Source organism: Flavobacterium sp. KKT103 (assembly GCF_055640565.1).
This window is the reverse complement of sequence record NZ_CM145766.1, coordinates 2076174-2133844: the sequence shown is the minus strand read 5'-3', so window position 1 is coordinate 2133844 and position 57671 is coordinate 2076174. Positions and strand designations below refer to the sequence as shown.

Genomic DNA, 57671 nt, shown 5'->3' with positions numbered 1-57671 from the left:
CCTAATATAGGGTACGATAAAGATGCTGAAATTGCAAAAAATGGGACGATCAACCAACCACTTCTAAGTCAGCTAAAATCAGATTCATTTTTTAAAAATTCATTCCCAAAAACGACTGGTCCTGAATTATTTAATGTAGAATATGTCAATAAAGCACTACTAAAGACTAATACCCAAAAAATAGCTATCGAAGATCTATTAGCTACTCTCACACGTTTTAGTGCTGAAACAATTGCAGAGGCGATTCAGTTCAAAGTAAAAATATTAAATTTAAAACTATCACACTTCACTATCTATCTTTCAGGCGGAGGGACACATAACCCTTTACTTATAAAATACTTACAAGCTTTACTCCCTTGTTTATTTAAAACAACAGATGAGCTAGGAATAGCAGGAGACGCAAAAGAAGCTGTATTGTTTGCAGTATTAGCGAATGAAACTTTGTGCGGAGGAGCGCAAGAGTTTGAGGGTATAAATGGAATACCATCTGTTTCAATGGGTAAGATATCCTTTCCAAGATAATTTTTTTTTTTTTTTGCAAATATCAAAACACCATCAATGAAAAATGAAAGAGTAATTGCAGTCGATGTTTTAAGAGGAATGACGGTGCTCTTAATGATTGTTGTTAATAACCCTGGAAACTGGAATGCAGTTTACGCTCCCTTGTTACATGCAAAGTGGCATGGCTGTACTCCTACTGATTTGGTCTTCCCTACTTTTATCTTTGTTTTAGGAATAGCCATTCCCTTAGCTTTACCAGATAAAATATGGAATGCAGCAACTTTTATAAAAATAATGACACGCTCAATACGAATTATATGTCTGGGATTATTCTTGAATTTTTTCAATAAAATTTCAATTCTATCAGATAATGAAATAATCTTGCTATTCATTCGACTACTAATTACAATAATAGTAGGATATGCCTTATTAGGTAACTTTAGACCACAACTCAAGTTAACATTAGCGATGCTGTTACTTACTATATTTTTATTTTTAGCCCATAGTAATTCATTGAACTTTAATGATGTCCGTTTACCTGGAGTACTACAGCGTATAGGAATTGTTTACTTTTTTGCTTCATTAATCTATTTAACTACATCTTTTAAACAGCAAATTACGATCGTCTTAACTATATTGGTTGGTTATTGGGCACTGATGACTTTTGTACCTGTACCTTTTGTTGATACTGCTAATTACAACGAAGGAACAAATATAGCTTCTTGGCTAGATAACATGCTTTTGCAAGGACACATGTACCCCGTAACCAAAACTTGGGACCCAGAAGGCATTTTAACTACCCTACCCGCGATAGCAACTGCATTAATTGGAATAATTACAAGTGCACTTTTATTAGCTAAAGAAAAAAAGATTTACAATATGCTACTTTGGGCAGGACTGCTAATTGGTACTGGATTATTATGGTCCTTTTATTTCCCACTAAATAAAGCGCTCTGGACAAGCTCTTACGTTTTATATACTAGCGGAATAGCTTTGCTTATTTTAACTATTATTCATTATTTAATTGAGGTAAAAGGTTTAAAAAAATCATTTTACTTTTTTTTAATTTGGGGGGTAAATCCAATGATTGTTTTTTTTCTCTCGGGTATTATTCCGCGGGCACTTGGCATGATCACAGTAGTTAATCCTAGTATTCAAAGCCAAAATATAGGTGTTTTACAATACTGCTATCAGCAGGGACTGATTCCGTATTTTACTTATGAAAAAAACGCCTCGTTAACCTACGCTTTAATTTTTGTTATCTTTTGGTCAACTTTACTATGGTTTTTTACTGTAAAAAAAATATTTATAAAAGTATAACATTGAACAGTTAATAATTAAAATAGAGAGTAATACGTTTTTTATTCAAAAAAAATTTTGGCAACAAAATTGCAATGGTAATTTCACAAAAACATTATTTTAGTTATTGCCAATAAACTTGGTCAAAAAAACTATTTTTGATACCTATAAAATTCCAAAACATGAATCGAACAAAATCCCTTCTCTTAGTTCTTTCTAGCTTACTTCTCCTTTTTACCAAAGGAAATGCGCAAGAACAATTTAGTGCACACCCAAAGAATGAATTTAGAGCCGTTTGGATTGCGACTGTTGCTAATATTGATTGGCCAACCACCAATACCGATGCTGTCGAAAAACAACAAAAAGATTTTATAGCTATTTTAGATACCTACAAAAAATTAAATTACAACGCAGTTATTGTTCAAATTCGAAGTGCCGGCGATGCCATGTACCCTACTAATTTAGCACCTTGGTCTAAGTACTTGACTGGAAAACAAGGACTAGCTCCGTTTCCTTTTTACGATCCGTTGGATTGGATGATTACGGAGGCACACGATCGCGGTTTTGAATTTCATGCTTGGTTAAATCCCTACAGAGCAACCATGGATATGAATACAGCACCACTGAGCCCAAGTCATGATGTGAACTTACATCCGGACTGGATGATCAAATACGGAGGTAAATACTATTACAATCCGGCCTTACCCGAAGTGCAAAGTCATTTAATGAACATCGTGGATGAAGTGGTGACTAAATATGATATTGATGCGATTCACTTTGACGATTATTTTTATCCGTACCGCATTACAGGAGAGAATTTTAACGATACCGAATCCTATAAAAAATATGGTAAAGGATTAAAATTAGAGGATTGGCGTAGAGACAATGTGAATACCTATGTTAGAAACACCTACAATTCAATCAAAAAAATAAAGCCTTGGGTTCAATTCGGAATCAGTCCGTTTGGGGTTTGGAGAAACAAATCAGTAGATCCGCGAGGTTCTGACACGCAGGCGGGACAAACGAACTATGATGATTTGTTCGCTGATCCAATGGCTTGGATGGAAGATAATTATATCGATTACATTTTGCCACAATTGTATTGGAGTATTGACCACCGTACTGCTTCTTATGCCAAATTAATCAAGTGGTGGTCTGAAAATTCTAAGAACACAGCCGTATATATCGGAAATGGAACGTACAAAATCAATGCTGATTCTGATAAAAAATGGTTTAATCCCAAAGAGATTCCTAATCAAATTGATTTGACTAGAAGTTATGCAAATATCAATGGAAATGCGTTTTTTAGTGCTAAATGGTTTGTCAACAAAAACAAAGCTGTAACAGATTTACTTTTGCAACAGCAATATAAATATCCTGCATTGCCTTATGTAGTTCCTAATTCTAGAAAATTAATGGCCGAAATCCCAACGGTATGTGACATCAAAACCGCTGTTGATACGGCCTTGGTAACCCTAACTTTCCCAACCAAAGACAAGGTGCGTTATGTCATGGTTTATGGTGTAAAAAACAACAGTAAAGTAGACATTAACAATCCTAGTTTTATACTTAACAAAATCGCTTTCAAAGAAAAAAGAGACACTATAAGTATTGCGCTACCCAAACTATATTTAGAGAAAAACAACAGTTGTGCCCTTACTTTTATCGATTATTATGGTAATGAAAGTCAGCCTACATTTGTAAGTAATCAACCCGAAATCAAAACCAACCAAAGCGCCATAAAAAATGAAAACAGACAATAGACCCTGGTACTGGATACCTATTTTAAGCTTTGCTTCTGGCTTACCTTATGCTATTATAATTTCAGTTTCGGTAATCATGTATAAAAATCTGGGTATCAATAATGAAGATATCGGTATTTACACAAGTTTACTGTACCTTCCTTGGGTGATAAAACCACTTTGGAGTCCATTTATTGACTTGTATTCTACAAAACGAAAATGGTTTTTAGCGATGCAATTTCTAATCGCAATTTCCTTTTTAATTGTAGGACTAACCATCCCACTGAATCATTTTTTCGTTGTTAGTTTGGCTATTTTTTGGGTTGCAGCATTTGCGTCAGCCTCAAATGATGTAGCAAGCGATGGCTTTTATTTAATAGCTTTAGAGAAAGAACAACAATCCTTTTTCTTGGGAATCCGTAGTACGTTTTACCGCCTATCGATGCTTACAGGAAACGGTTTAATTGTCATCATTGGTGGCTACCTTGAACAGCAATATGGCGACAAACAAAAGGCTTGGTCATACACCATGATAATTGTAGGTTTATTTATGGCGGCTATTACTATTTATAATTACTTCACAGCGCCTCGCAGCGAAACAACTAATGTAAAAGAGCTAGATACCGAAGGATCAAAAAAGAGTTTTACTGCAGTTTTTGCTAGTTTTTTCCAAAAAAAGCAAATTGGTCTAGCCTTGGCGTTTATCCTTCTTTTTAGGCTTGGAGAATCGCAATTATTAAAAATGCTAACTCCTTTTTTAATTGATGACATAGCAGTGGGCGGGATGGGTCTAACTACCCAAGACGTGGGGATTATTTATGGAACATTTGGAGTTATCGCTTTAACAGTAGGTGGGATTTTTGGTGGAATCGCTATCTCTCGCGATGGTTTAGGCAAGTGGATGTTACCTATGTTTTTAGCCATGCACTTACCTATTATCGGATTTGTTTTGCTATCTCACTTTCATCCATCTTCTGTTTATTACATCTATGCAACGGTCATTGCAGAGCAGTTTGGTTATGGTTTTGGATTTGCTGCCTTTATGATGTACCTCATTTATATTGCCGAAGGCGAGTCAAAAACATCCCATTACGCTTTAGCCACTGGATTTATGGCATTAGGAATGATGCTACCCGGAATGATAAGCGGTTATATTCAGGAATACCTTGGTTACGGTAACTTTTTTATCTGGGTATTTTTGGCGACCATTCCAGGATTACTACTCTCTCGATTTTTGATTTTCCCAAAGGATTTTGGTAAAAAATCAGCAGCCATCAAAAAATAAATTTATTTCAACTTGTTTGCATAAGTATGACATTAGAACAAAAAATTGGGCAATTCTTTTTTCCTGCAGTTTTCATCAATGATTCAGAAGAAAACATTCAAGCAATGGAATCCCTAATCAAAACGTATAATATTGGTGGTTTAACCTTTTTTCATAGTCGCGCTAGTGCCGCAACCAATTATGAAGGTCAAAAGAAAATCACTTTTAATTCTGATAGCTTCTCCCGTTTAAAGGAACTTGTTGAGCGATATCAAAAGTGTGCTTCCACACCTTTATTAATGAGTATCGATGCCGAATGGGGTTTAGCCATGCGCGTAGAAAATACACCACAGTATCCCTACGCCATTACACTTGGTGCACTACCACAAAACAAGAAAAACCTAGTTTATCAGGTAGGAAAACAAATAGGAACTGATTTAAGAGCAGCAGGGATAAACTACAATTTAGCTCCCCTTGCCGACATTAATAATAATCCGAATAATCCCGTCATTGGGTATCGTTCGTTTGGAGAAAACAAACAAAATGTAACTGATTGCGCTCTCGAATATTTACGGGGATTGACGGATGCAGGCGTAATTGGCTGCTTGAAGCATTTTCCTGGTCATGGAAACACCAATGTTGACTCGCATTTGGGATTACCCATTTTAGAAGAAAACGCAGCACAATTGCTAGAGAACGAACTGTATCCCTTTATCAAAGCAATCGAAAACAACGTAGATTCCATTATGATAGGCCATCTCGCTGTGCCTAAAATGCATGCTGGAGCCAATACCTCTGCTACACTCTCCAAGGTCGTAATTGAAGATCTTTTGCGAAAGCAATTAAAATTTAAAGGTTTGGTTATCTCTGACGCCTTGAACATGCACAGCGTTTCTAAACTATATTCCATCAAGGGACAACTCGAATGGACCGCTTTTGATGCAGGCAACGATATTTTGTGTTTTGCCGAAAACGTACCCGAAGGCATTGCTGCAATCTTAAAAAATGCGCGACCAGAACGCATTGAAGAAAGCTACAACCGAATAATAAAATGTAAAACTAAAGCGGGTTTGTTTGACACCACTCCAGAAAGTGATACCGCTTTAGATTTTAAAGCTGCAGATGATTTAAACTTGGAAATTGCGCAACATTGCATCACGAAAGTTAAAGGAGAAGCACTCGATCAAACGATTTTGGATGCATCCAAAAAAAGAACTTTAGCGACGATCAGCATCTATAAAGACAGCAATAATGCTTTTATAGAGACCTTAGATAAAAGCATTGCTTTGTCTAATTACAGTATTGCAAACGGAAAAGGATTAGACCAAAAGGCTTTGATAAAAGAATTGGCTTCCTATGACACCCTTATCATCGCACTTTTTGTCCCTAAAGCAAAACCCCTAAATAATTTTGATATTGAATCTGAAGTAATTCACTTTTTAGAGGAGCTGCTACCTTTAAAAAAATGTATTTTTCATCTCTTTGGCAATCCCTACGCTTTATCAGTTATAAAAAACTTGGTTAGCAGTCATGGCATCATTCAAGCCTATCAAGATTTCGAATCTTTTCAAATCACAGCAGCAAATAAGCTTTTAGAGGATGAAAACTATACCGGATCCCTGCCGGTTAGCATAAATTTTTACAAATAAAAAGCGATTAAAAAAGAGACTTGCACTTTAAAATAGTGTTTCACATATAGTTACTAAACCTACTAGTAGATTATAGTAAAAACCTATTAACCAATAGGTAGATTAAATGATTTATGCTTTACCAAAGGTGTTGTTTTAGACTACTTTTGCAAAAAATTAAATTAATAAAAATCATTACAATTATGTCATTAGTAGGAAAGAAATTCCCAAGTATTGCAGTAGACGCCATTTCTGAAATGGGAGACAACTTAAAAATCAATATTTTTGAAGAAGCAGTAAACAATAACAAAAAAGTACTTTTATTTTGGTATCCAAAAGATTTCACTTTTGTTTGCCCTACTGAATTACACGCTTTTCAAGCTGCTTTACCTGAATTTAACAAAAGAAATACAATTGTAATTGGTGCTTCTTGCGATACAAATGAAGTACACTTTGCTTGGTTGAACACACCAAAAAACAATGGAGGAATTGAAGGAGTTACCTACCCAATTCTTGCTGATACTAACAGAAACTTATCTAACATTCTAGGGATTTTAGACATTGACTCAACTGAGTACAGTGAAGAAACGGATTCAGTAATAATTGAAGGTTCTAACGTGACTTTTAGAGCAACATACTTAATCGATGAAACTGGAAAAATTTTCCACGAAAGTGTAAACGATATGCCATTAGGTCGTAACGTAAACGAGTACTTGCGTATGGTAGATGCTTACACCCACATCCAAGAAAAAGGAGAAGTTTGTCCTGCAAACTGGGAAGCTGGTAAAGAAGCAATGAGCGCTGACAGAAATAGTACTGCAGAATACTTAAGCTTAAACTAATAAATTTAGAGTTACAAAGTCTCAAAGTTGCAAAGCACCTGAGTAGCAGAGTTCAAAAGATTTCAAAACTTTGAGACTTTGCAACTTTTAGACCTTTAGACTCCATAAATAAACTTTTGCAACTAAATAAAAACATATGTTAATCGATTTAACCGAAGATACACTAGCAAACTTAATCAGTGAAAACAATAAGGTTGTAGTACAATATTCTGCTTCATGGTGTGGAAATTGCCGTATCATGAAACCGAAATTTAAAAAGTTAGCAACTGAAAATGAAGCTATCACTTTTGTACTTGTAGATGCTGAAAATTCTCCAGAATCAAGAAAACTAGCTAATGTAAGTAACTTACCTACTTTTGCAACTTTTGTAGATGGAAAATTAGTAAATGAGACGCAAACCAATAAACAAGAAGTTCTAATTGAATTAGTGAACGAAATTGTCTAAACCTTTTGTCTAAAGGTATTACTGCAATTCATTTGATACCATTCTTACCATTGAACAGTTATTCAAAAATGAAAAAAAAGTAACCTTTTACAAGTGTACAACTTAAATAAAATAAGAAAATGAAATTACCCGTTATTAAGCACCTAACACAATTCATCGAAGAGAATGATCAAGACTACATCATTGAAACGATTGATGTATTAGAATCTATGACTGAAATAGCTACTTTAAAGGATGAAGAACTAGATGTTATAGGCGAACTGATCTCTAACATGTATGGTGCTTTAGAAGTGCACAAATTAGTTAAAAACGGGACAGATAAGAAAGAAGCACTAAATACTTTTATGAAAAGAGTTTTAGGTTCTATCGATCAATAAGAATTTCCAATTCTACATACTACTTTAAAAACGTTCTTAGCAATAAGAGCGTTTTTTTTGTTTCCTATAGAATAAACTATTCTAATTGTTTTTGGTATTCCAGTGCCATGTAGGTACTAGACTTTTTTGGATCAGGAACAAAACCTGGGGAGGGATTTAATAAAAATATAGATATTTGCAGAGTAAAACAATAACAAATGGATTCTGTCGAACTTTTAAAATTTGTTCTTCCCGATTTTCTAGTAGATAACTTTGAAATAGTTTCTGCTCTCAATTCTGAGGAAAACCTACATCTCTATTTTGAAGAAAAATCAAAACCTCCCAAAGAGTTTGATTCTTTAGAATTAGTATCCAAAGGGTTTTTGGATGAAATTACAATTCAAGATTTTCCGCTAAGGGGTAAATTTGTTTTCTTACACATTAAACGACGTCGTTGGACAAATAAAACCAATGGCGAGATTGTTAAAAGAGATTGGCAGTTAGTTGCCAAGGGAACACGTATGACGCAAGAGTTTGCGGCTTTTTTAAAAGAAATTAATAGATAATACCGCTATTAACTGTAACACCATTGGAGGGTTCTTTGGCGTTGACGGTAAAAAACTCCAAAGGCAGTATAAAAATCACTTAAGTTCTTTTAAAACTTGGGAACCTAGAAAACATGCTCATAACTGGATTATTTACCCTGAAAATATTGGTACTCATCTCGCCATTGACGAAGTTGCCTTATCCCACGGAGAACTTTATACTATTGTCACCAATAAAGAAGCCAAAGGCAAAAAAGGATCATTAGTGGCTATTGTTGCTGGCACTAAAACAGAACAGGTTATCGAACAAGTCAGTAAAATCGACTTAAAAAAAAGACAAGAAGTTGTAGAAATCACTCTTGATATGGCAAATTCCATGAAGTTGATAGCTAAGAAATGTTTTCCAAAAGCCATACAAGTAACGGATCGCTTTCATGTACAGAAATTAGCATTAGAGGCTTTACAAGAAATCAGAATCAAGTACCGTTGGGAAGCAATGGATAGAGAGAATCAGGCAATACTAAATGCTAAATCCCAAAACAAAACACACACTCCACAACTCTTAAACAATGGTGATACCGTAAAACAGTTATTAGCCAGAAGTCGCTATTTACTATATAAATCAAAAGAAAAGTGGACGCACAACCAAGTAGAAAGAGCACAGCTTCTTTTTGAAATCTATCCTGATTTAAAAACAGCATATATTTTGTCTCAGCAACTAAGAGCCATATACAACAGTAACAACGATAAAAATGTTGCTATGCTAAAATTAGCGCATTGGTATAGAAAAGTAGAAGAATCGGGATTTAAAAACTTCAATATTGTACTTAATACGATAACAATTAACTATCAATCAATTTTAAATTACTTTGACAATCGTAGTACAAATGCTTCAGCAGAATCCTTCAATGCAAAAATAAAGGCATTTAGATCGCAATTTAGAGGCGTAAGAAAAATTGATTTTTTCCTATTTAGATTGTCTAATCTTTTTGCTTAATCCCCAACTTTTGAACTTGATCCAATTGATTTTTTCCTATTTAGATTGTCTAATCTTTTTGCTTAATCCCCAACTTTTGAACTTGATCCCTTTTGAACTTGATCCACTTTTTGTACATCGTTACTTCAGGACGGGACATATGATAAGCAAAAAACCCGAAACTTTCGTTTCGGGTTTTGTTTTGCGGAGAAAGAGGGATTCGAACCCCCGGACCTGTTACAGTCAACAGTTTTCAAGACTGCCGCATTCGACCGCTCTGCCATTTCTCCAGTGAGCGACAATCATTTGCTGATTGCGAGTGCAAATATAAGCACCTTTTTCGATTTACAAAAACAATTTAGATAAAAATTTTAGTAGTTTTTTAAACTAATTTTTAATCCTTTCATTTCCATAGATTTACTTTAAACTTATTTTTAAAATTAAATCTGGCAAAGGTATTAATAGCTGACGTATTCAGTAATTTCAAGGCCATACCCTATCATTCCAACTCTCTTTCCTTGGGTTGTATTCGAAACTAACCGAATTTTAGAAATATCAATATCATGCAATATTTGAGCTCCAATTCCGTAATCCTTGCTATCTATTATAATTTTAGGCGCCTTCATTTGACCTTCGGCCTGTAATTGCTTTAACTCCGATAGTCTATTCAATAAATTAACCGATTGCATGTCTTGATTAATAAAAATAACAGCTCCTTTACCATTCTCATTTATAATTTTGAACATATCATCTAACTGCTGATCTGCATTATTAGTTAATGTACCTAATAAATCATTATTTACTTGAGATGAATTAATTCTAGTTAAGATAGCTTCACCAGTATTCCAAGTACCCTTTGTTAGGGCAATATGAATTTGATTATTGGTGGTTTGCTCATAAGCTCGTAGGCGAAAAGTCCCAAAACGAGTTTCGATATCAAAATCGTCCTTTTTAATTATTAGACTGTCGTGCTGCATTCTGTAAGCAACAAGCGCCTCGATAGACACTAATTTTAAGTCAAATTTCTTAGCTACTTTCACCAATTCGGGTAATCGTGCCATAGAACCATCTTCGTTCATTATTTCAACAATGACCCCAGCAGACTTAAATCCTGCTAATCTTGCAAAATCAATAGCAGCCTCTGTATGACCTGTTCTACGCAAAACACCACCTTGCTTAGCAATCAACGGAAAAATATGCCCAGGGCGGGCTAAATCATGTGGTTTAGTTGCTGCATCTACTAGCGAAAGAACTGTAGCAGCACGGTCAGCTGCAGAGATACCTGTTGTAACTCCTTTCCCTTTTAAGTCTACGGAAACCGTAAAGGCAGTCTCCATCGGGTCTGTATTATTGCTAACCATAACATGTAAACCTAATTCTTTACAACGCGATTCAGTTAAAGGTGCACATATTAAACCACGACCGTGTGTTGCCATAAAATTGATCATTTCAGGAGTCACTTTCTCAGCAGCGGCTAGAAAATCTCCCTCGTTTTCACGATCTTCATCATCAACTACAATAATTATCTTTCCTTGACGGATATCTTCTATAGCTTCCTCAATAGTATTGAGTATTATTTTATCTTTAGACATTTTGTTATCTTTTTTTAAAGCGTACTAATTTTTTAAATAGTTTTTGAATCGGAGTTAAAATAACATCCATATTAATCAATCCAATATCATTTGTGGCTCTGTAGGTTAAAAGCAATGCAAGAGGCGTTAAAACTATCGACGATAGCCAAGAACCTAAAAAGGGTGATAATCCATTTTCCTGTGAAATTCTTTTTCCAAAAGTGTTAATAAAATGGAAAGAAATGAAAATTAACACAGCGAAAATAATTGGAAGACCAAGTCCACCCTTTCTAATAATTGCACCCAAAGGAGCTCCAATAAAAAACATCATAATACAAGCATAGGCTATTACAAATTTATCATAAAAAGCCAAGATATGATTGTTGATGTTTTTTTGTTTATTTTCTAAATTAACTTTAGTCGCATCCACTGAATAACTTGTACTCAGCATATTGCTGTGTGTTATCGTTAAAATCGCCAATTGTTCTTCTTTGGTATATAAAGATAAAATGTCCTTAGGCTGCTTATCTTTAAATTTCCCTTTTTTCAACGGCACAATGGTAGCAATACCGGTTCGAATATTGTTGTTTTCTGAAAAAGAAAGTACTTCCGTTTTCATATTTTTTTGCAAAGAGTCCAGCGTATAATTCAACTCTGTAATGGTAAGCATCGTATTAGAACTATTGCTGTTATTTTCGTCAACATCTACTTTATTAAGCTGTGACAGATCAATATTTAAGGTGTATTTTTTAAAAGAGCTTCGAGCAAAAGGCATTTTAACTCTATCTTCATATTTTTGCGGAACTACATCCTCATAGTAATTACCATCATTAAGGACAAGCTGCAAATTGTTCGAACTTTCATTACTAATCAGTTCCCCATTTTTTGCTTTTATAACTGTTTTACTTCCGTCTCCAATATTTGATTTTTTGTGAATAGTAACTCCAGTCAAATAACTCCCTTTGTCGCCTGATTTTTTATTTACTTTGATGTTGTAAACACCTACATCACTAAACTGACCTTCTGAAATTGCCAATGCAGGTTGAACTTGCGCTATATTTCGTCTGAAATTAATAAATTTATATTCCGCGTACGGAATCACGTTATTAGCAAAAAAAAACGCAACAATACTAAGCAGTAGAATAAAAACAGTTAGGCTGCGCATGGCTCTTTGAAGAGAAATACCCGACGATTTAATTGCTGCAAATTCATAATTTTCAGCAAGGTTACCAAAAGTCATTATAGACGCTAGTAAAATAGATAATGGAAGTACCAAAGGTATAATCCTAGGCATTGAAAAAAGCAAAAACTTTATAATCATGAAAAGATCAAGATCCTTTCCTGCCAGCTCAGCTATGAATAACCAAATAGTTTGAAGAATGAATATAAAAAACAAGATTACAAATACCGTAGCAAATGTAATCAAGAATGTTTTTAATAAGTATTTGTCTAGAATTTTCACTGATGAAATTAATCTAATTTATTGATGTAGTAATTGGAGTATTTACTTTCCACAAAAGTAAATTGATTTTTTGACAAAGGTTGATTGGTTTTGAAAGAATTAACGGTTAAAGTAGTTTTAGTACCATTTTTACCCATTTCAATCAAATTGTAAATGTGTTTGGTTTGAACATCGATTCCTAATAAGATTAGTTTTCTCTGATCTTTAGCACTATTTGGTACTAATTTAATATATTGGATTTTTCTTCCTCTCACATCTTGCACCTTATCCATATAGTACTTATAACCACTATTAAAAAAAGTCAACATCTTAGAAGGCGTAATCGCATTATCGTCATTCTCATTCACACTTGAAACGGTTACTTCTTCATCCTCTGGCACAATAGTATAAGACTTTCTACCATCAAAGATCTTAGTCACTCCCATGAAGTTCAAGACGTATTGATTGCCTTTTAAAATAACATTTCCCTTACTATCTTGGTTGATATTTTCCTTCGCGTTATTAAGCGTATATTTAAAGTCAATTACAATATTGTTGTAGCTTCTTACCTTGGTAGTCACTTGATCTAATAGCGATTTAGCTTGTTTATCTTGTGCTTGAATGGAGAAACTAAAAATAAAAATTAATGTAATTTGGATAACTTTTTTCATGATTTTAATTATTTTGTTCATTATTGAAAAATTGATCAAGAGCACTTAAATCTAAGATATTCACAGATCGCGCTTTACTTCCTTCAAAAGGACCTACAATTCCTGCCGCTTCTAATTGATCAATTAATCGACCCGCTCTATTGTACCCTAATTTAAGTTTTCTTTGAAGTAAAGATGCTGAACCTTGCTGAGCATTTACAATAATCTCGGCTGCTTCTCTAAACAAAGTATCTCTTTCTGAAATATCTATATCAAGATTGATGCCACTATCCTCGCCAACAAATTCAGGTAACAAATAAGCAGTCGCATACGCTTTTTGCGATCCAATAAAATCAGTGATTCGCTCTACTTCAGGTGTATCAATAAAGGCACATTGTACCCTCACGACATCGTTACCATTAGTATACAATAAATCTCCTCTACCTATCAGCTGATCAGCACCTTGAGTATCTAAAATAGTTCTTGAGTCAATTTTAGAAGTTACCCTAAAGGCAATTCGAGCCGGAAAGTTGGCCTTAATCAAACCTGTAATAACATTTACAGACGGTCTTTGCGTAGCAATAATAAGATGTATTCCTATCGCACGAGCCAATTGCGCTAAACGGGCGATTGGAACTTCAACTTCCTTTCCGGCGGTCATTATCAAATCTGCGAACTCATCAACAACTAAAATTATGTAAGGTAAAAAACGATGTCCGTTTTCAGGATTAAGCTTTCTTGACTTAAACTTATCATTGTACTCCTTAATATTACGAACCATCGCATCCTTCAGTAAAGAATATCGATTGTCCATTTCTACACAAAGCGAATTTAAGGTATTTACAACTTTGGCATTATCAGTGATGATCGCATCCTCTACATCGGGTAATTTAGCTAGGTAATGTCTTTCTATTTTATTAAACAAAGTCAACTCAACCTTCTTTGGATCTACCAAAACAAATTTTACTTCGGCAGGATGTTTTTTATAGAGTAACGAAGTCAAAACAGCATTCAGTCCAACCGATTTACCTTGACCCGTTGCTCCTGCCATCAATAAGTGAGGCATTTTAGCTAGATCAACGACAAAGGTCTCATTAGAAATGGTTTTTCCTAAAGCGATGGGTAACTCCATTTCGGCCTCCTGAAACTTTACAGACCCAATAACACTTTTCATCGAAACCATAGTAGGATTCTTGTTGGGAACTTCAATTCCAATTGTACCTTTTCCAGGAATAGGCGCAATAATCCTAATACCTAAAGCTGAAAGTGACAGTGCAATATCATCCTCCAAACTTTTAATTTTAGAAATACGAATTCCAGCTTCTGGAACAATTTCATACAGCGTTACAGATGGTCCAACAGTTGCTTTAATTTGGGCAATCTCTATTTTGTAGTTACGAAGTGTATCTACAATTCTATTCTTATTCTCTTCTAGTTCTTCTTGATTGATAGTAATTCCTCCTGTAGAATATTCCTTTAAAAGATCAATTGTAGGGTATTTGTAATTAGACAAATCAAGCGTAGGATCAAACAAACCAAAGTCGGAAACTAGTTTTGAAGCTAAATTTTCTTCAATAAAAACTTCTTCGGGTGCTGTTTCAACAACGAAAGAGTCTGTACTAGCAACTTCTACCTTAACTTTAGGAGCTTCTGGAACTGTTTTGAGGACAGGGTCCAAATTTATTTCTGACGAATTACTTATTGTCGGTTTTAACGCTTCTTTATTAAGTTCGAATTTAGAACTGCTATCATGCTTGTGAAGATCATCTTTCTCCTCTGATCCGTCATTTGCTACAGCAAACTCTTCCAAATTATAATTAACATTTTCTGAAGTAGCAATATCGGAGTTTTTCAAATCGGCTTTCAACTCTTTTTTAGTACTTTCAAAAAACTGTTGAATTTTCTCTGGAGAAATCTTGATTTTAAAAACCAAATAAATAATAATCCCAAACAACAACACCAAAAGCGTCCCTGTTTTACCCAAATAGTCTTGTAAAAACAAGTTCAACTCATATCCTACAACCCCACCCAATTCAGGTAAAGAACTAGCGAAAAATCCAAATAAAATCGAAACAACCACTAAAGCAAAAAGATCCCAAAACCAAATTCCCTTTAATTTTTTTGGAGCAATTCCAACCATTAAATAAATACCACTTAAAAAGAATAAGCGAACAAATAAAAAAGATGCTAAACCAAAACCTTGGTAAACTACAAGATGAGAAACGTAAGCCCCCATCTTTCCCAACCAATTCTCAACCGCTTCATTGCGATCACCAAATTCATAAACAGAATTTTGATCTAGTTGACCATGGATATAAAAAGAAACAAAAGAAACCAATAGCGCTACAGAAAATAAAACAAGTAAGGCACCACAAACCAACTTATGCTGTTTTGTAAATTCCCATGATTTTATAGTCTTTGATGTAACACCGTTACCCTTCTTTATAGGTTCCTTCTTTACTGATTTTGCCATTATTTATTTCTGGATCTTCTAAATGCCTCTGATATAGGGCACGTATATAATTAAACCAATTACAATTGCGGTCATTGCTGCAAAAAATACTGCACCAGCTGCTATATCTTTAATAAACCCAATTCGTTCGTGATAATCTGGGTGAATAAAATCTGCGATTTTTTCAATAGCTGTATTTAACCCCTCAACGCTCATTACCAAACCTATTGCTAAAATTTGAAACAGCCACTGAGTAGGAGTAATATTAAAATAAAAACCTGCAATCGAAACCAAAACTCCAAGCGAAAATTGAACCATGACACTATGCTCAGTAGTAATTAATTTCAAAGCTCCCTTATAAGCATAGCTTACACTTTTCAATCTTCCTTTAAAAAAAGAATTATCTTTTTGAAATTCCATTAAAGACAAATTAAAGTACTGCTAATGCAGCTTCATAATTAGGTTCATCAGCAATTTCACCAACCTGCTCAGTATACAATACGGTACCATCAGCATCGGTTACGATAAGAGCTCTTGAATGCAAACCCGCCAACGGACCATCTACAATTTCTAAACCATTTTTCTTTCCAAAACTACCGTTATTGAAATCAGATAAATTAACTACGTTCTCAATCCCTTCAGCACCACAAAATCGTTTTTGAGCGAATGGTAAATCCCTAGATACGCATAAAACTAAAGTATTCCCTAAATTAGCCGCCTTTTCATTAAATTTTCTAACTGATGCCGCACAAGTACCAGTATCAATACTAGGAAAAATATTAAAAACAAGCTTTTTGCCTTCAAAAGAGTGCAACGTCGCTACTGAAAGATCAGCTTGAATTAATTCAAAATCAGCCAAACGTGTACCAACCTCTGGTAAAACTCCTACTGTATGTATTGGATTTCCTCCTAATGTAATTGCTGCCATAATGTGTTTTTTTAATGAGGTTCAAAAGTATGAAATTTATTTAAGAATTAAGTTTGAGTTGGAACAAAATAGTCCGTCAATACATAAAAAGCCTACTAAAAATAACGATCGAAATAGTTAAAAAATGATATAATGCCTACTAATAAAATAATTGCCAATGTCCAGCTAAAAGTAAAAATCAGCAAAAAAGTAAAATCATGACAACACAAAGACTCTCGTATTAACTGCCAGACCTTCCTTGTATATAACGTTAATAGTAAAAAACATACCGAGCTAACTATTATTAGAAACACTTATTAACTAGCATTTTATAACAGGATTTACAGTAATACAATCATAATTAACAAGTTAGAACTATTGCCAAAATAATAACTACATCACTATTTTACATAAATTTGATATATTCCAAATTCATGGGCCTGCCGCTACTTCCACTACGTTCCAGTACCGTCGGGCTATTCGTTACAATCTTTTTTGCGGATAAAAAAGCCTCAAAAAAGGATTTTCACTGGATCAGGAACAAAACCTGGGGAGGGATTTAATAAAAATATAGATATTTGCAGAGTAAAACAATAACAAATGGATTCTGTCGAACTTTTAAAATTTGTTCTTCCCGATTTTCTAGTAGATAACTTTGAAATAGTTTCTGCTCTCAATTCTGAGGAAAACCTACATCTCTATTTTGAAGAAAAATCAAAACCTCCCAAAGAGTTTGATTCTTTAGAATTAGTATCCAAAGGGTTTTTGGATGAAATTACAATTCAAGATTTTCCGCTAAGGGGTAAATTTGTTTTCTTACACATTAAACGACGTCGTTGGACAAATAAAACCAATGGCGAGATTGTTAAAAGAGATTGGCAGTTAGTTGCCAAGGGAACACGTATGACGCAAGAGTTTGCGGCTTTTTTAAAAGAAATTAATAGATAATACCGCTATTAACTGTAACACCATTGGAGGGTTCTTTGGCGTTGACGGTAAAAAACTCCAAAGGCAGTATAAAAATCACTTAAGTTCTTTTAAAACTTGGGAACCTAGAAAACATGCTCATAACTGGATTATTTACCCTGAAAATATTGGTACTCATCTCGCCATTGACGAAGTTGCCTTATCCCACGGAGAACTTTATACTATTGTCACCAATAAAGAAGCCAAAGGCAAAAAAGGATCATTAGTGGCTATTGTTGCTGGCACTAAAACAGAACAGGTTATCGAACAAGTCAGTAAAATCGACTTAAAAAAAAGACAAGAAGTTGTAGAAATCACTCTTGATATGGCAAATTCCATGAAGTTGATAGCTAAGAAATGTTTTCCAAAAGCCATACAAGTAACGGATCGCTTTCATGTACAGAAATTAGCATTAGAGGCTTTACAAGAAATCAGAATCAAGTACCGTTGGGAAGCAATGGATAGAGAGAATCAGGCAATACTAAATGCTAAATCCCAAAACAAAACACACACTCCACAACTCTTAAACAATGGTGATACCGTAAAACAGTTATTAGCCAGAAGTCGCTATTTACTATATAAATCAAAAGAAAAGTGGACGCACAACCAAGTAGAAAGAGCACAGCTTCTTTTTGAAATCTATCCTGATTTAAAAACAGCATATATTTTGTCTCAGCAACTAAGAGCCATATACAACAGTAACAACGATAAAAATGTTGCTATGCTAAAATTAGCGCATTGGTATAGAAAAGTAGAAGAATCGGGATTTAAAAACTTCAATATTGTACTTAATACGATAACAATTAACTATCAATCAATTTTAAATTACTTTGACAATCGTAGTACAAATGCTTCAGCAGAATCCTTCAATGCAAAAATAAAGGCATTTAGATCGCAATTTAGAGGCGTAAGAAAAATTGATTTTTTCCTATTTAGATTGTCTAATCTTTTTGCTTAATCCCCAACTTTTGAACTTGATCCTTTTCACTACTATCCCTCAGCCAAAAAATGAGTTTTCACAAGAAAAATTGTTTGAAAACAAAAAACCCTGATTCTTTAGAATCAGGGTTTTTAAAAAGAAAGGCGACGACATACTCTCCCACATAACTGCAGTACCATCTGCGCAGGCGGGCTTAACTACTCTGTTCGGGATGGGAAGAGGTGAGCCCCGCCGCAATAACCACCTTAAGATTATTGTTTAAGGAGTTTAAGGTTTTTATAGTTTCAAGTTATACAACTTGTAACATTAAACTTCAAACTTTAAACGCAGCTTTGCTGCAATATCTTAACATACTGAGATAAAGAAAAAAGTATTAATCTTGACTTGCCCTGAGCGAAGTCGAAGGGAGAAAGTTTCTTCTCAGCCCTTTGTTCCCTCTTTGGGGGTTAGGGGGCTGAGAGGAGGTGTACATAAGCTTACGGATTATTAGTACTACTCGACTATGACATTACTGCCTTTACATCTATAGCCTATCAACGTGGTCATCTCCCACGATCCTTAAAAGAAATCTCATCTTATGGTGGGTTTCGCGCTTATATGCTTTCAGCGCTTATCCCTTCCCAACGTAGCTACTCTGCGGTGCCACTGGCGTGACAACAGATACACTAGAGGTTAGTCCAATTCGGTCCTCTCGTACTAGAATCAGATCCATTCAAATTTCTTGCGCCCACAGTAGATAGAGACCGAACTGTCTCACGACGTTCTGAACCCAGCTCGCGTGCCACTTTAATGGGCGAACAGCCCAACCCTTGGGACCTTCTCCAGCCCCAGGATGTGACGAGCCGACATCGAGGTGCCAAACCCCCCCGTCGATATGAGCTCTTGGGGGAGATCAGCCTGTTATCCCCGGCGTACCTTTTATCCTTTGAGCGATGGCCCTTCCATGCGGAACCACCGGATCACTATGCTCTACTTTCGTACCTGATCGACCTGTATGTCTCTCAGTCAAGCTCCCTTATGCCATTGCACTCTTCGCACGGTTACCAAGCGTACTGAGGGAACCTTTAGAAGCCTCCGTTACTCTTTTGGAGGCGACCACCCCAGTCAAACTACCCACCAAGCAATGTCCCCCGCAATCGCGGGGTTAGGCCTCAGATAAACAAAGGGTTGTATTTCAACAATGACTCCACAACGCCTAGCGACGCCACTTCACAGTCTCCAACCTATCCTACACATCATTTATCCAAGGTCAATACTAAGCTATAGTAAAGGTGCACAGGGTCTTTTCGTCCCACTGCGGGTAAACGGCATCTTCACCGTTACTACAATTTCACCGAGCTCATGGCTGAGACAGTGTCCAGATCGTTACACCATTCGTGCAGGTCGGAACTTACCCGACAAGGAATTTCGCTACCTTAGGACCGTTATAGTTACGGCCGCCGTTTACTGGGGCTTCAATTCAATGCTTCTCCGAAGATAACATCTCCTCTTAACCTTCCAGCACCGGGCAGGTGTCAGGCCCTATACTTCATCTTACGATTTTGCAGAGCCCTGTGTTTTTGATAAACAGTCGCCTGGACCTCTTCACTGCGGCCAGCATTGCTGCTGGCGACCCTTCTCCCGAAGTTACGGGTCTATTTTGCCTAATTCCTTAGCCATGAATCTCTCGAGCACCTTAGAATTCTCATCTCGACTACCTGTGTCGGTTTGCGGTACGGGTACTATTAACCTGAAGTTTAGAGGTTTTTCTTGGAAGCCCTTAGGTGCACTATCTCTTTGTCCGAAGACGCCGAGTACTATCGTATTTCCCCAAAGCCCGTGGATTTGCCTGCGGGCCTTATAGGTAGGTACTTCAACGAACTATTCCGTCAGTTCGCGGCACTTTCATCACTCCGTCACCCCATCACAGTTAACAGTAGTACGGGAATATTAACCCGTTGTCCATCGACTGTCCCTTTCGGGTTCGCCTTAGGTCCCGACTAACCCACAGCTGATTAGCATAGCTGTGGAAACCTTAGTCTTTCGGTGTGCGGGTTTCTCGCCCGCATTATCGTTACTTATGCCTACATTTTCTTTTCTATCCAGTCCAGCATGCTTTACAACACACCTTCTACCCTGATAGAATGCTCCCCTACCACTTACAATAAATTGTAAATCCATAGCTTCGGTAATATACTTATGCCCGATTATTATCCATGCTCGTCCGCTCGACTAGTGAGCTGTTACGCACTCTTTAAATGAATGGCTGCTTCCAAGCCAACATCCTAGCTGTCTATGCAGACAAACCGCGTTCTTTCAACTTAGTATATATTTGGGGACCTTAGCTGATGGTCTGGGTTCTTTCCCTCTCGGACTTGGACCTTAGCACCCAAGCCCTCACTGTTAGTGAACATTATATAGCATTCGGAGTTTGTCAGGAATTGGTAGGCGGTGAAGCCCCCGCATCCAATCAGTAGCTCTACCTCTATATAACTTTATAACTAACGCTGCACCTAAATGCATTTCGGGGAGTACGAGCTATTTCCGAGTTTGATTGGCCTTTCACCCCTACCCACAGGTCATCCGAAGACTTTTCAACGTCAACCGGTTCGGACCTCCACACTGTGTTACCAGCGCTTCATCCTGCCCATGGGTAGATCACACGGTTTCGCGTCTAACACTACTGACTAAAGCGCCCTATTCAGACTCGCTTTCGCTACGGATCCGTGGCTTAACCACTTATCCTTGCCAGCAACGTTAACTCGTAGGCTCATTATGCAAAAGGCACGCCGTCACCCCACGAAAGGGCTCCGACCGCTTGTAAGCGTATGGTTTCAGGATCTATTTCACTCCGTTATTCACGGTTCTTTTCACCTTTCCCTCACGGTACTGGTTCACTATCGGTCTCTCAGGAGTATTTAGCCTTAGCGGATGGTCCCGCCAAATTCAGACAGGATTTCTCGTGTCCCGCCCTACTCAGGATACCACTATCTATTATATTCATTACTTATACAGGGCTATCACCTTCTATGGCTCTACTTTCCAGTAGATTCTAATTCTTCATACATAAAATGTCGTGGTCCTACAACCCCAACATTGCCGTAACAACATTGGTTTGGGCTAATCCGCGTTCGCTCGCCACTACTTACGGAATCACTTTTGTTTTCTTCTCCTCCGCCTACTTAGATGTTTCAGTTCAGCGGGTTTGCCCACCCGTAGGTGTACTAGATCTTCAATCTAGTGGGTTGCCCCATTCAGGTATTTACGGATCATATTGTGTGTGCCAATCCCCGTAACTTTTCGCAGCTTATCACGCCTTTCATCGCCTCTGAGAGCCAAGGCATCCCCCATACGCCCTTATTTTGCTTATTGTACCAACATTCAGTTAAGAATGCCGTTCTTTCTACTTGCCTAATGATAAACAAGTAAAATGCTTTCTACTTTTTAATATTTTTCTTATCTCAATATGTCAATGAACTTTATTTAGTCTAAAATCGTAAAGTCAAATGTCTTAAAGTCTAGGACTTTGGACTATCGACTTTGGACTTTATGACCAAATTCGTGGAGAATAACGGAGTCGAACCGTTGACCTCCTGCGTGCAAGGCAGGCGCTCTAGCCAGCTGAGCTAATCCCCCATTTCATGAGTGACTAGTGAACAGTAATTAGTGACTAGCACTAATTTTTGTTGCTTTTCAACTCTAGAATTTCCTTATTTAAGGTAAATAGTTGTCTCGGACAGACTCGAACTGTCGACCCCTACATTATCAGTGTAGTACTCTAACCAGCTGAGCTACGAGACACTCTTATTCTTAAATTCTTTTATTCAATTTTTTTATAAATTAACAGCAAGAGTAATAAAATCTTAAAACTAAAAAACCTTTAGGTCTTTTCGTCTTTTTCCCTAACGTGTTGATAAATCAACTAACAATTAAGGCTCTAGAAAGGAGGTGTTCCAGCCGCACCTTCCGGTACGGCTACCTTGTTACGACTTAGCCCTAGTTACCAGTTTTACCCTAGGCAGCTCCTTGCGGTCACCGACTTCAGGCACCCCCAGCTTCCATGGCTTGACGGGCGGTGTGTACAAGGCCCGGGAACGTATTCACCGGATCATGGCTGATATCCGATTACTAGCGATTCCAGCTTCACGGAGTCGAGTTGCAGACTCCGATCCGAACTGAGAACGGTTTTGTAGATTCGCTCCTGGTTGCCCAGTGGCTGCTCTCTGTACCGTCCATTGTAGCACGTGTGTAGCCCAAGGCGTAAGGGCCGTGATGATTTGACGTCATCCCCACCTTCCTCACAGTTTACACTGGCAGTCTTGTTAGAGTTCCCGACTTGACTCGCTGGCAACTAACAACAGGGGTTGCGCTCGTTATAGGACTTAACCTGACACCTCACGGCACGAGCTGACGACAACCATGCAGCACCTTGTAAATTGTCTTGCGAAAAGTCTGTTTCCAAACCGGTCAATCTACATTTAAGCCTTGGTAAGGTTCCTCGCGTATCATCGAATTAAACCACATGCTCCACCGCTTGTGCGGGCCCCCGTCAATTCCTTTGAGTTTCAAACTTGCGTTCGTACTCCCCAGGTGGGATACTTATCACTTTCGCTTAGCCACTGAACTTGCGCCCAACAGCTAGTATCCATCGTTTACGGCGTGGACTACCAGGGTATCTAATCCTGTTCGCTACCCACGCTTTCGTCCATCAGCGTCAATATATTAGTAGTAACCTGCCTTCGCAATTGGTATTCCATGTAATCTCTAAGCATTTCACCGCTACACTACATATTCTAGTTACTTCCTAATAATTCAAGTCTAGCAGTATCAATGGCCGTTCCACCGTTGAGCGATGGGCTTTCACCACTGACTTACTAAACCGCCTACGGACCCTTTAAACCCAATGATTCCGGATAACGCTTGGATCCTCCGTATTACCGCGGCTGCTGGCACGGAGTTAGCCGATCCTTATTCTTACAGTACCGTCAAGACTCTACACGTAGAGTGGTTTCTTCCTGTATAAAAGCAGTTTACAATCCATAGGACCGTCATCCTGCACGCGGCATGGCTGGATCAGGCTTGCGCCCATTGTCCAATATTCCTCACTGCTGCCTCCCGTAGGAGTCTGGTCCGTGTCTCAGTACCAGTGTGGGGGATCTCCCTCTCAGGACCCCTACCCATCGTAGCCTTGGTAAGCCGTTACCTTACCAACTAGCTAATGGGACGCATGCTCATCTTTCACCGATAAATCTTTAATTATAAAGTGATGCCACTCTATAATACTATGAGGTATTAATCCAAATTTCTCTGGGCTATCCCTCTGTGAAAGGTAGATTGCATACGCGTTACGCACCCGTGCGCCGGTCTCTAGTTCCGAAGAACTATACCCCTCGACTTGCATGTGTTAAGCCTGCCGCTAGCGTTCATCCTGAGCCAGGATCAAACTCTTCATCGTATATTATTTGCTTATTACTAAGCTATTTATTTTTGACTGAAGATCTATCGGTTCATTTTTTAATCTCTCGATCTCATTACTCTTATTCTTTTGTTTCAAGATTTCTCTTAAAACGGCTGTCAATTCAATATGTCTACGAACGTGTGTATCTTTTTTTCCTCTCCTTGACTCACTGTGTGTGTCGCTGGAAGCGGGTGCAAAAGTAATAAACTCTTTTACTTCTCACAAGCTTTTTTGAAAATAATTTGAAAATAAATTTTCAACTCCCTTTTCGTTTGCTTGTCATTATGTAAAGAACTTTGTCGCTGTTGCGGGTGCAAAAGTAGTGAGTCTTTACCGTTAAACAATACTTTACAACACACTTTTTTTAATCTTTTTTTATCACTCGTTTTAAAACTCTGAAAAACAACATTGTTACTGTTTATTGAAATTTGGTGATTTTTACATTTGTAAGAAAAAAGTAAGTGAATTAGCGGGTTTGTTCTTGTGTTGCTAGTGTTTGGATGGTGTTCGAAAGCTAATTTTATATGTGAGTGACTTGTGCTTAGAACTATTGGCAGGGTGATTTAGCGGGTTTACTGTTTTTAATATGTAATTTAGGTAACTGAGCTACTATATATGTAGGTTGTGATTGTGTTTAGAATTATTGGAACGCGGATGACGCGGATATAGCGGATTTATTGTTTTTGAAGTGTTTTGAATATGATTGCGTACATATATGTATGTATGCTGTGATTGTGTTTGGATACATTAGCACGCAGATTTCGCAGATTCTAGCAGATTTTATGACCATAGAAGGTTTCGTATATAATTACTTTACATATATGTACAGGTATATGTATAACGCAATTGTGTTTGGAAACATTGGCACTCGACATTGGAGGTTTGACTATTGAGGCGTGTTGTTAGGTTTTAATGGTGCTTTTTTCCTCCTATATATAAGGTAGAAAAGAAAACAAGGTAGGGAGAATAAATCAGCGTTGTTTAAATGGTACATTGATGTTCTTGAAAACTACCGCTCGCCTAGCCCTGATAGCAGTGGAAATCCTTTTATGGGGATTATTATCCCCGTAAAAGATTGAAACAGATAGCTGGACACGAGCGAAGCGGACTGACGAAGTAAATAGCTCCTGAAGAAATATAATGGCTGTACCTTCTATTTACAGGAAGCAATTAATTTTTATTGCGCTTAATAAGGTAATTGTAAACCCATGTCAAAGTAAACGATGGGATAAAATCAGTAAAAGGAAACAACTCTTCTAGAAATGTGATCACTCCTCCTATTTTACCAATTGTCCCTTTATACATCGTTGTCATTAAATATCCTGCAATTGGCGCCCAAACGACATCCGAAAACTCCCCTATTGCCGGAATGGTGAAGGACAGCATACCGATACCGTCAAAAAGAATTCCTAAAATTAAGTTTCGCGTTTTATTGTTGGTCTCCGCAATTTTGGCTTCTTCGATCATACTTTTTAGTTTTTACCAATAATAAACAAATCTAATGCCAAAAACTACTATCGCAACAACTCAGGAAATACTTTATAAACCTTTTCGATCTTTGGTGTTATTACGTAGGAGCAATAGCCTTGCAATTTGTTTTGGTTGTAATAATTTTGATGGTAACCCTCGGCTTCATAAAATGTAGATACCGCTGATAATTTAGTCACTACAGGCTTATCAAATACGTTTTCTTGAGCCAATAGATCCATGTAGGCTTGCGCTATTTCTTTTTGAAGTTGACTGTGATAGAAAATCTCCGACCTATATTGCGTTCCCACATCGTTGCCTTGACGATTTAAGGTTGTAGGATCGTGCGTGGCAAAAAACAATTCTAAAAGTGTGCCGAAAGAAATAACTTTAGGGTCAAACGTTATTCTTATTGCTTCTGCATGACCGGTATCTCCTTTGCAAATTGCCGCATAGGTTGGATTTTCAACTTCACCTCCTATATAACCTGACACCACGCTATGTACTCCTTTTAACTCTAAAAAAACAGCTTCGGTGCACCAAAAACATCCTCCTGCTAAAGTAGCGACTTCTAAACCTTCGTGTAAATCCATTTTATATTGTCTATTGTATTTTTAATGTAGGACTGCCACTGGCACAAAAGTGCGCCTGCCTCCTTGCCCAAATTTACAATTTAATAGCAGTATAGCAGGAATTGATTAACTAAATTTTATGGGTTGTGGGAGGAAAAACTTTTAAATAATCACTAAAATCTTTGTTTCTTTGTAAAAATAGCAAAAATGATACACGCAAAAAATATACATAAATATTACGATCAACTTCAGGTTTTAAAAGGGGTTGACCTACATATTAAAGCTGGCGAAATTGTCTCGATTGTAGGCGCTTCAGGTGCTGGGAAAACCACATTACTTCAAATTTTAGGTACGCTAGACAAACCAAGTTCAGTTGCAGGAATCGAACTAAAAATAAACGGCGAAGATATTTTGTCAATGAACGACAAGACTTTGTCAAAATTTAGAAATCTGAACTTGGGTTTCATTTTTCAGTTTCATCAATTACTGCCTGAGTTCACCGCTTTAGAGAATGTATGTATTCCCGCTTTTATAGCTAATAAACCCAAACAGGAAACTGAAACCGAAGCTAAAAAATTGTTAGAATACCTAGGATTATCGCACCGTATTAACCATAAACCAAACGAACTCTCGGGCGGGGAACAGCAGCGCGTGGCTGTTGCAAGAGCCTTGATTAATAAACCTGCTATTATATTTGCTGATGAACCCTCAGGGAATCTGGACACCGCATCAGCTGAGAACCTTCACCAACTCTTTTTTAAATTAAGGGATGAGTTGGGACAAACTTTTGTGATTGTGACTCACAATGAAGAACTGGCAAATATGGCCGATAGAAAATTAGTAATGGTGGACGGCTTGGTCAATAACTAGGAGCTTATTCCAGCTATCCACTGTATTCCCGATCATAAAAACTACGGCCGAAAAAGCCTTGTTTTTTATAATCGGGAGATGCCGTTCCTATCTGGGCTAAGAAATGTTCCTAGAACAACAATTCTATTTAACAGAAACTCCTTTTTCAAAAGATGAACCAATCCGAACTCAAAGACTTTCTAGATCAAAAAGTAGAACAATACAACACCTTCGATTTTATCGATAGTGATCCAGTGCAAATTCCGCATCTTTTCACCCAAAAAGATGATATTGAAATCGCCGGTTTCCTAAGTGCTACCATAGCATGGGGAAACCGAACCATGATAATAAAAAACTCAAAAAAAATGATCGATCTCATGGGAAATGCTCCCTATGATTTTGTCATGTCTCACACTGACACTCAATTGGAGCGCTTAGACCAGTTTGTACACCGTACTTTTAATGGCGCTGATTTCATGCAGTTTATCAGTTCTTTAAAGCATATTTATACCACACACGGCGGACTAGAAGCTGCTTTTTCAAAAAATCAAGATCCAACTTCAATGCAGCGAAGTATATCCGAATTTAAAAAGATGTTTTTTGAAATTCCGCACCAACAACGCACACAAAAGCACGTATCCGATCCCTTGAATAATTCAGCAGCAAAGCGCATAAACATGTACTTGCGTTGGATGGTACGCAATGACAAAAAAGGAGTCGACTTGGGCATTTGGGACAGCATCTCAACTGCGGCACTCTCCTGCCCTTTGGATGTCCATTCAGGTAATGTAGCCCGTAAACTAGGCCTTTTAACTCGGAAACAAAATGACGGAAAGGCACTAGCGGAGCTCGATTGCCAATTGCGGATTCTAGATCCTGCGGATCCCGTAAAATATGATTTTGCTTTATTTGGTCTTGGCGTTTTTGAAGGGTTTTAAAACACTTTTGACACTGAAAGCAAACAAATTAGTCTAACATTTCCATAACTTGTTTAAAACTAAATCAATAACGTATTGAATCAATTGTTTGTAATTTAAAATTATTTTGTAATAATAAACTTATTTTATACTACTTTTATGCATTTAATCGTGTTTTTTAAACACTTTATCGAGTTTATAAACAAAAATATAATATATTTGATATGCGTTAAATCCCAAAATCTAACACTTTAATAACCTAATAATGACAAATTCAAAAAAAATTGTTTTAGCCGAGGACAACTCCATTCTTTCGTTGTTATTGAAATTCAAATTAGAAAAAGAAGGCTATCAGTTGTTAATTGCAGTAAATGGCAAGGAAGCGATTAATCTCATTGAAGAGCATAATCCCGATATGATTCTTACTGACATAATGATGCCTTTTGTTAGTGGTTTAGAATTAATTAGTCATGTTCGAAATAAATTGAACTCTTCGACGCCCATCGTAGTTTTTTCATCTGCTGGCCAAGAGGAAATGGTGGTTAATGCCTTTAATTTAGGAGCAACTGATTTCATGAGTAAACCATTTAGCCCCAACGAGTTAATTATTAGAGCAAAAAGATTATTACGATAACTCTTAGCACTTTATCACATGACTACTAACTATACCCAATATCTATTTGACTACTTTCATAGTAGCCCTGCAATCATACAGATTTCGTGGTTAATAAGTGCTATCTTATTACTAGCGCTAGTTGTTCTGATTGGATACTTAAAATATGTGAGAGCTCGATTGCGCAATAAAGGCAGAATTATCAACACCTATCAAAAAAAATATGAATCTGATTTAATAGAGTACTTATATGCAGGAGAAGAAGGCGACGAGCTAAGCCTTCAACAACAACAAATAATTACTTATTTAAAAAAGTGTGCCAAAAATCGTCTTAAGAAACGAATCATAATTAAAACGTTATTAAAACTTAGAAATGAAATTTCGGGCGAAACCGCTGATGCTATTCAAAAACTATATTATAATTTAAATTTTATAGGAGAAGCAGAAGCTAAATTAAATAGTAAAAAATGGAATGGAATAGCAAATGGAATAAGTGAACTAGCACAATTTGACATTAAAGAAGTTCATGAGAAAATAATAGTTCATATCAATCATCCAAAAAAAGAGGTACGAAGAGAAATCCAATTTTATTTAGTTAAACTTTTTTCTTTTGATGGACTTAGTTTTCTAGATATTATCCAAACTCAATTATCGGAATGGGATCAAATCCAATTGTTGGAAATTTTACAACGAAAAAACAGTTTAAACCTACCTGATTTAACAAATTGGTTACAATCCTCGAATGAATCCGTAATTTCGTTTACGTTAAAACTAGCAAAAATATTTAACCAATACGAAACTAAAGAACAGGTAATACAATTATTTAATCATCCCAACATAGCTATCCGAATTGAGGCTATTGAATTGGTTTCACCGCTCGGGTTTCATGAAGCAACTACTATTTTGAAAAAAGATAGTACTAACCGAAGCACTGAGGAAATAATCGCTATTTTAAAAATGGGTGAAAAAATGTTTACAAACGAAGACATCGCATTTGTATCCGAATTTATAAATCATCACAATTACGAGATTAAACAGTCTGCAGAATTAATAATGCACTCTATTGATCCAGAAGATACGTACACCATACATATCAATCGCAAAAAGGCCGAACAGTACGAAGGTTTAGACTTAACTAAAGCTGGATAATTATGACATCAACACTACCTGAATTTATCATAAATTTTTTAGAATATATCTTTTTCACATTTGCTTTTTTAGCGATATCATCCTATATCATCCTAGCTATCATATCCGGCTTTGAGACTGTAGATTATATGAAAAAAAACCGATTTGTCAATTATGGCGAAATAATGAAATCTAGTATCTCACCATCTATTTCCATTATTGCACCTGCTTATAATGAAACCTTAAATATAGTTGAGAATGTACGATCGCTATTATCGTGTCATTATGTAAACTATGATGTTATAATTGTAAATGATGGTAGCAAAGATGATAGCCTCCAAAAATTAATTGAAGCCTACGATCTAGTAAAAATAGATTACGAAATTAACAATCAAATACCAACAAAACCATTGCGCGACGGAATTTTTAAATCTACAAATCCTGCTTTTGAAAAATTAATCATAGTTGACAAGGAAAATGGAGGAAAAGCAGATGCCTTAAATATGGGACTAAATATTAGCACTAATAAATATGTAGCTTGCATCGACGTTGACTGTTTATTACTTGAAGATGCGTTACAAAAACTGGTAAAACCGTTTCTTGAATCTACCGACAAAAAAGTAATTGCAGCAGGTGGAGTCATTAGAATTGCTAATTCCTGCACCATCAAAGATGGTAAACTTATTGACGTCAATTTCCCGAAAAATGCTATTGTACAAGGACAAATTTTAGAATACCTTAGAGCTTTTTTATTAGGCCGTATGGCTTGGAGTCGATTGAACGGGTTACTTGTTATTTCTGGTGCTTTTGGTCTATTTGATAAAAAAATAGCATTAGAAGTTGGAGGATACGATACAAAAACGGTAGGCGAAGACATGGAAATTATCGTTAGAATGAGACGGTACATGGAAGAGAAAAAAGTGAAATATAAAGTAGCCTACATTCCTGATCCTTTGTGCTGGACAGAAGCTCCCGACAGTTATAAAATTTTTATCTCTCAAAGAAATAGGTGGACTAGAGGAACTATTGAAACATTAAAAAAACATAAAAAAATAGGCTTTAATCGAAAATACAATTCATTAGGGACAGTAAGTTATCCTTATTGGCTGATTTTTGAGCGAATAGCACCACTTATTGAAGTAGCAGGACTATTCTATTTTGGTTTTTTGATCGTAAACAACAGCGTAAAATGGGATTATGCAATTGCTTTTATGGTAATGGCTTATCTATTTACTGTTTTTTTCTCTATTGTTACGATTGTAATTGAAGAGCATACTTACCACCAATACACAAAAAAAGGTATTGGAATAAAATTACTAAAGACCGCTTTTTTAGAACCGTTCATCAATCACCCCTTTATCTTGTATGCGGCCATAAAAGGAAATATTGATTATTATTTTAATAAAAAAATAAAATGGGGAGAAATGACTCGAAAGGGCATGTCTAACAATTAATAAACGTACATCAAACCAATGAATACTGAACCAAAAATAAAAAGCAACAGCTCCTATCTTCAACTTAACTTAGCTTTATTACTTGCATTTTGGACCATTAGCACCTTCGAAATAGTCAGTAAAATGGCAAATGGAATAAAAATTCCAAATTTTGCGGAAGTACTTTCATTCAAATTATTAAATGATTTATGGACAAGTTTAATCATCTTTTGTGTTTGTTATCCATTGTTTTTTGTCTTTTCACTACTTTCTAAAAAGTGGGCAAATCTAGTTATTAAATGCATTTTTTGTTTGGTTGTCCTTGCGCAATTCGCCTTAACAAAGTACCACCTGACAACATTAGTCTATCTTGGTGCAGATATTTTGGGCTACTCTTTATCAGATATGTTTACCACCGTAACGGCATCGGAATCATTATCTATATTCTATTTTATTCCTTTTGTCTTATTTCCAGTTCTTTTCCTTTTTATTCATAAAAAAATATCGAAAATTACGATAAACAAAACTTTTATCGTTGCGGCAGTATGCATCATCGCACTAACCCTTGGCTTAAAATTCTTTAATTCAACTTTCTCAGATACAACCAATCAAAATAAATTAGCTTTTTTTACGTCTGATATCATTCGTTACCAATCTGAAAAAAATGACTTTGATATCAATAATTTAACTTACAAAAAAGAGTATCCACTCGTTCAACCCTTTTCATCATCGCCGGACGTCCTAGCACCATTTTTCCAAATTAATGAAGAGAAACCAAATATCGTTATGATTATTGTTGAAGGACTGGGAGACGAATTTATTGGTAAAAATGGCTACAGTGGATTTACACCCTACTTAGATTCACTTATTCCAAAATCATTATACTGGGAAAATTTTGTCAGTAATGCAGGTCGTACATTTGGCGCACTGCCTTCGATACTTGGTTCTTTGCCCTACGGAGAAAAAGGCTTTTTAGAATTAAATCCACTACCTTCTAATATATCTTTAGTAAGTATTCTTAAGGCTAATGAGTATTCAACCTCCTTTTACTGTGGTGATGAGTCTAGTTTTGACAGAAAAATAAATTTCCTAGAGTACAACGGAATTGATAATGTTATTGATATCAACAAATTTGGATCCGGATACGAAAAAACAAAAGCCAATTCGGGCGGTTTCTCTTGGGGTTATCCCGATAGCGAAATTTTCAGAAAAACATTATCTGAATTGGACGGTAAAAAAACACCCCGTTTGGATATAATTATGACACTTACCAATCATGAACCTTTTGATTTTCCACAAAAAAAAGAATATCTTAAAAAAGTAGATAGTATCTTAAATACAAACAAAAATCTAAAAGTAGCGAAGGAAGAAGTTAACACTTACAAAGATATATTTGCTAGCTTACTGTATACTGATAACTCTATTAAAACGTTCATCAATTCCTACAGTAAAAGACCCGAATACAAGAATACAATATTTGTAATAACTGGCGACCACCGACTAATACCTATTGCACAAAAAGACAAATTGTGCCGTTTTCATGTTCCTTTGTACATTTATAGTCCCTTATTAAAAAGACCACAAACTTTTAAGTCAGTTTCTTCGCATTGGGATATTACACCCAGTTTAGTCTCATTTTTAATGAATAATTATAAAATGAACAAAATGGAAAAAACAGCTTGGATGAGCACCGGCTTGGATACCGTTAAAAAATTTAGAAATATTCATACCATTCCCATAATGCAAAATAAGGGAAACATCAATGAAATGATTTATAAGGATTACCTATACTCCAATGGAGATTTGTTCAAAATCGATGAAAATTTTGAAACCACCCAAATAAGTGATAGTGCCATTTTACAAACAATAAAAGATAGCTTAAACGAGGCTAAAAAACTGAACGCCTACCTAACTCAAAAAAATAAAATTATACCGAATGCGATTAATATTTATACAAAAGCTGCATTTGAATTTTCAAAAGCTGATCTAACGACCATTAAAAAATTAACCAAAGGGTTAAATTATGATGAGATTTTCTTGAAGGCAAGAGAATTTGCTTTCAATAACGAAAGAGAAAAGGCAAGATTACTGTGCAATTATATCTTAAATGAATTCCCTAATTATGCCGATGTACGAACATTAAAAGGAAGAACACTCGCTTGGGATAAACAATATGCCAAAGCAGAGACAGAATTAAAAGAAGTTATTAAAAGAACGCCCTATTACAATGATGGTTACCTTGCCTTGATGGATTTATACTGGTGGACCAATCAAGACAACAAAGGAATCAATATTGCTAAAGAAGGACTAAAAAACAAAGTACAAGATCCCGAATTAGGCGTGAAATTAGCGCAAGCTTATAAAAGAACTAACAATGTTGTAATGGCGAAAAAAACGATAGACAGTATCATAAAAAAATATCCGTCTAATGCAGCATTCCTAAAAATTAAAAAAACATTTTAACAATGATTTTAAAGAAAACTTACATCTTATCACTAGTTTTTATGGCAGTTTCATTAGTGTCTGTAAAGGGACAAAACAAACCCTACAATGGCAATCCTGATACTTCCTTTGAAACCGCACGTAAACTAGCTTTTAGTGAGCAGCGCAAGCAGGCGCAAGATACTTTGATTCATATTTTGACTAAATATCCTAATTATAGTGATATTCGAACTTTTTTAGCCACCACTTACTCTTGGGATGGCAACTATAAAAAAGCTAGAACCGAATTTGAGCAGGTCATCAAAAATGACCCTAGTAATAAAGAAAATTGGATTGCAGCAATAAAAAATGAATCTTGGAGTGACTCTTATGCAGAAGCTATCCTAATGGCAAATAAAGCTTTAAAATTATTCCCTAATGATTCTGAGATTACTCTTCTTAAGGCTGCTGCCACTGAGAAAACTAATAAACCACTAGAATCATTGGCAATTGTAGAGTCACTTTTGGATAAAAATCCAGCGGATCAAAAAGCAATTGACTACAAAGCAAGCTTATCCCAAACCTTACGCATGAACACGATAGGCGTAAGAGCTGCGGTTGATATTTACTCCAAAGTATTTGATCCAATGCAATATTATACAATAAGCTACGGGAGACAGACGAAATACGGAAGCATTATTGGAAAATTAAATTTCAATAGGCGCTTTAATGAAAATGGTACTCAAGTCGAATTTGATTTATATCCAAAAATCACCAAAGGGCTATACGCTTATGTCAATATTGGTTTTGCCAATACTTTTTTGTTCCCAGACCTACGTTATGGTGCTGAACTATACAAATCATTACCTCATAGCTTGGAACTTTCGGCAGGATTTAGAACACTGAAATATAGTACCACCACAAATATTTACACGGGAAGCATTGGTTGGTACACCGGAAATAGCTATTGGTCACTACGTCCTTACTTTACTCCAGGAGATGGAGGTACGAGTACATCAGCGGCGCTTAATTATCGTAAGTATCGAAGTAATGCGAACAACTATGTTAGTTTCACTTACAGCATGGGAGTGTCTCCCGAAGTGAATCAATTCATTTTCAATGCTAATGATGCTGCCATTATCAACCTAAAAACACAACGACTTAATGCAGGGTACTACTTTACAACATCCAAAAACAAAGATGCATGGGGTGCTCAAATTGATGTAGCACACCAAGAAATAAGTTTTGATCCGGGTAGTTATTTTTGGATTTACTCCTTAACATTGACTTGGGACTTAAACTTTAAATAAACTTGAAGATAAACAACCTTTACATCAAAACTAGACCTTAGATTCAAAAAGACTATCTTTGCACAAAATTTACGTTTTATGGCTACTTTCGAGCAATTTAATCTTCCCAAATCAGTACAAAAAGCAATTGATGATTTAGGATTTACAACTCCAACTCCTATTCAGGAAAAATCATTTTCAGTAATCATGTCTGGTAGAGATATGATGGGTATTGCACAAACGGGAACTGGGAAAACCTTTGCTTATTTATTACCGCTATTAAAGCTCTACAAATTTACTCCGGGTCATACCCCTAAATTGGTTATTCTTGTTCCAACACGTGAACTAGTTGTTCAAGTGGTAGAGGAAGTTGAAAAATTGACAAAATACATGTCGGTTCGTACGGTAGGTATTTTTGGAGGTGTTAACATTAATACTCAAAAAACAACGGTTTATACAGGTTGCGACATACTTGTTGGTACACCAGGAAGAATAATGGATTTAACATTAGACAATGTTATTCGTTTTGAAGAAATGCAAAAATTAGTTATCGATGAGTTCGACGAAATGCTAAACTTAGGATTTAGAACACAATTGACATCAATTTTGGCTATGATGCCTAAAAAACGTCAAAATATTCTATTCTCAGCTACCATGACAGATGAAGTAGATGCTATCTTAAATGATTATTTTGACTATCCTGAAGAAGTAACACTTTCTGCCTCTGGTACACCATTAGAGAATATTAAGCAAATCACTTATAATGTACCCAACTTTAACACTAAGGTTAACCTATTAAAACATTTGCTAAAAACGAACGAGGACATGAGCCGCGTGTTGGTTTTTGTGAATAATAAAAAAATCTCTGATATGCTGCATGACCGCATCGAAGAGGATTTTGAAGATCAGTTTGGTGTCATCCACTCTAATAAGTCTCAAAACTATCGTTTGAGTACTATGGCCTCTTTTCAAGAAGGAAACCTTCGAGGATTAATCACTACGGATATTATGGCTAGAGGATTGGATATCTCCAATATTACCCATGTTATCAATTTTGAAATGCCCGAAGCAGCTGAACTATACATGCACCGTATAGGTAGAACGGGTCGTGCTGATGCTACTGGTACTGCCTTAAGTTTTATCACTCCAAGAGAGGAAGAAGCTAAAGTTGAAGTTGAAGTATTGATGAACATGGAACTTGTGATGGAACCATTTCCAGTAGCTGTTGAAGTTTCAGACAAGCTTATCGAACCTGAGAAAGACAGACAGGTCATAAAGTTTTTGACCAAGAAGAAAAAATTAGATGGAGATGGTGCTTTCCACGAGAAATCGAAAAAGAATAAAAAAGTAAATCTTGGTGGTCCTGGTGTAACCAAGAAAAAAACACATGGCTCGGTGAACAGAAACATGCTAAAAATTCAAGCTCAGAAAAAGAAAAAGAAAAAGTAATAGATTAAAAAATTAAGTAACTCCCGAAAACACAACTCGTGCTTTCGGGATTTTTTTATTGCTTAGTAAAAACAAGGCAAACTGGCGCACAAAGTTCGATACGTTTTCCCGTATCAGTTAAATCGCCTGAAATCATATTGCGTTTAAAAATTACAACTTCATTCGAATACTGATGTCCTACCAACAGATAATTTCCCGTAGGATCAATCACAAAATTCCTAGGACCTTTCCCCAAGGTACTTGTAATACCTACTCTTTCGACTAATCCGTTTTTAAGTATTTTAAAGGTAGTGATACTATTCCCTTCTCCGCGATTGGTAGCATAGAGAAACAATCCATCAGACGTTAAATGAATATCAGCCGCTCCAACAACTCCCTTAAAATCAGGATCAAGAATAGAGGTTTCTTGGATCTTTGTTAATTTCCCTTTTGCGTAAGCGAAAACTGTTAAACCACCGTCAAGTTCCTGCAGCAAGTACACAAATTTCCCATTTTTACTAAAAGTTAAATGCCTTGGACCACTACCCGCTTTAATCGCCGTACTGTCCGTTCGTACAAGAATTTTATCCTCTGAATTTGGATTATATTGATAGGTGTAAATTTTATCGGTTCCTAAATCATTCGACAAAACATGCTTTTTATCTGGCGAAAAATACACCATATGAGCATGCGGTTTTTCTTGTCTCTTAGTATTAATACTGCTACCGCTGTGGTCCACAACTTGCTTGGCTGTTGTTAAACTACCATCTTTGTTTTTTCCAAAAATACTGATGTTCCCTCCTGTATAATTGGCAATGATAACATTTTTAGAATCATTAATAATGTAGCAAGGATCAGCACCTTGGGACGCTTGTTTATTCATGAAATCAAGTTTACCCGATTTAGGCTCGTAACCAAAGGCGCTAACAGTACTCTCTTGACCGTTCTCGTTTACGCTATACACAAAATCATTCTTTTTGGAAACCGTTAGATAACTAGGGTTAACCACATTATTGGTTGCGCTTTTTAATTTAAAATCAGCAGTTTTAGCATCAAAACTGTAAACATAAATTCCTTTGCTATCGCACTTATTGGTATACGTCCCCACAAGAAGATTTAAATTTGTTTTTTGAGCCTGAAGATTTCCTATTAAGAAAGTCATGGCAAGCACAATACTAATTTTTTTCATAAATACTATTTTTACAAAGGCTAAAGTAGGTAATAATTTAAAACAAAAGCGCTGTAATAGCATCTAAAAAAGGATAACCCTAAGCAAAGTTCTTCAATAAAAAAACGACTGACTAAAAAAACCGAACTTTGTGAAGTAACAACTGTCTACAAATTTGTATTTTTGACTGCAATAATCAAACTAGCTACATTGTAGATAAAAATAATGTAGAAAACCTAACAAACGAATGCAATTTAAACAACCCGAAATTCTTTACTTTCTTTTTCTACTGATTGTTCCTATTTTGGTCCATTTATTTCAATTTCGTCGCTTTAAAAAGGAATATTTTACAAACGTACAATTCCTGAAAGCACTTAGCGTACAAACCCGAAAAAGTGCCACATTAAAAAAATGGCTTTTACTAGTGACTCGATTACTGCTGCTTGCCGCTATCATAATTGCGTTTGCTCAGCCTTTTTTCCCGGCAAAAGACAGTAGCACGAAGGCAAACGAAATGTACATTCTTTTAGATAATTCCTATAGTATGCAGGCCAAAGGCCAAAAAGGCGAACTTTTACGACGTGCTGTTCAAGAATTATTAGAAGACCTTCCTGAAAACACTACCTTTTCGTTACTTACCAATTCTGAAAGCTTTTGGAACACTGATGTAAAAACTATCCAAAGTGATTTACAAAAAACACAATACAGTGCTCTACCTTTTCAATTGGATAATTTGCTCACTAAAGTTAATGCACATCAATCGGGGACTAATAAAGATATCCTTATCATAACAGATGGTGTAGGCTTGCAAAAAAAGCAAATTCAAAATATAGGTAAAAACAACACTGCTTATTTTATAATCGCTCAAGCTGAGCAAAAAAATAATGTTTCAATAGATAGCGTTTATATTAAAGAAACCACTAATGATTTTTATGAAATAGGAGTTGATTTATCAGCATATGGTACTGATATCAAATCGGTTCCAGTGGCGATATATAATGACGGGAAGCTAATTGCAAAAACAATAAGTCCTATTGAATCAGCAAAAAAGAGTTTAGAGTTCACCATCCCAAAGCAAGTTTTTCATGGCTACATCTCCATAACAGATAATGGTTTAGCCTACGACAATACTTTATATTTTAGCATTTCCAAAGTAAAAAAAATAAAGGTGCTGGCAATAGGCGATCCAGCGGATAACTCTTTTTTAAGTCGCATTTATACCGATGACGAGTTCCTATTTAGTAGCAGTCCAATCGCTAGTTTAGATTACAATATTCTTGGAGATCAAGATGTAGTTGTAGTAAATGAATTGGAATCAATTCCACAAGCCTTGCAAACTACACTTAAATCAGTAGTCGAAAAAGGAGGAAATTTAGTGATTATACCGGCTGCGTCTACCAACCCTATTGACCTTAGCCGTTTTTTAAACAATTTTGGATCAATTCAAGTTAATGGCTTTGAAAACGTAGAGAAATTAGTCTCTAAAATTAATTTTGGACATCCTTTGTACCAAGGCGTATTTGAAACTAAAATTAGCAATTTTCAGTATCCTAAAACGTCCGGGACATTCACTTTAAAAAGCACAGCCCCGGCAGCATTGTACTATGATGATCAATCTACTTTTTTAACCTCATTGTCCGCATCAGGCAGCGCTGTATATGTCTTTGCAGCTCCACTAAATTTGACCAACTCTAATTTCCAAAAATCACCATTAATCGTACCTACTTTTTATAAAATGGGAACGAGTGATGGTAAAAACGGAATAAATGCTATTACCATTGGCACAAATAGTCCTTACCTAGTGCAAGCGCAATTGAGTAAAGATGCTATTTTAGAAGTCAAAAATAAACAAGAGCAGTTTATTCCGATTCAGCAAATTATGAATAACAAAGTAAAATTGACGTTTAACGACTTTCCTGCTGCAGCTGGAAATTTTGAAATTTACAATAAAGAAAACTGGATCGATAACGTCAGTTTCAATACTGCCCGCACAGAAAGTAATTTGGCTGAAGCCAATAAAAAAAACTGGTCTGACTATAAAACTATCGACTCCATCAAAACTATTTTCGACGACCTACAAAGGCAACGATCGGACAATCAACTTTGGAAATGGTTTGTTATCTTTGCTGTATTACTACTCCTTACCGAAATGGCAATTATAAAATTCTTAAAATAAATAGCAGCTATCTTATGAAATTAATCCTCCGAAGCGCAAAAATTATAGATTCTAAAAGTCCCTTTCACAATTCAATAGTCGACCTACTTATAAACGATGGTATTATTGATACAATTGCTACTTCAATTACAAATAATGAAAATATAAAAGAACTAAAATTGGACAACCTCCATGTTTCTGAGGGTTGGTTTGACAGTAGTGTTTCACTTGGAGAACCTGGCTTTGAAGATAGAGAAACGATTGCTAACGGACTAGTTGTAGCTGCCAAAAGCGGTTTTACTGCCATTGCATTACAACCTAACTCCTACCCTGTAATTGATAATCAAGCACAAGTAAATTTTGTAAGCAATAAAGCTAACGGGTACGCAACCCAACTATATCCAATAGGATCGTTGACAAAGGAAGCAGCCGGTTTGGATATGGCTGAACTGTACGATATGAAAAATGCAGGTGCCATTGCTTTTGGAGATTATAACAAAAGCATCGAAAATGCCAATCTTTTAAAAATCGCACTTCAATACGTACAAGATTTCGATAGTCTTGTAATTGCTTTTCCACAAGATGAAAAAATTAAAGGACAAGGTGTGGCTAACGAGGGAATCGTTTCGACAAGTTTGGGGTTAAAGGGAATTCCAAACCTTGCCGAAGAGTTACAAATTGCTCGTAATTTATTCCTACTCGAATACACCGGTGGAAAACTACATATTCCTACTATTTCTACCGCCAAAAGCGTCGCTTTAATTAGAGAAGCGAAAGCGAAAGGCTTAGCAGTTAGTTGTAGTGTTTCCGTGCACCATCTTGTATTAACTGATGAAAAACTAGAAGGTTTTGATACCCGCTTTAAAGTGGCTCCACCCTTACGAACAGAAGCAGACAGACAAGCGCTTCTTGCAGGTGTACTGGATCATACGATAGACCTTATAACTTCAGATCACAACCCAATTGATATCGAGCACAAGAAAATGGAATTTGATATGGCCAAAAATGGAACTGTTGGTCTAGAAAGCGCATTTGGTGCTTTAATGACGGTTTTACCTCTGGAAACTATTGTTGAAAAATTTACAGCTGGAAAAACACTATTTCAAATCGAAAGAGCAAGTATTAATATAGGAGAAAAAGCAAACATAACTTTATTTACTCCTGAGGGTGATGGTGTTTTCACAAAAGCAGCAATCCTTTCCAAATCTAAAAATTCCGCATTTTTAGGACAAAAAACAAGGGGAAAAGTATACGGTATAATTAATCAAGGCAAAATAACTTTAGCATAATAATGGATAAAAAAACAATTGACGAAGGAAAAACAGCAGCGATAACCTGTTATATTTTAGGAATAGGTGTATTTATAGCCATGTCAATGAATGCCGAGGACAAAAATAAATTTGCTTCTTTTCACATCCGACAGGGACTTGGAATTACAATTACATTTGTTTCTTTGGGACTAATTATTAGTAATTTCGACAGCTTGATGATCTCAGCACCTATGTGGATATTTATAATGATTTTATGGTCGTACGGCATTTTTAGTGCTATTAACGGATCAACCCAACCTATGCCTATCTTAGGGAAGTATTTTCAAAAATGGCTTTCAAGTATCGGATAATCAAACATCCTAGTAAATCACAATTCTATTTCAAATAAATTAAATGAGCAATTTAGCATTCGAATACCAAATTAGAGAACCAAAAATAAAGTTAGAAAAAAATCCGCTGCTACTTTTACTCCACGGATACGGTAGTAATGAAGCCGATTTATTTTCGTTTGCAGACGAATTACCTGATGACTATTATGTAATATCTGCGAGAGCTCCATATGACCTACAATATGGGAGCTATGCTTGGTATGCTATTAACTTTGATGCCAACCAAAATAAATTTTCAGATAACGAGCAAGCCGCACAATCAAGAGATGCCATCGTAGGGTTTATTGATGAATTAATTGCGCAATATCCTATTGATGCAGCGAATGTTAACTTAATTGGTTTCAGCCAAGGATCTATTTTGAGTCTAGCAGTAGCGTTATCTTATCCTCAAAAAGTCAATAAAGTAATTGGTTTAAGTGGCTATTTAAATGAAGACATCTTAAAAGAAAACTATCGTACAAATGATTTTTCTAGACTTAAAATCTTTACTTCACATGGCACAGTTGATCAGGTGATTCCTGTTGATTGGGCAAAGAAAACACAGCCATTTTTAGCACAAATTGGCATTCAATCAGTATATAAAGAATATCCGATAGGACATGGCATATCGCCGCAAGTTTTTTATGACTTTAAAAACTGGCTGGCAAACGAATAAAAAAAAGGGTTCCAAATTTTTTTGGAACCCTTTTTTTATTTTTGGTAAAGTAACGATTGGTTAACTTCAAAAGTGATGGTTTCGTCATCATTTACGAAATATTTGAGCAGCACTTCACCCCAATATTCTCCATCGCTAAAATCAGCAATAATCCAACGGTGATTTAATACTTTCACCTTATTGATGATAAATTTGTTGGTACCAATTTGATCTTGGCCTACATACGGATTCCCTTTTGGGTTTGAATTCAAATCCAATAATTTTTCTGTTACAAACGGAATTAGTTTTTCGTACTGAATAACTTTTTTACTATTTCCCGATTCAAAATAATTTTGAGCATTTTCATTTTTCTCTAACGAGAAATAATTAGCATCGTTCAATTTTGTTCTAACAGATGCCAAACTATCTTTTAATCTTTTAGTGGTCTTATCAAATAAGTTCTGCTCAAATTCAACTTGTTTGCTTAAAAACATATAGGTAAAAACATTCATAAGCGCTACTAAAATAAAGGCATACAGGAAAAACGATTTTTTCATTGTGGTTGTGTTATAAAGTAATTTCTAAATTATCAAAGGCAAGGAAAACATTTGGAGGCAACTGCTTTTGCACGGCATCATGAAAACCTAAAAGATGACTTATATGCGTCAAATAGGCTTTTTTTGGTTTAACCAATGCTATAAAATCCAAAGCTTCCTCTAAATTAAAATGTGTATTATGTGGCTCTTCTCTCAGCGCATTCACTACTAAAACATCCAAGCCCATTAGCTTATTTGTTTCTTCAGCGTCAATAGTTTTAACATCCGTAAGATAAGCGAAATCATCAATTCGATACCCAAAAACCTGAAGATCTCCATGCATCACATTGATAGGAATAGCTATTTTATCGCCCACAGCAAAAGGTTGATTATTTACCACCTCAATTGTTTTTACCGATGGAGCACCAGGATATTTGTTGACAGTTTCGAAGATATATCCAAAACGCTGATGCAAATTATCTATAACTCTAGAGTGTGCATATACCGGAATTTCACCTTGTCGAAAATTAAAAGGTCGAATATCATCAAGACCCGCTGTGTGATCAGCATGCTCATGCGTAAATAAAATACCATCAACTCTATCGCAGTTAGAAGCTAACATTTGCTGCCTAAAATCGGGTCCACAGTCAACTACAAAGGTATTATTAGGCCAAGAAATCATTATGGAAACACGTAGCCGTTTGTCTTTAGTATTAGAACTTAAACAAACTGGATGCGTACTCCCAATGATGGGAATACCTTGCGATGTACCAGTACCTAAAAAATATACCTTCACTACAATTTAATTTTTTTACAAAAATAGGATTAATTCTCTTTCATTAGAAACCTAATTAATTAACTTTGTAACATATTACCCATATTTAAAGAAAAATGGATACTGAAATAAAATTAAAAGGTGACAAAGTCATCAATCAAATACCTTCGATCAAAGATAAAGCACTCCGTATCAATCTAAATGATAACATTTACGGAACATTTGCTGAAATTGGTGCTGGGCAAGAAACGGTGAGGCATTTTTTTAGATCAGGTGGTTCCTCAGGAACGATTGCTAAAGCAATGTCAGCTTATGACAAAGACTTTAGTGATTCTATTTATGGAATCGAAGAAGACGGCCGTTATGTTACTGAAAGTCGTTTGAAGAAAATGATTACCATGGAAGGTAAATTAATAGAACAACGTTTAAGCAGAGAAAAACATCCAAATAAAATGTTTTTTAGTTACGCCAATACTGTTGCAACTATTGATTTTGCTAAACAATTTAAAGGACACGGTTGGGTTGGAATTCGTTACCAAATTGAACCCGACGAAGATTATAATGAAATTATATTGCACATTCGCTTTAAGGAAACTGATGCTCGTTTACAACAAGAAACATTAGGTATTCTAGGCGTTAACTTAATATACGGTGCTTACTACAAGTACAATGATCCTAAACGTTTGTTGCGTTATTTATACGATCACTTAGATAAGGATCAACTCGAAATTGATACGATTAACTTCTCAGGTCCTCGATTTGCTGATGTAGACAACCGATTGATGAGTTTGCAATTAGTAAAAAACGGTATGACCGATGCGGTAATGTTTGATCCTAACGGAAAAAACATCCTTCCTGCTGCCATTTTGTACAAAAAAAATATCCTAGCCTTGAGAGGAAGTTTCCGTCCTGTAACTAAGGTAAATATGGACATGTATAAAAAGTCACTTGAAATGTTCCTTGAGGAAAGTAAGGTAGAAAAAGAAAACACGCTTGTTGTGTTTGAAATTACTCTTTCTAATTTACGATCTGATGGTGAAATTGACGAGCGCGACTTTATGGATAGAGCGGAATTGCTATGTTCCTTAGGGCAAACGGTAATGATCTCTAACTTTCAAGAATATTACAAAGTAGTTGAATATTTCTCTAATTATACTAAAGCCCGAATGGGATTAGCCATGGGAGTTAACAACCTAGTAGATATATTTGACGAGAAGTACTACCGCCATTTGAGTGGAGGAATTCTAGAGGCCTTCGGAAAACTATTTTTTAGAGATATGAAGGTATTCTTATATCCTATGTTAGATGAAAATGGAGAAATCATCAATTCTGAAAATTTAAAGGTACACCCTCGAATGAAAGAATTGTACAAGTTCTTTAAATTCAATGGAAAAGTAACTGATATCACTGATTATGATCGTGAGACTCTTGAAGTCTTTTCACGTGAAGTATTAAAAATGATTAATGAAGGTAGACCGGGATGGGAACCTATGTTACCCGCAGGTATTGCTGAGATTATCAAGGAGCATTACCTTTTTGGTTACGATCCAAATAAACAATTAGAAGCGATCAATTGATCAAAAAAATAAAATAAATAATAGAATAGAGATTAAGTAACTATATGACTTGGCATATTTTAGGAGCTGTAAGTCTGTTTTTTACAATTGCAAAAACAGACAGACTAGTAAGTAATAATTCAGAATTAATTTCAACAAATAAAACTCACTTAGTATCAAACAATACCAAAATAACCACATCTAATATTAGTCTAAAAGATACGCCTTCGAAATTTCATTTTGATAAAAAAGAGTCTAGTCATGAGCTAAAATTCATAAAAGACACCATTTATAAAAGTGAAGTTCCTCTTGCGGATCTAAATACCAATATCAATTTACCTAAAAGAATTGATATCATCACCTATAGGATTTATCATAACGGAACCATCGTGAAATATATTCCTAGAGTAATTGCGAAAGGAAATAAAAAAAAATACAAATACGAATATTTTCCTAAAACTGGAAAATCTATTGATTTAGGAACTTATAACGTTCAAAAAACGATTGCCTATAAAGGGAAACCGGACGAATATGTCAATTTGATTAACTTAGAAACTGTTCCTAAGTACTTCAAGAAAAATGAATACCAATACCATTTTAATATTGATTCTAGAAGATCGTTTGTAAACGAAAAAACATTAGCTAGCTTTTTTGGCGCCATGCTTGATGTCAATTATTTAGATATAAGTTGCAATGGCTTTAGTCACGAGGATGGCTCTTCTAAACCAAGTCGAAGTCATATTAATGGGAATAATGGTGATTTTAAATATTTAAGAGCTACCAAGGAACTACGATGTGGGCCAGGAACAAGCTTAAATATTAGTAAGGCTGCTGATTCATTAGATTATTCAAGACAGAATAAATGGAATGATGCCTTGTACAAATTTGGTTGGAAAGAAATGCTTGGTTGGACCTATACTATCAAACGCAAGACGAATAAACTACATCACATAGATCATAAAACAGCTAATCATTACCATCATTTACATGTTCAAAAATACGAACCGGATTTTAAAGAAATAAAGCAATGAAAAAAATTACATTTTTAATCCTAGTACTTTTTGTTTGCGCCTGTAAAAAGAAAGAAAGCAATACTGCAATACCAGCACCACCAAAGATGCAATCTTTGCCTGCAACTAATTTTATTTACAGTTCAAAGTCACTGGAAAAGCACATAAAGTTTAATTCAGAGCTTAGCGAATATGAACTAGTTCAGCTAGAAAACCCGCAGTCATTTAGTACTACTGAACTTAATTTTCCTGTTAAAGAAAATGAATTTGAATATAATAAATCAAAAGATTTTAAGTTTTATACGCCCTTTACTTTTGAAAAAGATAAAATTGCATACAAGGTTATCGCTTACTATTCCTATGGTGAAAATGATACCAAAGTACTAAATGTACAACTAAATAGTTATTCTGGTGGAAAACCAATCGATGCTTTATTACTGGACTGTAGGTTTGTTTTTGAAACCGAATACTATCGTGAATTCTCAATTAAAGAAGATGGAACGATACTGATTAAAAAAGTTACTATTAATGGTTTGAATTATGACGATGATGGGACTATAATTGGTACGAAAGCAGTAAAAGATACCACTACAGAAAACTTAAATTACAAATTAAACAGTACCGGAAGTTTTACAAAAATATAAGTCGTTTGCAAACTAAGCACAAAAAAAAAGTTCTAAAATTATTTAGAACTTTTTTTTGTTTGGACGCTACTACTTTAAAATTTGCGCAGCGTGCTCTTTAGTCTTCACTTTATCGATAACCTCCTCTATAATTCCGTTTTCGTCGATTACAAAGGTTGTTCTATGGATGCCCTCATATTCCTTTCCCATGAACTTTTTAGGTCCCCATACACCAAATGCTTCAATTACAGCTCTATCTTCATCGGCTAGTAAAGGAAAGGGGAAGCTGTATTTTTCTTTAAATTTAGCTTGTTTACTTGCAGCATCCGCACTTACTCCTAAAAGGGCATAATTATTAGCCTCGAATCGCTCAAAATTATCTCTTAAATCACAAGCTTCGGCAGTACAACCCGGTGTACTTGCTTTAGGATAGAAGAAAACTACTAGTTTTTTTCCTTTATAATCGGCTAAGCTATGGGAATTACCGTCTTGATCTAATGCTGAAAATGCAGGAGCTTTGTCCCCTTTTTTTAATGTTGTCATAATAATGTATTTTGATATCAGGTTTGTTGTAATTGATTTTAATGTTCGGACTAGTTCCGCCCCAGATGGTCGTGGAAAGCCCGGAGGTAAAAAACTATTTTTTTCTTGGCGAAAAAGAGCGACCAGAGGAAGCTCCTTTTTTGACTTTAGAAAAAAAGTTTTTTAAGGAGGACTTGCAACAGACAGCTGGATTAGGCGCTTGATAAAAATTATAGTATTTTTACAAGATATAAATTTACGAAAATGACAAAGCAAGAACGGGTAACGTTTGTTATAAATACGTTAAAAGAATTGTATCCAACGATCCCAATTCCGTTAGACCATAAAGATCCTTATACGCTTTTAATTGCTGTTTTGCTGTCCGCACAATGTACAGATGTGCGTGTGAATCAGATTACACCTTTGCTTTTTGCCAAGGCAGATAATCCGTATGATATGGTTAAAATGTCGGTTGAAGAAATTAAGGAGATTATACGTCCTTGTGGATTATCTCCTATGAAATCGAAAGGAATTCATGGATTATCCCATATTTTAATTGATAAACATGGCGGAAAAGTGCCTGAAAGTTTTGAGTATTTAGAGGAGCTTCCTGCCGTGGGACATAAAACTGCGAGTGTGGTGATGTCTCAAGCTTTTGGAGTGCCGGCCTTTCCTGTAGACACGCATATTCACCGCTTAATGTACCGATGGAATTTAACAAATGGTAAAAATGTAGTTCAAACAGAGAAAGATGCCAAACGCCTTTTTCCTGAGGAAATTTGGAATGATTTGCATTTACAAATAATTTGGTACGGCCGAGAATACTCTCCGGCGCGAGGCTGGGATATTGAAAAGGATATCATTACCAAAACGATTGGTAGAAAATCAGTACTTGCAACTGCTACCAAAAAATAAACTTCCCTAAAACATATAATTTTAGGGAAGTTTAGATTGGATTAGCAACACCTAGTTTGCCATAATTTCGATATTTAGATTACCCACTTTGGCAATCGATAGCGCTTTAGAATAGTTGAGTAAAAAAGAAACTATTTCTTTTTTAGGTTTCATTGACTTAGGAGCCAATGCATTCTTAGAGTAAATTTTTGCCATGTTCTAACTATTTTGTTTTTATATTGAACGCAGCATATTCTAAAATAGTATCAATTGGTTAAAACAATTTGATGTTTGTCAATAACTTTTCTCAAATTCATTAAGGCGTAGCGCATACGTCCTAAGGATGTATTGATGCTAACCCCAGTGATTTCAGCGATTTCCTTGAAACTCATGTCTTGGTACATGCGCATGATTAAAACTTCTTTTTGATCCTGAGGAAGTTCTTCGATTAGCCGTTTAATATCACTTTCTACTTGATCGGATATAATTTTACCCTCGATTGTTGGTGAGTCATCTGACATTATTGAAAAAATAGAAAACTCCTCAGTTTCTCTAAACAAAGGCATTTTTTTATTTTTCCTGAAATGATCAATGATTAAATTGTGCGCTATTCGCATCACCCAAGGAAGAAATTTACCTTCTTCGTTGTATGACTTAGATTTTAGCGTTTTGATTACTTTTATGAAAGTGTCTTGAAAAATATCGTTGGAAGTGTCTCTATCGGCAATCTTCGAATAAATGAAACCATATATTCTAGACTCATGCCTTTTGATCAAAACAGATAACGCTTCTTCGTTACCAGCTATATAATCTTGCACCAATAAAGCATCTGGGGTTTGTATATTAGCTGTCATAGTAATACTTTTTAGTATAATTTAAATTTGGGGTAATTTTCTAAAAAGTAGTTTTTTACTATAGGCTAATATAATTTTTTGATTGTTTAATAGTCAAATTTAATAAAATATTTATTTTAAACAACATTTAACACCAATAAAAAAATATTTTTTGCATTTTAACGTTTCAAAAAATATTTTTTAAGGTAATACATTGTTATACATCGTGCTAACTCTCCGTTCCACTTCTATACATTATTGATACACTTTGACATAGTCAATTAAAAACTCCTGTGGAAAGATTGTATCGTCAACCTCAGGGCCACCAAAATTACCTCCGATAGCTACATTTATCAAGATAAAAAAAGGCTTATCATATGGCCAAGTATTCTCATTTTTCACCGTTGGGTTAAACGAATATACTAATTTATGATCCACGAAAAAATCGATTTTATCTTTAGTCCAATCAATAGCATACAAATGAAAACCCTGATCTATGCCCTCAAATTTCGTTTTTTTAGTATTAATAGTATTACCATGGCTATCTTGGGTATGCAAGGAAGTGAATATAGTACTAGGCTCTTTACCTACGTATTCTAAAATATCAATTTCACCACATTTAGGCCAACCTACTTGATCAATATTTGCTCCTAGCATCCAAAAAGCGGGCCAAATTCCTTGACCACGCGGTATTTTAGCTCTCGCCTCTATATAGCCATAAGTGAATTCCTTTTTGCCCTTGGTATTCATTCTCGTAGCTGCATATTTTCCCTCCTTATTAGAAGCAACAATTATTAAATTGCCATCAACCAAATGATGGTTTTCCTTGGAATACAATTGTCTTTCATTATTACCCCAGCCACAGTTAGGACAACCATCACCAACTTCTAAATTCCAATCTTTCGCGTTTAATTCCTTTCCACTGAACTGCTCTTCCCATACCAATTTTTTACCTTTGGGTTGAGCTATAGCTAGCGTGCTAAACAACAGTATTACTATTTGTTTTTTCATTATTTAGTCATTTCGATAACTGAACCTTTTTTCAAGCGTAGTATCAGAGTTAGTACCAACAAAGACTTTAAAATCGCCCTCCTCAGACTCCCATTTACGATTTGCTGTAAAAAATTCAATTGTTTTTTTATTAATTTTAAAAAGTACATCCTTAGATTGCCCAGGTTGTAACTCGATCATTTCAAAACCTTTAAGCTCTTTAACTGGACGGGTTACTGATGCTATTTCATCTCTAATATACAGCTGTACCACTTCCTTACCAGCATACTTACCTGTGTTTTTAACATTAACTGATACCTCAATTTCATCAGTCGTATTGAAAGTATCACGGTTTAGTTTAAGATTAGAATACTCAAATTTAGTATAACTCAATCCAAAACCAAAAGGATAAACAGCTGTGTTTTTTTCGTCAGTATAATGAGACCAGAAAACACTTTCGGGTTCATTCATTATTGGTCGACCTGTATTTTTATAGTTATAGTAAAGAGGCAATTGGCCCACGCTTCTAGGAAAAGTCATTGGTAATTTTCCGCTTGGATTGTAATCCCCGTATAAAACTTGTGCAATTGCATTTCCGCTTTGTGTTCCTAATTGCCAGCCTTCAACTATTGCAGGAATAGTATCCGCTGCCCACGGAATCGTTAACGGTCGTCCGTTGTTAAGTACCAAAACTATATTTTTATTTACTTTGTAAATTGTTTCTAATAATTCTTGTTGTACACCTGGCAAACCAATTTCTGCCCTACTTCGTCCTTCCCCAGATTGTAAACCATGTTCCCCTAATGACATAATTACTACATCAGCCCCTTTAGCGGCTGCAATTGCTTCTGCAAAACCTGACTTATCAGTTGTATTAATTTTAGTTTCCCAAACAAACTGTGTTCTTCCTGTCACGACATCTGCACCTTTAACATAGGAGATTTGGTTTCCTTTGTACTGCTGCAGCCCTTCTAATAGTGAAACAGCAGAATTGTCATCGGCAGCGATTCGCCAGCTTCCTAGCGGACTTGTTTTATCATTTGCTAAAGCTCCGATTACTACAATTTTTTGACCTGATTTTTTTAAAGGAAGTAATTGGTTTTCATTTTTCAAGAGAACAATTGATTTCTTAGCCATATCTAAGACACCTTCTTGGAAAGCTGCTTTACCTACCGTTTCTTTTTCGTAGTTTTCATCACAATATAAATAAGGATTATCAAATAGTCCCAATTCAAATTTAACTTTCAAAATTCGTCTTGCAGCATCATCAATAAGAGCTTCTTTGACTTTACCTTCTTTAACCAAAGCTACCAAGTGATCCACATAAGCACTTGATTCCATATCCATATCAGAGCCTGCATTCATAGCAATTTCAGCGGCCTGCTTACTATCTTTTGCATAACCATGTGCTATCATTTCATTAATAGAACCCCAATCAGAGACTACAAATCCATCAAATTTCCATTCACCTTTCAATATTTGTCTCTGCAAATACGAATTACCCGTTGCTGGTATTCCGTTCAATTCGTTGAAAGAATTCATAAAAGTTCGCACCCCTGCATCAGCAGCAGCCTTAAAAGGAGGAAAAATGATATTTTGAAGCGTCGATTCACTAACATCGACTGTATTATAATCTCTACCTGATTCAGCAAAAGCATAACCTGCAAAATGTTTAGCACATGCTAAAATGGTATTTCTAGCTTTTAAATCATCTCCTTGAAATCCTTGTACCCGAGCTGCTGCGATGAGACTTCCTAAATAAGGATCCTCTCCAGCACCTTCCATTACGCGGCCCCAACGTGCATCACGAGCCACATCCACCATTGGAGCAAACGTCCAATTGAGACCAACCGACGCCGCTTCCTCAGCAGCTATTTTTGCTGATTTTTTAATAGCAATCAAGTCCCAGCTAGCCGCCTCTGCTAAAGGTATAGGACTAATCGTTTTGTATCCATGTATTACGTCAAATCCAAAAAGTAAAGGTATACCCAAGCGTGTTTCTTCAACAGCGATCTTTTGCAAAGCTTTAACATCCTTTACTCCTTTAACATTCAACATCGAACCCACCAAACCTTTTTTCAAGTCGTCATATTTCTTTGCTGCCTGTCCTTCCTTGGGAGTGGGTCCTGTTATTTCCCAAAAACCGTTGTATTGATTCAGCTGTCCAATTTTTTCCTCCAAGGTCATTAATTTGATCACAGAGTCCACTCGAGTTTCTATTTTATTTTGCACTACCAACATTTGCTGTGGCTGTACTACTTTTTGACTACAGCTAAAGATAATTAGTGCAACAAAAAGAAAAGAAAAACACTTTATAATTTTCATCTTCATTTATTTAAATGTAAAGGTCGAAATTACTTTCGACCTTTATTTATGATTTAATTGGTTATTGATAAACCCTAACATAATCAATCTCCATTGAAGATTGTGTAAAGGCAGGATCAATAGCACCTCCAAAGTTTCCTCCCATTGCTACATTAAGAATTAAAAAGAAATCCTTATTAAATGGCAACGAAGCTGTATTGGCTACTGTATGAAAAAGTACATCATCAACATATATCTTTACAGAAGCTGGTGTCCATATGGTTTTATAAACATGAAACTGAGAAGCTGCATTAGTTACTGTTGTAGAATTACTATTTCCGTTTCCTCCTGAATTACCAGGATAATGTAGCGTACCATAAACGGTAGTAGGTTGACTTCCTTTGAATTCCATAATATCAATTTCACCACAAGCTGGCCAAGTATTCGTAGCATAGTTCTCTCCCAGCATCCAGATAGCAGGCCATGTACCCGCACCGGTTGTTAGTTTAGCCCTAACTTCAACCTTCCCGTAGGTAAATTCAAATTTATTCTCTGATTTTAGTCTTGCAGAAGTATAGCTTGAGCCTACTTTCTTAGCGGTTATTTTTAGCGTTCCTCCTGAAACACTAACATTATCAGCTGCAGAAGTATAACTTTGGGACTCATTGTTTCCCCAACCACCAGCACCTAAATCATATCCCCATTTGGTAGGATCCGGAGCACCATCAGTATTAAACTCATCAGAGAATTTCAAAACTGTGTAGTCTGTTGGTGAAGCAGAAGAAGTTGGCGGAGTAGTTGTAAAAATATGATACCAAGCTAAGAAAGGATTACCTGATTGAACAACTCTCACTCTCAAACGATTATCCGTAATAGAAAGTATCTCGTATGAACTTGTTCCTACAAAATAACCCATAAAACCACCATCAGCAATATTTAAAACCGTTCCTCTGGTTTGCGTAGCGGCATCTGGATTTTTACTAACAAATGACTCTGACTTACTTAAAGTTACCGTTTTTAAACCACTGGTGTTTAGATCATAACAAGCATCATCACCTCCACCTTTAAAGGCTCCGTTATAATACGTTTGGCCTTTGTTATCTAATTGGAACTTCATGACATTAGCTACTAACGAAAATGTCATTTCACTTTTATAAAGACAAGTACCTGATTTTTCATTAGGTTGCGCACCGTAGAATGACGGATAATAGTTTTGCGTACCAAAGTTAGCATCTGACCATGCTACGTTTGGACCAACACCCAAGTGACCGGCCTCTGTTTGTGCCCAATACCATTTTTTACTTGATCCTCCTGTTAAAAATTGAACAGCTTGTTCGTCTTTAAAATCGCTAAAAACAGTAACCTCAATTGTTGTATTAGTGGATACACCACCAGCTCCTGACGCTATTACAGTAACGGTATACGTATTAACACCAGGTGTTAAAAAAGTGTTTTCAAATATTCCGCTTGGAGAATTTTGAGAAGTACCATCGTTAAAAATATACTTGTAAGATATCGCGTTAGTCGCCTTACTGGTAAACTTTACCTTTCCAGAACCGTCTCCATTAGGCTTTGCTACCGTTTTTCCAATAATTTCGGCCGTAACCTGTAGACTGGAGGGAGCTGCTAATGATCCAAAACTTAGATTGTCCTCTTGACAATTAATCATAAGTAGAAGGCTAAAAACCGCTACTATTTTTATTAGTATTCTTTTCATCTTTATCTTTTTTTAAAAAAATTAATTCTAATTAATTAATTTGTAGTCCATTTGTTTATGTGATTTTAAATACTATTCTTAATTATGAAAGTAAACATTATCGACATAGACAGTATTGCTACCTGCTGGTGCTCCTACATATATCAACTGACCAATGTGAGATTTTGTAGTTAATCCAGTAAAAGAACTTAAAGGAATATCTAGTGAAACCCAAACTCCTTTAGCTGGTGAAGGAATTACTACTTCATGTTCTACATCGTCTCCACCACCAAATACTCCATTAGCACCTAAGTCAACTAATTTAACTCTAAATTCAGTAAAATCTGAAGACCAAACATCCGTATGAAAATGTGTCATAGCCGAAGCATTAATAGGATTAGCTATAGTTTCAATTCCAACAAAATTAAGTGCAGTGTATTTTTTAGTATTGTTTCCACTAATTACAACATCTTCTAAATTAGCTTGAGACCACGATGTTCTCCAAGTATCAACAGTAACATTAGTATAGCTATCACTAAACATAGAAATCACTTTTGACGCAGCCACTGTTGGTGCAGGAGCAGCAGTTATTGAACCTGCAAGGTTATAAAAGAACACATTATCTACATATACTGTAGTAGCACCTGATGGCGCTCCAACAAAAATTATTTGAGCAATGTGAGAACGAGTTGTTAAGCCAGTAAAACTGCTTAAAGGAAGGTCTAAACTCACCCATTTTTCTTTATCAGGATTAGAAATAGTGATTTCATGTTCTTTATCGTCTCCACCACCAAATACACCATTAGCACCAAAATCAACTAGTTTAACTTTGAACTCTGTACAATCCGATGACCAAATATCGGTATGAAAAAAGGTCATTGCAGAGGCATTTATTGGATTTGTCGTTGCTTCGACACCAACAAAATTTAGACTACTATATTTTTTCGCTTTATTTCCGCTTATGTCGATTTCCTCTAGGTTAGCTTGCGACCATGAAGTTCTCCATGTATCTACATTTACATTTGTGTAGCTATCACTAAACATTGAAATCACATTTGCTGCTGGGATAGTTGGAACTGGTGCTGCAACTAAATTGGTAACTGTTACACTTTGTGTCTTTTCCGTCTTGGCTGCACCACCGCTTAAAGCTACGATACGAACTTGATAGGTTCCTGCTGCTTTGTAAGTATGCGTTTTAACCTCACCTTCCATAAAATCTACAGGCACTTCATTAACAACATCACCATAATAAACTTGAAAAAAAGTTTCTAATTCTGCTTTGGCAGACACATTGATCGAGAGATTACTTCCGATCGTAATTGTTGGCTCAAAATTTCTAGGCGCTAAAAATGAAACAGTAACTTCTTGAACAACCTCAGTCTTTTTTCCGTTTACAGTCATACCAACAATCTTGGATTGAAATTTACCCTCTTTGTATTTATGCGTCACGGTTTCCCCTGGTCGTACATAAGCTGGTGTAGCTGTGCCATCACCAAAGTATATCTCGTACTGCGTTACTCCCTCACCTCTTGGAATAAAAGTAACATTACCAGTATTATCTTGCGTTATAGTCGTTAGAGCAGAGATATTTGCGGGCGCACCTACCACTCCTAGGTCCATTAAATCGCTCTCTGATGAGCAACTTACAACTAGAACTGCTGCGATAAGACTTGCTATATATTTTATATTTTTCATAATGTATTTATTAAATTAATATCCAGGATTTTGCGCCCAATTACCGTTTGCAAATTGAATTTCTTCAATCGGTAGTGGAAATAACTCATTTTTATTAGCCTTAAAATTTGGTATTTCTTGAACTGCCTTTCCTGTTCTCACTAGGTCAAAGAAACGGAATCCTTCACCGGCTAATTCTACTCTTCTTTCTGCTTGAATAAAATCAGCTAAGGCTGCTCCTGATGCGGTAATATTGTGATTATTATCTCCAAAAGCTCTCGCTCTAACCTCATTCAAGTACGTTCTTGCTCTTCCATCATTTGGAGTCGTACTTTTATTGTGTGCCTCAGCTGCCATTAATAAAACATCAGCATAACGGATGGCTCTGTAGTTATTAGGACTCGTAAGTTTAACATCTCCAGCAGCCTCTGGCCTTCTTGTTCTAGGGATGTATTTTCTGTTGAAATATCCTGTATCTTGATTTTGTTTCGTGTAGCTCGTTCCTGGGTTTTGAGCAATCCAAGCCACCATATCTAAAATTGTCACTGCTTTTCTAGAGTCACCAGCTTCAAAAGCACTTACTATCTTTGGAGTAGGTAAATTAAAATTATTCCCATCTGCAAACGTTGGACCAACGTACCCAAAAGGTCCAGCAAAACCAACTGCCACATTTCCCTCACTGGCTTGCAAAGCACCATAACTTGCTCCTTCTACATCTGTGTATTGCACCTCAAAAACAGACTCTGGTCCGTTCTCTCCAGCATCTTCAAAAATACTCCCAAAGGCCGACAAACCACTACTAATTTGTTGTGGCGTTAAATCAGTGGTTTTAACTAATCTATAGTTTCCTGTAGCAATTAATTTATCAAATGTTTCAGCTGCTTTATCGTATTTTTTGTCATACAAATAGGCTTTACCCAACAATGCAAGAGCTGCACCACTAGTAGCTCTACCCTTTTGAGCTGGGATAGCTGACAAATTAGCGGCAGCAAAAATAAGGTCATTTTGTATTGAAGCATATACCTCTGTGACTGTAGAACGAGGGATAGACTTTTCATCTCCTGGTGCAAAACGGGCATCCCCTTTCATTGGTATACCACCAAACCATTTAACCAATTCAAACTGATAATAAGCTCTTAAAAAACGAGCCTCTGCAATAATTTGGTTTTTTCCTTGGAAATCGGTTTTATTTTTAAATTCAAGAATATAATTAGCTCTTTGAACACCAGCAAACATCCAATCCCACAATTGTTTTAAATTTGCATTTACGGGACTGTGCGTCATTTGATCTATTTGTTGGTAACCGGGAACATCCGTAGGGCTATTTCCTCCCGCAAAGGTATTATCTGATGCAATCTCGCCCATTAGGACATTAATAAAAGTGGAATGCAACATATCATACGCTGCTATTAAAGCATTGTCATAATCTGATTTTGAGTTAAAATAATTCTCGGAATCGATCGAATATTCTACCGGTCGATTAACAAAATCATCACTGCATGAAATGGTAACTGTAGCAAAAACGGATAACGTTAATATGCTTATAAATAAATGTTTTTTCATTTTTGTGTGAATTAAAAATTAATGTTTAAACCTAACATATATGTTCTTGGAATAGGATAGAATCCGTAATCGATTCCTCCTCCTATAGGCGCACCATTAGAGGCACCTGGATCAAAGCCTTTGTATTTAGTGAAAGTGTATAAGTTATTTACACCTGCATAAAGACGTACTTTACTGATGCCAACTTTTTCAATCACATTTGGATTAACAGAATATCCTATTTGTATGTTTTGAATTCTAACATAAGAAGCGTCTTCAACAAAATAGTCTGAAAATAATTTATTAGTAGTAGCTGCAGTAGTAACTCTAGGATTTGTAGTACTCGTTCCCTCACCGGTCCATCTACCTAAAACGTAATTCAAACGATTGGCATCAGGTGCAATACTTTCGTAGTTACGGACCATATTGTTACCTAATGAAGCAAACGTATACATAGAGAAATCGATCGCTTTATAATTGAACTGCAAATTAAATCCCATTGTTGCCGCTGGTATTGGATCACCAATATCAGTACGGTCATCAAAATTAATTTTTCCATCACCATTAACATCTACATAGCGAATATCACCCGGAGAAGCAGCCACGCCTAACTCTGCTTGAGATGGAGCATCATTTACCTCTTGTTGATTTTGAAATACTCCATTGGTTTTTAAACCGTAAAAATATCCAATCGAATGTCCTACCTGCATTCTAGACGGTGCCTGTTGACCAATACCGAAAGAACCACCTTCAATAAACGGAGTTCCCATAAAGGTTACGTTATTTCTTAAAACGGTTACATTATACCCTAAGCTCATATTAAAATCATCCGAAAACTTATTACTGAAATTGGCTGAAAATTCGATTCCTTCATTTCTAACCGTTCCAGCATTAATAGTTGGATTAGATGCCCCAGGTGCTTGACCTCCTGAGATACCAGAAACGGGTATGTTTGCAATTAATAAATCAGCACGAGTATCTATAAAATAATCAGCAACTAGAGTCAGCTTGTTGTTAAAC

The 57671-nt window shown here is 35.9% G+C and carries 49 protein-coding genes, 3 tRNA genes and 3 rRNA genes (2 of these 55 cut by a window edge); 29 read left to right on the top strand and 26 right to left on the bottom strand.

Annotated features, from left to right (window positions below; translation table 11 throughout):
• The 10 genes from ACZ2G0_RS09230 to ACZ2G0_RS09185 form a co-directional block, all read left to right on the top strand.
• A protein-coding gene (locus ACZ2G0_RS09230) for an anhydro-N-acetylmuramic acid kinase (RefSeq protein WP_470307375.1) crosses the window boundary here: on the top strand, positions 1-522 show its end. 687 nt of this gene lie to the left of the window's left edge; 522 of the gene's 1209 nt are visible here — the last part of the coding sequence; its start codon lies beyond the left edge, outside the window; its stop codon occupies positions 520-522.
• A gap of 36 nt (positions 523-558) precedes the next feature.
• Complete coding sequence (locus ACZ2G0_RS09225) at positions 559-1821, top strand: acyltransferase family protein (protein ID WP_470307374.1); 1263 nt, start codon at positions 559-561, stop codon at positions 1819-1821.
• A 161-nt stretch (positions 1822-1982) separates the two neighbouring features.
• Entirely contained in the window at positions 1983-3563 is a 1581-nt protein-coding gene (locus ACZ2G0_RS09220; RefSeq protein WP_470307373.1) for a glycoside hydrolase family 10-like protein, read from the top strand.
• Entirely contained in the window at positions 3547-4827 is a 1281-nt protein-coding gene (locus ACZ2G0_RS09215; protein WP_470307372.1) for an MFS transporter, read from the top strand. The genes ACZ2G0_RS09220 and ACZ2G0_RS09215 overlap by 17 nt, the downstream gene beginning before the upstream one ends.
• A gap of 26 nt (positions 4828-4853) precedes the next feature.
• Complete coding sequence (locus ACZ2G0_RS09210) at positions 4854-6455, top strand: glycoside hydrolase family 3 protein (protein WP_470307371.1); 1602 nt, start codon at positions 4854-4856, stop codon at positions 6453-6455.
• A 182-nt stretch (positions 6456-6637) separates the two neighbouring features.
• The gene (locus tag ACZ2G0_RS09205; RefSeq protein ID WP_470307370.1) at positions 6638-7276 is read left to right on the top strand and encodes a peroxiredoxin; all 639 of its coding nucleotides are present in this window, start codon (positions 6638-6640) and stop codon (positions 7274-7276) included.
• Positions 7277-7412: 136 nt separating this feature from the next.
• Positions 7413-7721, top strand: a complete 309-nt coding sequence (locus tag ACZ2G0_RS09200; RefSeq protein ID WP_470307369.1) for a thioredoxin family protein — start codon at positions 7413-7415, stop codon at positions 7719-7721.
• A gap of 119 nt (positions 7722-7840) precedes the next feature.
• Positions 7841-8098: a DUF6952 family protein gene (locus ACZ2G0_RS09195; RefSeq protein ID WP_470307368.1), complete on the top strand. Its 258-nt coding sequence runs from the start codon at positions 7841-7843 to the stop codon at positions 8096-8098.
• Positions 8099-8295: 197 nt separating this feature from the next.
• Complete coding sequence (locus ACZ2G0_RS09190; protein ID WP_470307361.1) at positions 8296-8643, top strand: ISAon1 family transposase N-terminal region protein; 348 nt, start codon at positions 8296-8298, stop codon at positions 8641-8643.
• Positions 8636-9619 (top strand): ISAon1 family transposase, encoded by a 984-nt coding sequence (locus ACZ2G0_RS09185; RefSeq protein WP_470309839.1) that lies wholly within the window; start codon positions 8636-8638, stop codon positions 9617-9619. Before ACZ2G0_RS09190 ends, ACZ2G0_RS09185 begins: the two co-directional genes overlap by 8 nt.
• Before the next feature lie 184 nt (positions 9620-9803).
• Here ACZ2G0_RS09185 and ACZ2G0_RS09180 read toward each other — a convergent pair.
• From ACZ2G0_RS09180 to tpx, 7 genes are all read right to left on the bottom strand, one after another.
• Positions 9804-9888 (bottom strand) — tRNA-Ser (locus tag ACZ2G0_RS09180).
• Positions 9889-10056: 168 nt separating this feature from the next.
• Positions 10057-11190: a 3,4-dihydroxy-2-butanone-4-phosphate synthase gene (gene ribB / locus ACZ2G0_RS09175; RefSeq protein WP_470307367.1), complete on the bottom strand. Its 1134-nt coding sequence runs from the start codon at positions 11188-11190 to the stop codon at positions 10057-10059.
• A gap of 4 nt (positions 11191-11194) precedes the next feature.
• Complete coding sequence (locus tag ACZ2G0_RS09170) at positions 11195-12631, bottom strand: LptF/LptG family permease (protein WP_470307366.1); 1437 nt, start codon at positions 12629-12631, stop codon at positions 11195-11197.
• Between the two features lie 8 nt (positions 12632-12639).
• The gene (gene lolA1, locus ACZ2G0_RS09165; RefSeq protein ID WP_470307365.1) at positions 12640-13281 is read right to left on the bottom strand and encodes an outer membrane lipoprotein periplasmic chaperone LolA1; all 642 of its coding nucleotides are present in this window, start codon (positions 13279-13281) and stop codon (positions 12640-12642) included.
• A 4-nt stretch (positions 13282-13285) separates the two neighbouring features.
• Positions 13286-15733, bottom strand: coding sequence for a DNA translocase FtsK (locus tag ACZ2G0_RS09160; protein ID WP_470307364.1), 2448 nt, complete (start codon positions 15731-15733; stop codon positions 13286-13288).
• An 18-nt stretch (positions 15734-15751) separates the two neighbouring features.
• Positions 15752-16132, bottom strand: a complete 381-nt coding sequence (locus ACZ2G0_RS09155) for a diacylglycerol kinase (protein ID WP_470307363.1) — start codon at positions 16130-16132, stop codon at positions 15752-15754.
• 10 nt (positions 16133-16142) lie between these two features.
• Positions 16143-16640, bottom strand: coding sequence for a thiol peroxidase (tpx, locus tag ACZ2G0_RS09150; protein WP_470307362.1), 498 nt, complete (start codon positions 16638-16640; stop codon positions 16143-16145).
• 579 nt (positions 16641-17219) lie between these two features.
• Here tpx and ACZ2G0_RS09145 point away from each other — a divergent pair.
• Positions 17220-17567 carry an ISAon1 family transposase N-terminal region protein gene (locus tag ACZ2G0_RS09145; protein WP_470307361.1) on the top strand — a complete coding sequence of 116 codons (348 nt, stop codon included), beginning with the start codon at positions 17220-17222 and terminating at the stop codon, positions 17565-17567.
• Positions 17560-18543 carry an ISAon1 family transposase gene (locus tag ACZ2G0_RS09140; RefSeq protein WP_470309839.1) on the top strand — a complete coding sequence of 328 codons (984 nt, stop codon included), beginning with the start codon at positions 17560-17562 and terminating at the stop codon, positions 18541-18543. Before ACZ2G0_RS09145 ends, ACZ2G0_RS09140 begins: the two co-directional genes overlap by 8 nt.
• A gap of 120 nt (positions 18544-18663) precedes the next feature.
• On the opposite strand, the gene rrf is transcribed toward ACZ2G0_RS09140, so the two are convergent.
• The 7 genes from rrf to msrA form a co-directional block, all read right to left on the bottom strand.
• A 5S ribosomal RNA gene (gene rrf / locus ACZ2G0_RS09135) occupies positions 18664-18773 on the bottom strand.
• Between the two features lie 218 nt (positions 18774-18991).
• Positions 18992-21876, bottom strand: a 23S ribosomal RNA gene (locus ACZ2G0_RS09130).
• 190 nt (positions 21877-22066) lie between these two features.
• Positions 22067-22140: transfer RNA gene (locus ACZ2G0_RS09125), tRNA-Ala, on the bottom strand.
• A 91-nt stretch (positions 22141-22231) separates the two neighbouring features.
• Positions 22232-22305 (bottom strand) — tRNA-Ile (locus ACZ2G0_RS09120).
• A 140-nt stretch (positions 22306-22445) separates the two neighbouring features.
• Positions 22446-23959 (bottom strand): 16S ribosomal RNA (locus tag ACZ2G0_RS09115).
• Together the 16S, 23S and 5S rRNA genes with 2 tRNA genes alongside form the textbook arrangement of a ribosomal RNA operon.
• A 1173-nt stretch (positions 23960-25132) precedes the next feature.
• Positions 25133-25429 carry a hypothetical protein gene (locus tag ACZ2G0_RS09110; RefSeq protein WP_470307360.1) on the bottom strand — a complete coding sequence of 99 codons (297 nt, stop codon included), beginning with the start codon at positions 25427-25429 and terminating at the stop codon, positions 25133-25135.
• Between the two features lie 47 nt (positions 25430-25476).
• A complete protein-coding gene (msrA, locus tag ACZ2G0_RS09105; protein ID WP_470307359.1) occupies positions 25477-26022 on the bottom strand; it encodes a peptide-methionine (S)-S-oxide reductase MsrA in 546 nt (181 codons plus the stop codon).
• 186 nt (positions 26023-26208) lie between these two features.
• On the opposite strand from msrA, the gene ACZ2G0_RS09100 reads away from it, so the two are divergent.
• The 8 genes from ACZ2G0_RS09100 to ACZ2G0_RS09065 all read left to right on the top strand — a co-directional run bounded on the left by ACZ2G0_RS09100 (position 26209) and on the right by ACZ2G0_RS09065 (position 36100).
• A complete protein-coding gene (locus ACZ2G0_RS09100) occupies positions 26209-26871 on the top strand; it encodes an ABC transporter ATP-binding protein (protein WP_470307358.1) in 663 nt (220 codons plus the stop codon).
• A 152-nt stretch (positions 26872-27023) separates the two neighbouring features.
• The gene (locus tag ACZ2G0_RS09095; RefSeq protein ID WP_470307357.1) at positions 27024-27788 is read left to right on the top strand and encodes a TIGR02757 family protein; all 765 of its coding nucleotides are present in this window, start codon (positions 27024-27026) and stop codon (positions 27786-27788) included.
• 244 nt (positions 27789-28032) lie between these two features.
• On the top strand, positions 28033-28401 hold the full coding sequence (locus tag ACZ2G0_RS09090; protein WP_470307356.1) for a response regulator transcription factor: 369 nt from the start codon (positions 28033-28035) through the stop codon (positions 28399-28401).
• An 18-nt stretch (positions 28402-28419) separates the two neighbouring features.
• Positions 28420-29529 carry a hypothetical protein gene (locus tag ACZ2G0_RS09085; RefSeq protein WP_470307355.1) on the top strand — a complete coding sequence of 370 codons (1110 nt, stop codon included), beginning with the start codon at positions 28420-28422 and terminating at the stop codon, positions 29527-29529.
• A 2-nt stretch (positions 29530-29531) separates the two neighbouring features.
• Positions 29532-30962 (top strand): glycosyltransferase family 2 protein, encoded by a 1431-nt coding sequence (locus ACZ2G0_RS09080; protein ID WP_470307354.1) that lies wholly within the window; start codon positions 29532-29534, stop codon positions 30960-30962.
• Positions 30963-30980: 18 nt separating this feature from the next.
• Entirely contained in the window at positions 30981-33404 is a 2424-nt protein-coding gene (locus ACZ2G0_RS09075) for a sulfatase-like hydrolase/transferase (RefSeq protein ID WP_470307353.1), read from the top strand.
• A 2-nt stretch (positions 33405-33406) separates the two neighbouring features.
• Positions 33407-34672 carry a YaiO family outer membrane beta-barrel protein gene (locus ACZ2G0_RS09070; protein WP_470307352.1) on the top strand — a complete coding sequence of 422 codons (1266 nt, stop codon included), beginning with the start codon at positions 33407-33409 and terminating at the stop codon, positions 34670-34672.
• A gap of 78 nt (positions 34673-34750) precedes the next feature.
• Positions 34751-36100 carry a DEAD/DEAH box helicase gene (locus ACZ2G0_RS09065; RefSeq protein ID WP_300288409.1) on the top strand — a complete coding sequence of 450 codons (1350 nt, stop codon included), beginning with the start codon at positions 34751-34753 and terminating at the stop codon, positions 36098-36100.
• Between the two features lie 55 nt (positions 36101-36155).
• On the opposite strand, the gene ACZ2G0_RS09060 is transcribed toward ACZ2G0_RS09065, so the two are convergent.
• The gene (locus ACZ2G0_RS09060; protein ID WP_470307351.1) at positions 36156-37268 is read right to left on the bottom strand and encodes a lactonase family protein; all 1113 of its coding nucleotides are present in this window, start codon (positions 37266-37268) and stop codon (positions 36156-36158) included.
• A 226-nt stretch (positions 37269-37494) separates the two neighbouring features.
• Here ACZ2G0_RS09060 and ACZ2G0_RS09055 point away from each other — a divergent pair, with 226 nt between their 5' ends.
• Genes ACZ2G0_RS09055 through ACZ2G0_RS09040 form a run of 4 tightly spaced genes read left to right on the top strand, consistent with a single transcriptional unit; the run spans position 37495 to position 41717 of the window.
• Entirely contained in the window at positions 37495-39423 is a 1929-nt protein-coding gene (locus ACZ2G0_RS09055) for a vWA domain-containing protein (RefSeq protein ID WP_470307350.1), read from the top strand.
• A 14-nt stretch (positions 39424-39437) separates the two neighbouring features.
• Complete coding sequence (locus ACZ2G0_RS09050) at positions 39438-40691, top strand: dihydroorotase (RefSeq protein ID WP_470307349.1); 1254 nt, start codon at positions 39438-39440, stop codon at positions 40689-40691.
• A 2-nt stretch (positions 40692-40693) separates the two neighbouring features.
• Positions 40694-41023: a hypothetical protein gene (locus tag ACZ2G0_RS09045; protein ID WP_300286403.1), complete on the top strand. Its 330-nt coding sequence runs from the start codon at positions 40694-40696 to the stop codon at positions 41021-41023.
• Positions 41024-41066: 43 nt separating this feature from the next.
• Positions 41067-41717: an alpha/beta hydrolase gene (locus tag ACZ2G0_RS09040; protein WP_470307348.1), complete on the top strand. Its 651-nt coding sequence runs from the start codon at positions 41067-41069 to the stop codon at positions 41715-41717.
• Positions 41718-41752: 35 nt separating this feature from the next.
• Here the strand turns inward: ACZ2G0_RS09040 and ACZ2G0_RS09035 are convergent, their stop codons facing one another.
• Positions 41753-42253 (bottom strand): hypothetical protein, encoded by a 501-nt coding sequence (locus tag ACZ2G0_RS09035; protein WP_470307347.1) that lies wholly within the window; start codon positions 42251-42253, stop codon positions 41753-41755.
• A 10-nt stretch (positions 42254-42263) separates the two neighbouring features.
• Entirely contained in the window at positions 42264-43028 is a 765-nt protein-coding gene (locus ACZ2G0_RS09030; RefSeq protein WP_470307346.1) for an MBL fold metallo-hydrolase, read from the bottom strand.
• 95 nt (positions 43029-43123) lie between these two features.
• Between ACZ2G0_RS09030 and ACZ2G0_RS09025 the strand changes: the two genes are divergently transcribed.
• Genes ACZ2G0_RS09025 through ACZ2G0_RS09015 form a run of 3 tightly spaced genes read left to right on the top strand, consistent with a single transcriptional unit; the run spans position 43124 to position 46217 of the window.
• Positions 43124-44584 carry a TonB-dependent receptor gene (locus tag ACZ2G0_RS09025; protein WP_470307345.1) on the top strand — a complete coding sequence of 487 codons (1461 nt, stop codon included), beginning with the start codon at positions 43124-43126 and terminating at the stop codon, positions 44582-44584.
• Between the two features lie 44 nt (positions 44585-44628).
• A complete protein-coding gene (locus ACZ2G0_RS09020) occupies positions 44629-45594 on the top strand; it encodes a hypothetical protein (RefSeq protein WP_470307344.1) in 966 nt (321 codons plus the stop codon).
• A complete protein-coding gene (locus tag ACZ2G0_RS09015; protein WP_470307343.1) occupies positions 45591-46217 on the top strand; it encodes a hypothetical protein in 627 nt (208 codons plus the stop codon). Before ACZ2G0_RS09020 ends, ACZ2G0_RS09015 begins: the two co-directional genes overlap by 4 nt.
• A gap of 69 nt (positions 46218-46286) precedes the next feature.
• Here the strand turns inward: ACZ2G0_RS09015 and bcp are convergent, their stop codons facing one another.
• Entirely contained in the window at positions 46287-46739 is a 453-nt protein-coding gene (bcp, locus tag ACZ2G0_RS09010) for a thioredoxin-dependent thiol peroxidase (RefSeq protein ID WP_470307342.1), read from the bottom strand.
• Positions 46740-46780: 41 nt separating this feature from the next.
• Between bcp and ACZ2G0_RS09005 the strand changes: the two genes are divergently transcribed.
• Together ACZ2G0_RS09005 and ACZ2G0_RS09000 are read left to right on the top strand one after the other, a co-directional pair.
• Positions 46781-46942, top strand: a complete 162-nt coding sequence (locus tag ACZ2G0_RS09005; RefSeq protein ID WP_470307341.1) for a hypothetical protein — start codon at positions 46781-46783, stop codon at positions 46940-46942.
• A gap of 40 nt (positions 46943-46982) precedes the next feature.
• A complete protein-coding gene (locus tag ACZ2G0_RS09000; RefSeq protein ID WP_470307340.1) occupies positions 46983-47633 on the top strand; it encodes an endonuclease III domain-containing protein in 651 nt (216 codons plus the stop codon).
• Positions 47634-47684: 51 nt separating this feature from the next.
• Here ACZ2G0_RS09000 and ACZ2G0_RS08995 read toward each other — a convergent pair whose 3' ends face one another.
• The 8 genes from ACZ2G0_RS08995 to ACZ2G0_RS08960 form a co-directional block, all read right to left on the bottom strand.
• The gene (locus ACZ2G0_RS08995; RefSeq protein WP_300287618.1) at positions 47685-47828 is read right to left on the bottom strand and encodes a hypothetical protein; all 144 of its coding nucleotides are present in this window, start codon (positions 47826-47828) and stop codon (positions 47685-47687) included.
• A 50-nt stretch (positions 47829-47878) separates the two neighbouring features.
• A complete protein-coding gene (locus ACZ2G0_RS08990; protein ID WP_470307339.1) occupies positions 47879-48466 on the bottom strand; it encodes an RNA polymerase sigma factor in 588 nt (195 codons plus the stop codon).
• Between the two features lie 234 nt (positions 48467-48700).
• On the bottom strand, positions 48701-49456 hold the full coding sequence (locus ACZ2G0_RS08985) for a glycoside hydrolase family 16 protein (RefSeq protein WP_470307338.1): 756 nt from the start codon (positions 49454-49456) through the stop codon (positions 48701-48703).
• A gap of 3 nt (positions 49457-49459) precedes the next feature.
• The gene (gene bglX / locus ACZ2G0_RS08980) at positions 49460-51766 is read right to left on the bottom strand and encodes a beta-glucosidase BglX (protein ID WP_470307337.1); all 2307 of its coding nucleotides are present in this window, start codon (positions 51764-51766) and stop codon (positions 49460-49462) included.
• Positions 51767-51821: 55 nt separating this feature from the next.
• The gene (locus tag ACZ2G0_RS08975) at positions 51822-53456 is read right to left on the bottom strand and encodes a family 16 glycosylhydrolase (protein WP_470307336.1); all 1635 of its coding nucleotides are present in this window, start codon (positions 53454-53456) and stop codon (positions 51822-51824) included.
• Between the two features lie 78 nt (positions 53457-53534).
• Positions 53535-55130 carry a hypothetical protein gene (locus tag ACZ2G0_RS08970; protein WP_470307335.1) on the bottom strand — a complete coding sequence of 532 codons (1596 nt, stop codon included), beginning with the start codon at positions 55128-55130 and terminating at the stop codon, positions 53535-53537.
• A gap of 15 nt (positions 55131-55145) precedes the next feature.
• Complete coding sequence (locus ACZ2G0_RS08965) at positions 55146-56672, bottom strand: RagB/SusD family nutrient uptake outer membrane protein (protein ID WP_470307334.1); 1527 nt, start codon at positions 56670-56672, stop codon at positions 55146-55148.
• 11 nt (positions 56673-56683) lie between these two features.
• A protein-coding gene (locus ACZ2G0_RS08960) for a SusC/RagA family TonB-linked outer membrane protein (RefSeq protein ID WP_470307333.1) crosses the window boundary here: on the bottom strand, positions 56684-57671 show its 3' portion. The gene runs 2060 nt beyond the window's last position; 988 of the gene's 3048 nt are visible here — the last part of the coding sequence; its start codon lies beyond the right edge, outside the window — the gene reads right to left on this strand; it ends in the stop codon at positions 56684-56686.

Bases quoted from the DNA above. Each gene is read 5' to 3' on its own strand.
- ACZ2G0_RS09005 (WP_470307341.1), top strand. From the start codon at position 46,781: ATGTTCGGACTAGTTCCGCCCCAGATGGTCGTGGAAAGCCCGGAGGTA.
- ACZ2G0_RS09045 (WP_300286403.1), top strand. From the start codon at position 40,694: ATGGATAAAAAAACAATTGACGAAGGAAAAACAGCAGCGATAACCTGT.
- ACZ2G0_RS09215 (WP_470307372.1), top strand. From the start codon at position 3,547: ATGAAAACAGACAATAGACCCTGGTACTGGATACCTATTTTAAGCTTT.
- ACZ2G0_RS08990 (WP_470307339.1), bottom strand. From the start codon at position 48,466: ATGACAGCTAATATACAAACCCCAGATGCTTTATTGGTGCAAGATTAT.
- ACZ2G0_RS08965 (WP_470307334.1), bottom strand. From the start codon at position 56,672: ATGAAAAAACATTTATTTATAAGCATATTAACGTTATCCGTTTTTGCT.
- ACZ2G0_RS09145 (WP_470307361.1), top strand. From the start codon at position 17,220: ATGGATTCTGTCGAACTTTTAAAATTTGTTCTTCCCGATTTTCTAGTA.
- ACZ2G0_RS08970 (WP_470307335.1), bottom strand. From the start codon at position 55,130: ATGAAAAATATAAAATATATAGCAAGTCTTATCGCAGCAGTTCTAGTT.
- ACZ2G0_RS08975 (WP_470307336.1), bottom strand. From the start codon at position 53,456: ATGAAAAGAATACTAATAAAAATAGTAGCGGTTTTTAGCCTTCTACTT.
- ACZ2G0_RS09110 (WP_470307360.1), bottom strand. From the start codon at position 25,429: ATGATCGAAGAAGCCAAAATTGCGGAGACCAACAATAAAACGCGAAAC.
- ACZ2G0_RS09080 (WP_470307354.1), top strand. From the start codon at position 29,532: ATGACATCAACACTACCTGAATTTATCATAAATTTTTTAGAATATATC.
- ACZ2G0_RS09075 (WP_470307353.1), top strand. From the start codon at position 30,981: ATGAATACTGAACCAAAAATAAAAAGCAACAGCTCCTATCTTCAACTT.
- ribB (WP_470307367.1), bottom strand. From the start codon at position 11,190: ATGTCTAAAGATAAAATAATACTCAATACTATTGAGGAAGCTATAGAA.
- ACZ2G0_RS09220 (WP_470307373.1), top strand. From the start codon at position 1,983: ATGAATCGAACAAAATCCCTTCTCTTAGTTCTTTCTAGCTTACTTCTC.
- bcp (WP_470307342.1), bottom strand. From the start codon at position 46,739: ATGACAACATTAAAAAAAGGGGACAAAGCTCCTGCATTTTCAGCATTA.
- ACZ2G0_RS09025 (WP_470307345.1), top strand. From the start codon at position 43,124: ATGGATACTGAAATAAAATTAAAAGGTGACAAAGTCATCAATCAAATA.
- ACZ2G0_RS09160 (WP_470307364.1), bottom strand. From the start codon at position 15,733: ATGGCAAAATCAGTAAAGAAGGAACCTATAAAGAAGGGTAACGGTGTT.
- ACZ2G0_RS09035 (WP_470307347.1), bottom strand. From the start codon at position 42,253: ATGAAAAAATCGTTTTTCCTGTATGCCTTTATTTTAGTAGCGCTTATG.
- ACZ2G0_RS09090 (WP_470307356.1), top strand. From the start codon at position 28,033: ATGACAAATTCAAAAAAAATTGTTTTAGCCGAGGACAACTCCATTCTT.
- ACZ2G0_RS09040 (WP_470307348.1), top strand. From the start codon at position 41,067: ATGAGCAATTTAGCATTCGAATACCAAATTAGAGAACCAAAAATAAAG.
- ACZ2G0_RS08995 (WP_300287618.1), bottom strand. From the start codon at position 47,828: ATGGCAAAAATTTACTCTAAGAATGCATTGGCTCCTAAGTCAATGAAA.
- ACZ2G0_RS09055 (WP_470307350.1), top strand. From the start codon at position 37,495: ATGCAATTTAAACAACCCGAAATTCTTTACTTTCTTTTTCTACTGATT.
- tpx (WP_470307362.1), bottom strand. From the start codon at position 16,640: ATGGCAGCAATTACATTAGGAGGAAATCCAATACATACAGTAGGAGTT.
- ACZ2G0_RS09210 (WP_470307371.1), top strand. From the start codon at position 4,854: ATGACATTAGAACAAAAAATTGGGCAATTCTTTTTTCCTGCAGTTTTC.
- ACZ2G0_RS09070 (WP_470307352.1), top strand. From the start codon at position 33,407: ATGATTTTAAAGAAAACTTACATCTTATCACTAGTTTTTATGGCAGTT.
- ACZ2G0_RS09100 (WP_470307358.1), top strand. From the start codon at position 26,209: ATGATACACGCAAAAAATATACATAAATATTACGATCAACTTCAGGTT.
- ACZ2G0_RS09065 (WP_300288409.1), top strand. From the start codon at position 34,751: ATGGCTACTTTCGAGCAATTTAATCTTCCCAAATCAGTACAAAAAGCA.
- ACZ2G0_RS09095 (WP_470307357.1), top strand. From the start codon at position 27,024: ATGAACCAATCCGAACTCAAAGACTTTCTAGATCAAAAAGTAGAACAA.
- ACZ2G0_RS09205 (WP_470307370.1), top strand. From the start codon at position 6,638: ATGTCATTAGTAGGAAAGAAATTCCCAAGTATTGCAGTAGACGCCATT.
- msrA (WP_470307359.1), bottom strand. From the start codon at position 26,022: ATGGATTTACACGAAGGTTTAGAAGTCGCTACTTTAGCAGGAGGATGT.
- ACZ2G0_RS09020 (WP_470307344.1), top strand. From the start codon at position 44,629: ATGACTTGGCATATTTTAGGAGCTGTAAGTCTGTTTTTTACAATTGCA.
- bglX (WP_470307337.1), bottom strand. From the start codon at position 51,766: ATGAAGATGAAAATTATAAAGTGTTTTTCTTTTCTTTTTGTTGCACTA.
- ACZ2G0_RS09200 (WP_470307369.1), top strand. From the start codon at position 7,413: ATGTTAATCGATTTAACCGAAGATACACTAGCAAACTTAATCAGTGAA.
- ACZ2G0_RS09225 (WP_470307374.1), top strand. From the start codon at position 559: ATGAAAAATGAAAGAGTAATTGCAGTCGATGTTTTAAGAGGAATGACG.
- lolA1 (WP_470307365.1), bottom strand. From the start codon at position 13,281: ATGAAAAAAGTTATCCAAATTACATTAATTTTTATTTTTAGTTTCTCC.
- ACZ2G0_RS09195 (WP_470307368.1), top strand. From the start codon at position 7,841: ATGAAATTACCCGTTATTAAGCACCTAACACAATTCATCGAAGAGAAT.
- ACZ2G0_RS09000 (WP_470307340.1), top strand. From the start codon at position 46,983: ATGACAAAGCAAGAACGGGTAACGTTTGTTATAAATACGTTAAAAGAA.
- ACZ2G0_RS09190 (WP_470307361.1), top strand. From the start codon at position 8,296: ATGGATTCTGTCGAACTTTTAAAATTTGTTCTTCCCGATTTTCTAGTA.
- ACZ2G0_RS09155 (WP_470307363.1), bottom strand. From the start codon at position 16,132: ATGGAATTTCAAAAAGATAATTCTTTTTTTAAAGGAAGATTGAAAAGT.
- ACZ2G0_RS08985 (WP_470307338.1), bottom strand. From the start codon at position 49,456: ATGAAAAAACAAATAGTAATACTGTTGTTTAGCACGCTAGCTATAGCT.
- ACZ2G0_RS09015 (WP_470307343.1), top strand. From the start codon at position 45,591: ATGAAAAAAATTACATTTTTAATCCTAGTACTTTTTGTTTGCGCCTGT.
- ACZ2G0_RS09050 (WP_470307349.1), top strand. From the start codon at position 39,438: ATGAAATTAATCCTCCGAAGCGCAAAAATTATAGATTCTAAAAGTCCC.
- ACZ2G0_RS09085 (WP_470307355.1), top strand. From the start codon at position 28,420: ATGACTACTAACTATACCCAATATCTATTTGACTACTTTCATAGTAGC.
- ACZ2G0_RS09060 (WP_470307351.1), bottom strand. From the start codon at position 37,268: ATGAAAAAAATTAGTATTGTGCTTGCCATGACTTTCTTAATAGGAAAT.